Origin of the sequence: Vibrio sp. VP6 (genome assembly GCF_028823755.1) — a bacterium.
GTDB lineage: Bacteria > Pseudomonadota > Gammaproteobacteria > Enterobacterales > Vibrionaceae > Vibrio > Vibrio parahaemolyticus.
On the sequence record NZ_JAPEID010000016.1, the window covers coordinates 57,672 to 105,574 of the forward strand.

General features: G+C 46.2%; 48 protein-coding genes and 1 riboswitch (1 of these 49 only partly in view). Of the genes, 23 read left to right on the top strand and 25 right to left on the bottom strand.

From position 1 onward, the window contains the following. The 4 genes from pdxA to apaH form a co-directional block, all read left to right on the top strand. On the top strand, positions 1–264 hold the end of the coding sequence (gene pdxA / locus OU793_RS12210) for a 4-hydroxythreonine-4-phosphate dehydrogenase PdxA (protein WP_042771691.1). 735 nt of this gene lie to the left of the window's left edge; 264 of the gene's 999 nt are visible here — the last part of the coding sequence; its start codon lies off the left edge, out of view; it ends in the stop codon at positions 262–264. Beyond that, positions 261–1,070 (top strand): 16S rRNA (adenine(1518)-N(6)/adenine(1519)-N(6))-dimethyltransferase RsmA, encoded by an 810-nt coding sequence (gene rsmA, locus OU793_RS12215; RefSeq protein WP_005459622.1) that lies wholly within the window; start codon positions 261–263, stop codon positions 1,068–1,070. Before pdxA ends, rsmA begins: the two co-directional genes overlap by 4 nt. A 65-nt stretch (positions 1,071–1,135) precedes the next feature. Beyond that, positions 1,136–1,516 (top strand): Co2+/Mg2+ efflux protein ApaG, encoded by a 381-nt coding sequence (apaG, locus tag OU793_RS12220; RefSeq protein WP_005459620.1) that lies wholly within the window; start codon positions 1,136–1,138, stop codon positions 1,514–1,516. Between the two features lie 16 nt (positions 1,517–1,532). Further along, positions 1,533–2,339 carry a bis(5'-nucleosyl)-tetraphosphatase (symmetrical) ApaH gene (gene apaH / locus OU793_RS12225; RefSeq protein WP_025545711.1) on the top strand — a complete coding sequence of 269 codons (807 nt, stop codon included), beginning with the start codon at positions 1,533–1,535 and terminating at the stop codon, positions 2,337–2,339. Between the two features lie 80 nt (positions 2,340–2,419). On the opposite strand, the gene folA is transcribed toward apaH, so the two are convergent. The 6 genes from folA to rplU form a co-directional block, all read right to left on the bottom strand. Further along, positions 2,420–2,923 (bottom strand): type 3 dihydrofolate reductase, encoded by a 504-nt coding sequence (gene folA, locus OU793_RS12230; RefSeq protein ID WP_025545709.1) that lies wholly within the window; start codon positions 2,921–2,923, stop codon positions 2,420–2,422. 69 nt (positions 2,924–2,992) lie between these two features. Further along, complete coding sequence (locus OU793_RS12235; protein ID WP_005459611.1) at positions 2,993–3,466, bottom strand: threonine/serine exporter family protein; 474 nt, start codon at positions 3,464–3,466, stop codon at positions 2,993–2,995. Further along, entirely contained in the window at positions 3,466–4,266 is an 801-nt protein-coding gene (locus OU793_RS12240; protein ID WP_005459610.1) for a threonine/serine exporter family protein, read from the bottom strand. The genes OU793_RS12235 and OU793_RS12240 overlap by 1 nt, the downstream gene beginning before the upstream one ends. Before the next feature lie 192 nt (positions 4,267–4,458). After that, positions 4,459–5,631 (bottom strand): Obg family GTPase CgtA, encoded by a 1,173-nt coding sequence (cgtA, locus tag OU793_RS12245; protein WP_005489537.1) that lies wholly within the window; start codon positions 5,629–5,631, stop codon positions 4,459–4,461. 210 nt (positions 5,632–5,841) lie between these two features. Beyond that, positions 5,842–6,099, bottom strand: coding sequence for a 50S ribosomal protein L27 (gene rpmA / locus OU793_RS12250; protein ID WP_005383095.1), 258 nt, complete (start codon positions 6,097–6,099; stop codon positions 5,842–5,844). A 20-nt stretch (positions 6,100–6,119) separates the two neighbouring features. Next, positions 6,120–6,431: a 50S ribosomal protein L21 gene (rplU, locus tag OU793_RS12255; RefSeq protein ID WP_005383096.1), complete on the bottom strand. Its 312-nt coding sequence runs from the start codon at positions 6,429–6,431 to the stop codon at positions 6,120–6,122. Positions 6,432–6,688: 257 nt separating this feature from the next. On the opposite strand from rplU, the gene ispB reads away from it, so the two are divergent. Further along, positions 6,689–7,660, top strand: a complete 972-nt coding sequence (gene ispB / locus OU793_RS12260) for an octaprenyl diphosphate synthase (RefSeq protein ID WP_005479642.1) — start codon at positions 6,689–6,691, stop codon at positions 7,658–7,660. A 91-nt stretch (positions 7,661–7,751) separates the two neighbouring features. On the opposite strand, the gene OU793_RS12265 is transcribed toward ispB, so the two are convergent. Then, a complete protein-coding gene (locus OU793_RS12265; RefSeq protein ID WP_005479653.1) occupies positions 7,752–7,943 on the bottom strand; it encodes a hypothetical protein in 192 nt (63 codons plus the stop codon). Between the two features lie 113 nt (positions 7,944–8,056). Continuing rightward, positions 8,057–8,992, bottom strand: a complete 936-nt coding sequence (gene mdh / locus OU793_RS12270) for a malate dehydrogenase (protein WP_005454639.1) — start codon at positions 8,990–8,992, stop codon at positions 8,057–8,059. A gap of 358 nt (positions 8,993–9,350) precedes the next feature. Here mdh and argR point away from each other — a divergent pair, with 358 nt between their 5' ends. From argR to OU793_RS12290, 4 genes are all read left to right on the top strand, one after another. Beyond that, entirely contained in the window at positions 9,351–9,821 is a 471-nt protein-coding gene (gene argR, locus OU793_RS12275; RefSeq protein WP_005430583.1) for a transcriptional regulator ArgR, read from the top strand. Between the two features lie 405 nt (positions 9,822–10,226). Beyond that, on the top strand, positions 10,227–11,195 hold the full coding sequence (locus OU793_RS12280) for a TAXI family TRAP transporter solute-binding subunit (RefSeq protein ID WP_021454067.1): 969 nt from the start codon (positions 10,227–10,229) through the stop codon (positions 11,193–11,195). A 297-nt stretch (positions 11,196–11,492) separates the two neighbouring features. Beyond that, positions 11,493–14,072 (top strand): TRAP transporter permease, encoded by a 2,580-nt coding sequence (locus OU793_RS12285; RefSeq protein ID WP_029854277.1) that lies wholly within the window; start codon positions 11,493–11,495, stop codon positions 14,070–14,072. A 44-nt stretch (positions 14,073–14,116) separates the two neighbouring features. Then, positions 14,117–14,554 (top strand): universal stress protein, encoded by a 438-nt coding sequence (locus OU793_RS12290; protein WP_005454686.1) that lies wholly within the window; start codon positions 14,117–14,119, stop codon positions 14,552–14,554. A 63-nt stretch (positions 14,555–14,617) separates the two neighbouring features. On the opposite strand, the gene thiQ is transcribed toward OU793_RS12290, so the two are convergent. The 5 genes from thiQ to mpl form a co-directional block, all read right to left on the bottom strand. Beyond that, a complete protein-coding gene (gene thiQ, locus OU793_RS12295) occupies positions 14,618–15,322 on the bottom strand; it encodes a thiamine ABC transporter ATP-binding protein (protein ID WP_023584999.1) in 705 nt (234 codons plus the stop codon). Beyond that, a complete protein-coding gene (gene thiP / locus OU793_RS12300; RefSeq protein ID WP_140201831.1) occupies positions 15,322–16,908 on the bottom strand; it encodes a thiamine/thiamine pyrophosphate ABC transporter permease ThiP in 1,587 nt (528 codons plus the stop codon). The genes thiQ and thiP overlap by 1 nt, the downstream gene beginning before the upstream one ends. A 41-nt stretch (positions 16,909–16,949) precedes the next feature. Then, complete coding sequence (gene thiB / locus OU793_RS12305) at positions 16,950–17,942, bottom strand: thiamine ABC transporter substrate binding subunit (RefSeq protein WP_140201830.1); 993 nt, start codon at positions 17,940–17,942, stop codon at positions 16,950–16,952. A 72-nt stretch (positions 17,943–18,014) separates the two neighbouring features. Beyond that, positions 18,015–18,151: riboswitch (TPP riboswitch) on the bottom strand. Between the two features lie 37 nt (positions 18,152–18,188). Further along, positions 18,189–18,827 carry a flavin prenyltransferase UbiX gene (locus OU793_RS12310; RefSeq protein WP_005489583.1) on the bottom strand — a complete coding sequence of 213 codons (639 nt, stop codon included), beginning with the start codon at positions 18,825–18,827 and terminating at the stop codon, positions 18,189–18,191. A 5-nt stretch (positions 18,828–18,832) separates the two neighbouring features. Continuing rightward, the gene (gene mpl, locus OU793_RS12315) at positions 18,833–20,191 is read right to left on the bottom strand and encodes a UDP-N-acetylmuramate:L-alanyl-gamma-D-glutamyl-meso-diaminopimelate ligase (protein ID WP_020904286.1); all 1,359 of its coding nucleotides are present in this window, start codon (positions 20,189–20,191) and stop codon (positions 18,833–18,835) included. A gap of 312 nt (positions 20,192–20,503) precedes the next feature. On the opposite strand from mpl, the gene fbp reads away from it, so the two are divergent. Beyond that, the gene (gene fbp / locus OU793_RS12320) at positions 20,504–21,520 is read left to right on the top strand and encodes a class 1 fructose-bisphosphatase (protein ID WP_005454699.1); all 1,017 of its coding nucleotides are present in this window, start codon (positions 20,504–20,506) and stop codon (positions 21,518–21,520) included. Between the two features lie 127 nt (positions 21,521–21,647). Then, positions 21,648–22,178 carry an inorganic diphosphatase gene (gene ppa, locus OU793_RS12325; protein WP_005454643.1) on the top strand — a complete coding sequence of 177 codons (531 nt, stop codon included), beginning with the start codon at positions 21,648–21,650 and terminating at the stop codon, positions 22,176–22,178. A gap of 74 nt (positions 22,179–22,252) precedes the next feature. Here ppa and OU793_RS12330 read toward each other — a convergent pair whose 3' ends face one another. The 4 genes from OU793_RS12330 to OU793_RS12345 form a co-directional block, all read right to left on the bottom strand. Then, a complete protein-coding gene (locus OU793_RS12330) occupies positions 22,253–22,615 on the bottom strand; it encodes a DUF2799 domain-containing protein (protein WP_005479645.1) in 363 nt (120 codons plus the stop codon). Between the two features lie 96 nt (positions 22,616–22,711). Next, positions 22,712–23,059, bottom strand: a complete 348-nt coding sequence (locus tag OU793_RS12335; protein ID WP_140201829.1) for a gamma-glutamylcyclotransferase — start codon at positions 23,057–23,059, stop codon at positions 22,712–22,714. Positions 23,060–23,103: 44 nt separating this feature from the next. Continuing rightward, positions 23,104–26,871, bottom strand: a complete 3,768-nt coding sequence (locus OU793_RS12340; protein ID WP_140201828.1) for a translocation/assembly module TamB domain-containing protein — start codon at positions 26,869–26,871, stop codon at positions 23,104–23,106. Next, positions 26,868–28,580: an autotransporter assembly complex family protein gene (locus OU793_RS12345; RefSeq protein WP_005489530.1), complete on the bottom strand. Its 1,713-nt coding sequence runs from the start codon at positions 28,578–28,580 to the stop codon at positions 26,868–26,870. The genes OU793_RS12340 and OU793_RS12345 overlap by 4 nt, the downstream gene beginning before the upstream one ends. Positions 28,581–28,747: 167 nt before the next feature. Between OU793_RS12345 and msrA the strand changes: the two genes are divergently transcribed. Further along, positions 28,748–29,386, top strand: coding sequence for a peptide-methionine (S)-S-oxide reductase MsrA (gene msrA, locus OU793_RS12350; RefSeq protein ID WP_062888241.1), 639 nt, complete (start codon positions 28,748–28,750; stop codon positions 29,384–29,386). A gap of 83 nt (positions 29,387–29,469) precedes the next feature. Here msrA and OU793_RS12355 read toward each other — a convergent pair whose 3' ends face one another. Next, positions 29,470–29,670, bottom strand: a complete 201-nt coding sequence (locus tag OU793_RS12355) for a DUF1107 domain-containing protein (protein WP_005454667.1) — start codon at positions 29,668–29,670, stop codon at positions 29,470–29,472. 212 nt (positions 29,671–29,882) lie between these two features. On the opposite strand from OU793_RS12355, the gene OU793_RS12360 reads away from it, so the two are divergent. From OU793_RS12360 to OU793_RS12390, 7 genes are all read left to right on the top strand, one after another. Beyond that, positions 29,883–30,434, top strand: a complete 552-nt coding sequence (locus OU793_RS12360) for a YtfJ family protein (protein ID WP_020840016.1) — start codon at positions 29,883–29,885, stop codon at positions 30,432–30,434. 159 nt (positions 30,435–30,593) lie between these two features. Continuing rightward, complete coding sequence (locus OU793_RS12365) at positions 30,594–30,893, top strand: DUF2607 domain-containing protein (RefSeq protein WP_140201827.1); 300 nt, start codon at positions 30,594–30,596, stop codon at positions 30,891–30,893. 128 nt (positions 30,894–31,021) lie between these two features. Then, positions 31,022–31,651, top strand: coding sequence for a DUF2796 domain-containing protein (locus OU793_RS12370; RefSeq protein WP_140201826.1), 630 nt, complete (start codon positions 31,022–31,024; stop codon positions 31,649–31,651). 64 nt (positions 31,652–31,715) lie between these two features. Then, positions 31,716–32,444, top strand: a complete 729-nt coding sequence (locus tag OU793_RS12375) for an ABC transporter ATP-binding protein (RefSeq protein WP_140201825.1) — start codon at positions 31,716–31,718, stop codon at positions 32,442–32,444. Then, positions 32,441–33,700 carry an ABC transporter permease gene (locus OU793_RS12380; RefSeq protein ID WP_140201824.1) on the top strand — a complete coding sequence of 420 codons (1,260 nt, stop codon included), beginning with the start codon at positions 32,441–32,443 and terminating at the stop codon, positions 33,698–33,700. The genes OU793_RS12375 and OU793_RS12380 overlap by 4 nt, the downstream gene beginning before the upstream one ends. Positions 33,701–33,702: 2 nt before the next feature. Further along, positions 33,703–34,197 (top strand): DUF3299 domain-containing protein, encoded by a 495-nt coding sequence (locus OU793_RS12385; RefSeq protein WP_005479671.1) that lies wholly within the window; start codon positions 33,703–33,705, stop codon positions 34,195–34,197. Positions 34,198–34,514: 317 nt separating this feature from the next. Further along, positions 34,515–35,420 carry a TIGR03899 family protein gene (locus OU793_RS12390; protein ID WP_005454670.1) on the top strand — a complete coding sequence of 302 codons (906 nt, stop codon included), beginning with the start codon at positions 34,515–34,517 and terminating at the stop codon, positions 35,418–35,420. 90 nt (positions 35,421–35,510) lie between these two features. Here the strand turns inward: OU793_RS12390 and cysC are convergent, their stop codons facing one another. From cysC to cobA, 5 genes are all read right to left on the bottom strand, one after another. Next, entirely contained in the window at positions 35,511–36,128 is a 618-nt protein-coding gene (gene cysC, locus OU793_RS12395; RefSeq protein WP_005454655.1) for an adenylyl-sulfate kinase, read from the bottom strand. A gap of 24 nt (positions 36,129–36,152) precedes the next feature. Further along, positions 36,153–37,877: an SLC13 family permease gene (locus tag OU793_RS12400; protein WP_005454668.1), complete on the bottom strand. Its 1,725-nt coding sequence runs from the start codon at positions 37,875–37,877 to the stop codon at positions 36,153–36,155. Positions 37,878–38,108: 231 nt separating this feature from the next. Continuing rightward, positions 38,109–39,539 (bottom strand): sulfate adenylyltransferase subunit CysN, encoded by a 1,431-nt coding sequence (gene cysN, locus OU793_RS12405; RefSeq protein WP_005454657.1) that lies wholly within the window; start codon positions 39,537–39,539, stop codon positions 38,109–38,111. A gap of 18 nt (positions 39,540–39,557) precedes the next feature. Then, positions 39,558–40,466 carry a sulfate adenylyltransferase subunit CysD gene (cysD, locus tag OU793_RS12410; protein WP_005454659.1) on the bottom strand — a complete coding sequence of 303 codons (909 nt, stop codon included), beginning with the start codon at positions 40,464–40,466 and terminating at the stop codon, positions 39,558–39,560. A gap of 59 nt (positions 40,467–40,525) precedes the next feature. Next, positions 40,526–41,401: a uroporphyrinogen-III C-methyltransferase gene (gene cobA / locus OU793_RS12415; RefSeq protein ID WP_017449009.1), complete on the bottom strand. Its 876-nt coding sequence runs from the start codon at positions 41,399–41,401 to the stop codon at positions 40,526–40,528. Positions 41,402–41,667: 266 nt separating this feature from the next. Between cobA and cpdB the strand changes: the two genes are divergently transcribed. After that, positions 41,668–43,629 carry a 2',3'-cyclic-nucleotide 2'-phosphodiesterase gene (gene cpdB, locus OU793_RS12420; RefSeq protein WP_180789733.1) on the top strand — a complete coding sequence of 654 codons (1,962 nt, stop codon included), beginning with the start codon at positions 41,668–41,670 and terminating at the stop codon, positions 43,627–43,629. A 108-nt stretch (positions 43,630–43,737) separates the two neighbouring features. Beyond that, on the top strand, positions 43,738–44,310 hold the full coding sequence (locus tag OU793_RS12425) for a Crp/Fnr family transcriptional regulator (RefSeq protein WP_064484456.1): 573 nt from the start codon (positions 43,738–43,740) through the stop codon (positions 44,308–44,310). 58 nt (positions 44,311–44,368) lie between these two features. Here OU793_RS12425 and dbpA read toward each other — a convergent pair whose 3' ends face one another. Next, positions 44,369–45,748 carry an ATP-dependent RNA helicase DbpA gene (gene dbpA, locus OU793_RS12430; protein WP_140201823.1) on the bottom strand — a complete coding sequence of 460 codons (1,380 nt, stop codon included), beginning with the start codon at positions 45,746–45,748 and terminating at the stop codon, positions 44,369–44,371. A 146-nt stretch (positions 45,749–45,894) separates the two neighbouring features. Here dbpA and OU793_RS12435 point away from each other — a divergent pair, with 146 nt between their 5' ends. Further along, a complete protein-coding gene (locus OU793_RS12435; RefSeq protein ID WP_025534124.1) occupies positions 45,895–46,356 on the top strand; it encodes a GNAT family N-acetyltransferase in 462 nt (153 codons plus the stop codon). A gap of 66 nt (positions 46,357–46,422) precedes the next feature. On the opposite strand, the gene OU793_RS12440 is transcribed toward OU793_RS12435, so the two are convergent. Further along, positions 46,423–47,022, bottom strand: coding sequence for a LysM-like peptidoglycan-binding domain-containing protein (locus OU793_RS12440; protein ID WP_005489567.1), 600 nt, complete (start codon positions 47,020–47,022; stop codon positions 46,423–46,425). Between the two features lie 232 nt (positions 47,023–47,254). Here OU793_RS12440 and OU793_RS12445 point away from each other — a divergent pair, with 232 nt between their 5' ends. Further along, a complete protein-coding gene (locus tag OU793_RS12445) occupies positions 47,255–47,875 on the top strand; it encodes an FKBP-type peptidyl-prolyl cis-trans isomerase (protein ID WP_005489645.1) in 621 nt (206 codons plus the stop codon). Positions 47,876–47,903: the final 28 nt, after the last annotated feature.

The window sequence follows — 47,903 nt, forward strand, 5'->3', positions numbered from 1 at the left end:
CCACTGCCGGCAGATACCATTTTCAATGAAAAATATTTAAACGATGCAGATGCTGTTTTAGGCATGTACCACGACCAAGTATTGCCAGTATTAAAATACAAAGGCTTTGGACGTTCAGTAAACATTACTCTTGGTCTACCTTTTATTAGAACCTCGGTAGATCACGGTACTGCATTAGAACTGGCAGGGACAGGTCAAGCGGATACAGGGAGCTTCCGAACAGCGCTCACGCATGCGATAGAATTGGTAGAGAAGAAACAATGAGAAATGATGTCCATTTAGGACACAAAGCGCGTAAACGTTTTGGTCAAAACTTCCTGAACGATCCATACATTATTGATGGCATCGTATCAGCAATTAACCCAAAGCCAGGTCAGAATCTGGTTGAGATCGGCCCGGGTCTTGGTGCAATCACAGAACCCGTTGGCCGTGAAGTAGATAAGTTCACCGTCATCGAACTGGACCGTGACTTAGCCGAGCGTTTACGTAACCACCCTGATTTGGCAGACAAACTAACGATTCATGAAGGCGACGCAATGCGCTTTGACTTCACTCAGTTAGTGAAGCCAAACAACAAGCTGCGTATCTTCGGTAACTTGCCGTACAACATCTCTACACCTTTGATGTTCCACCTATTTGAATTCCATAAAGACATTCAAGACATGCACTTTATGCTTCAAAAAGAAGTGGTGAATCGCTTGGCAGCAGGCCCGGGCAGTAAAGCTTACGGTCGTCTAACGGTAATGGCGCAGTACTACTGTAAAGTTGTACCTGTACTAGAAGTGCCACCAACCGCATTTGTTCCGCCTCCGAAAGTAGACTCCGCTGTTGTTCGCCTAGTACCTTATGAAGAGCTACCATGCCCAGCGAAAGATCTACGTTTACTCGATCGAGTTTGTCGTGAAGGCTTTAACCAACGCCGTAAAACCGTGCGTAACTGCTACAAATCTCTGTTGAGCGCAGAAGTTCTGGAAGAGCTAGGTGTAAACCCAAGCATGCGTCCAGAAAACCTAACGCTACAACAATTCGTCGCGATGGCGAACTGGCTAGCGGACAACCCGCAGCACTAATAACTCAAACAATAAGCCAAACCCTTGCCGGTTTGGCTTATTATTAAGTTTATCAAGGAGTGCACATGGACGTCATTCAACCCTGCATCAAGATTCAAGTTCACACCAAATACATCGAAGAGCAATCCAATCCAGAGCTACAACGCTTTGTTTTCGCCTACGTCATTACCATTAAAAACCTCAGCCAACAGACAGTACAGCTCATAAGTCGCCGATGGTTGATTACCGATTCCAACGGTAAACAAATGACGGTAGAGGGAGAAGGTGTTGTTGGGCAGCAGCCGTTTATTCCAAGCAACGATGAATACACTTACAGCAGTGGTACCGCGTTAGAAACGCCTGTTGGTGTCATGCAAGGACACTACAAAATGCTGGATGAAAAAGGCCAGGAATTCATCACTGAAATTGAGCCATTTCGTTTAGCGATTCCGAACGTTTTAAATTAATAAGATTGGAGATTCAGTGGCTACCTATATCGTTGGTGACATCCAAGGCTGTTTTGACGAACTACAGCAGCTACTCAAGCGCGTCAACTTTTCCACTCAACATGACCAACTTTGGCTCGCAGGAGATTTGGTGGCTCGCGGCCCGAAATCACTCGAAACACTGCGCTTCGTAAAGTCACTCGGTGACAGCGCAAAAGTCGTACTCGGCAATCATGACTTACATTTACTGGCTGTATCTTACGGCCTGAAAAAGCGAAAAGACAAAGATAAAACGACCCCTATTTTCCTCGCTAAAGACCGCGAAGAACTGCTCTCTTGGCTAGCTAAACGACCTCTTCTGGCAGAGCACGACGAGTTTGTGATGTGTCATGCGGGTATCTCACCGCAATGGGATTTAGAAACAGCCAGACAATGCGCTCGCGAAGTAGAACATATTATCCAAGGCGAAGAGTTGCCGTGGTTGCTAAAAAACATGTACAGCAACTTACCAGATCTTTGGGATGACTCTCTGGAAGGTCTGGATCGCTATCGTTATATCATCAATGCCTTTACAAGAATGCGTTTCTGCTTTTCTGATGGTCGTTTAGATATGGACTGCAAACTGCCTCCGCAAGAAGTCACAGGTGACCAATTGGTACCTTGGTTTGAACTGCCACACCGCATACCGTTAGAAAAAACAGTGTTATTCGGTCACTGGGCAGCATTGCAGGGCTATATCGATGAAAAAGTCATTGGACTCGATACTGGCTGTGTCTGGGGTGGTTCGCTGACGATGATCCGTTGGGAAGACAAACAACTCTTTATCCAAGACGCTCTCGATTAATCACTAGATCCTTACTCCAAAAACAAAAAGCACCGTGTTTACGGTGCTTTTTTCTATTCTGCTTCGAGAGACTTTTCTAACTATTGCTTTTCTAAAATCGTAAAACGCATGTTGTAAGCGTTTTTCTCATCCGCTTGGTAGGTTTCAGAATACGTTTCTTTGAAGTCACTACTCCATTGTGGGAACTGAGTATCACCCTCAACATCAGCGTCAATGAAAGTTAAATACAACTTATCAGCTTTATCAAGAAATGCTTCGTATATGCTCCCACCACCAATCACCATTATTTCATCATGTCCTTTTGCCGCATCTAACGCTAAAGACGGGGAAGATACAACAGTAACACCATCAGCTCTAAATGAAGCATCACGGGTGATTACAATATTAAGTCTATCAGGCAAGGCCTTCCCTATAGACTCAAACGTTTTACGTCCCATAATGACTGGTTTACCCAAAGTGTGCTGTTTAAACCAAGCAAAATCTGCAGGTAAATGCCAAGGCATAGCGTTATTGTTTCCGATGATCATCGGCTTTTCTTTATCAATAGCACTGTTGTGTGCCATTGCCGCAATCATACTAATCATAAACTTACTGTACCTTGATAAAAATGGAGCGCAAATTATACATAAATAACGACGCAGGACAAATGACAACTATACAATAGGTCTGCGGCGGTAGAATAACAGCCCAGGAACTGCGAGGCCAACTGCTAGACCAGCAATAATAAACATGGCTTTAAGAAAGTTCTCCATGCAGGTCGCAATTAACTCTGGCGAGTAACCCAAATGGTTAATCTCCACCATCGCAATCATCGCTTTGTAAGCAAAAACTCCCGGCACCATAGGTATCAATGCAGCGACAGTAAACACTTTTGGATGAGCCAAAAAGCGGTGAGACCAATGAACCCCTATCATGCCAACCAAGGTGGCAGCGAAGAAGGTCGCCCACTCAATCGGTACTCCAAACTGCATCATCAAGTAACGACTTCCGTGACCAATCGCACCACCTACCGCGCAATAGATCAAAGCTCGCTGTGGCACATTAAACACCAACGCAAAGCCGACTGCAGGGATGGCTGCAAAAAACATGTCATTGAGCAAACCGAGCGTTAAATCAAAAATATTCATTAAATTGCCCACCCCCAAATACCAGTTACACTCATTGCCGCCACAATGCCCAAACACGTTGCTAACGTCAGCAAACTGGCCATTACAAACCGAGCAATACCCATATTAATGTGACCTTTTAGCATGTCTGCTACCGAATTAATCAGTGGAAAACCAGGCACCAACATTAATACCGACGATGCCATCGCTACGGTTGGTAAATTACCAATTTGATAAATTTCAGCTTGAGCAGAAATCAACGTGGTTACAAATGCGGTAGCAGCAAAGTTAAGTAATGGATTGAAGTGACGATGGCCAATCTCTTGGCGCACGATCATGCCACCAGCCGAGGCCAAGAAGGTCATAATAAATACGCCCCAATCGCCACCCGCTAAATGGCTGAATGCCGCGCATGATAAGCCAATCATAAGCACCACTAGCCAGCGGTTGTACCGTTCTGGGCTGATGGTATTCAGTTTTTTCTGCGCCATGGCAGCATCGAGTAACCCGCGCTCCATCATGATACAGATGCGTTGAATTTGCGTAATAACGCGCATGTTGATGCCACGATCGGCACAGCTTCGAGTAGTGGTGATGCAGTGTCCATCCATTACGGTCGTGACAACCAAGGCATTGGCTGAGAGGGCTACAGCCACTTCATGCACGCCACAAGCTAAGCCAATACGACGCATGATATCGCACACAAGCGTACTTTCTGCGCCATGGGCCAACAGCATTTGTCCGGCTTGAGCGACAAGTCGAGAAATGGAGCGTTGGTTAGATACCGTCAACTCTCCAGACGGTATGGTTTCTAGATTCATAGATAGGTCTAAGTCCTTTTAGGGTGTTGCTTACTCTCACGTGAAGGAGGTCAAACAGTCCCGAATTATCACGCGAAGCCACTATTGTGCCGCAAATCACATCATCTAAATATGATTTAGATACAAAAAAAGCCGCAATAGATTTTGCGGCTTTATTAAATTTTCTAGCAAGACATCGCTTGGAGAGAACAATTAGTCACGAACGTAGACAACGTGACCGTCATCTTCTTCGTCATCCCAATCATCCCAGTCATCGTCATCTTCAGTAACAACGTCTTTTCCTGCCATTGCATCTTTATGGTAATCATCCCACATGAAGTTAACTTTATCTTCTTCAGCCACTTCTTCCTCTTCGCGAGGTAGGTTTTCCATAAAGTCAGCAAGTTTGTAGCAAAGCTCTTTTGTGCCAGAACGGTTGATCGCAGAGATCTTGAAGTACTCGTCTTCCCAACCTAGCGCATCCAAGATCTCTTGGATCTTTTCATTCGCTTCTTCTTCAGGCATCAGATCAACTTTGTTGAACACCAACCAGCGAGGTTTGCTTGCCAGTTTTTCACTGTATTGCTCTAGCTCATCAATGATGGTTAGTGCATTTTGTACAGGATCAGACTGATCAATCGGCATGATATCAATCATGTGCAGCAACACTCGGCAACGTTCTAGGTGTTTCAAGAAACGAATACCTAAACCCGCACCATCAGCAGCCCCTTCGATAAGCCCCGGGATGTCAGCAACCACAAAGCTCTTTTCAGGAACAACACTCACCACACCCAAGCTTGGGATTAACGTGGTAAACGGGTAGTCTGCTACTTTTGGTTTTGCCGCTGATACCGCGCGAATAAACGTCGATTTACCTGCGTTTGGCAAGCCAAGCATACCAACGTCCGCCAACAGCAGTAGCTCAAGACGGATTTCACGAATTTCACCTTTTGTACCTAGCGTTCTTTGACGAGGCGCTCGGTTTACTGAAGATTTGAAACGCGTGTTACCAAGACCGTGCCAGCCGCCTTTCGCTACCATCACTTTCTTACCGTGTTCAGCAACTTCTGCCACAATTTCGTTAGTGTGGATATCTACTGCGCGAGTACCCACTGGTACGCGAAGAACGATGTCTTTACCACGTTTACCAGTACAGTTACCACCGCGACCGTTTTCACCACGCTCCGCTTCGTAGAAGCGTTGGAAACGGTAATCAATTAGGGTATTTAGGTTTTCATCAGCTTGGATGTAAACATCACCGCCGTCACCACCATCACCGCCGTCAGGGCCACCTTTAGTGATGAATTTTTCACGCCAGAAACTGACAACGCCGCTACCGCCATCACCAGCCTGAACTTTTACTACCGCTTCATCTACGAACTTCATCTTTTACTCCGACTACTTCGTGCGTGGATTAAATCTACTGTGTCATCCGACAATTTTAGCAGATGACAGATCTAAGCTCCCAGATTCAAATCGCCTCGGATTCTAACGAGAAACTTCGATATATCGACTGCCATAAATAAAAAACCCCGCCGATTCGGCAGGGCTTTTGAATTCAGCTTAAAGCTATTAAGTAACTTGGTAAAAACCTAATTACTCAGCTTCGATGCTTACAAACTTACGGTTCTTAGGACCTTTCACTTCGAACTTCACTTTACCTTCAGTAAGAGCGAATAGAGTGTGGTCTTTACCGATACCTACGTTGTTACCAGCGTGGAACTTAGTACCACGTTGACGAACGATGATGTTACCTGCAAGTACAGATTCACCACCGAAACGCTTAACACCTAGACGTTTGCTTTCTGAATCGCGGCCGTTACGAGTAGAACCACCAGCTTTTTTGTGTGCCATTGTTAAACTCTCCTAATAGATTAAGCGTTGATACCAGTGATCTTCACTTCAGTGAACCACTGACGGTGACCCTGTTGCTTACGAGAGTGCTTACGACGACGGAACTTAACGATTTTAACTTTATCGCCACGACCGTGTTGTACAACTTCAGCAACAATTTTGCCGCCCTCTACAAGAGGAGCACCAACTTTGATGTCTTCGCCGTTAGCAACAAGAAGAACTTTATCAAATTCTACAGTTGCACCAGTTTCAACGTCTAATTTCTCTAAACGAAGAGTTTGACCTTCGCTTACACGGTGTTGTTTACCACCAGATTGGAAAACAGCGTACATATTTTACTCCGCTTTTTCCGCACAGCCTTTTCATGAGGGTGTGCGCTAAACTAATCATCAATAGGGCGCAGATTCTACAGAAGAGATGCCCCTATGACAAGCCATATTTTGAAAAAATTGGCGAAAAGCTAATCGCCAAAGAAAAGTGCGGCAATCATGCCCTTTAGTAATGTATTAATCAACGTTTTTTAGTGTATTATTCGACAATTATATAAATCGAATAAGCCTTGCAGGGTCTAACTTCAGCCGGATATACGATGGATTTTAAAACTATCCAAGCGCTTACTGCCGATGACATGGCAAAAGTGAATGAAACAATTCAAGCCCAACTAAATTCTGATGTCTCTTTAATCAACCAGCTCGGTTTCTATATCGTGAGTGGTGGAGGCAAACGTCTACGACCGTTACTGGCAATATTGTCAGCACGTGCATTGGGGTACCAAGGCACTGGCCATACGATGGCAGCGGCGTTTATCGAGTTCATCCATACAGCGACTTTGCTGCACGATGATGTCGTGGACGAATCAGACATGCGCCGTGGAAAAGCGACAGCGAATGCTGCGTTTGGTAATGCCGCGAGCGTACTTGTTGGGGACTTTATTTACACTCGCTCATTTCAGATGATGACTGAGCTAGGATCCATGAAGATCCTTCAACTAATGAGTAATGCAGTAAATGTGATCGCCGAAGGTGAAGTTCAACAGTTGATGAACTGTAACGATCCTGACACTACCGAAGAAAGCTACATGCAAGTCATCTACTCAAAGACTGCACGCTTGTTCGAGTCTGCAACGCAAATTGGCGCGATCTTAAATGATGCTCCAGAACACGTTGAATTGGCTCTGCAGAATTATGGTAAATACCTAGGCACTGCATTCCAGCTTATTGATGATGTAATGGACTACACATCCGATGGCGAAGACATGGGCAAAAACGTTGGTGATGATTTGGCTGAAGGAAAACCGACTCTGCCTCTGTTGCATGCAATGCGTAATACGACGCCAGAAAATGCGCTAATGATTCGCGAAGCGATTGAAAAAGCCAATGGCATGGAACGCTTAGATGAAATCCTAGCCGTTATGAAAGAGGCCGGTTCGTTAGAATACACCACACAGAAAGCGTTAGAAGAAGCAGATAAGGCGATCGCTGAACTGGAAGTACTACCAGAATCAGAATACAAAGAAGCGCTTATCACGCTGGCTCATGTTGCGGTAAAACGCACCCGCTAGCACCACCAGACCCTTTAGCAAGAAACACAAAAGGAAGAGCATTTCGCTCTTCCTTTTTCGTCTCAGCTCTAGACAATTTCAACGGCTCTGACTAATAGTATCGTTCGCTTCCACCATGCAGCTGTGGATCGTCTTCTATCTCATCAAAGCTCACTGCTATCTGTTGATCTGAGCCTTGCTTGGATAACAAAACGGTCTCTGCTTCACGGTCGACAACCAAAATCGTCCCGACGCCTTCTTGGCACTCAACAACCATGCCTTTACGGATTCGACTTGCTTCCATCATCTTCTCCTTAACAATGTTGTTTTGGTTCGCTTGTGATACGTAATTCAGAGCAAAAAGATCAAAAAAGCCGATCCTAAGATCGGCTTTCTTCTTAATTCGCGTTATAGAGATTATTTAGCGAATTCAACACCAATGTTGATGTCGCCATTTAACGTTTCTAGCATTCCATCTAGTGCCGCTTTTTCGAAGTCGCTCAATTCGCCGTAGCTTAGTACTTCTTCTACGCCTTCTTTGCCCAGCTTCACAGGTTGTGCAAAGTAAGGTGCGTGCTCGCTGTCACCTTCAACGTAAGCACACTCAACAACGCCTTCTTCACCTTGAAGAGCTCGTACAAGTGCTAGACCGAAACGACAAGCCGCTTGGCCCATAGAAAGTGTCGCACTACCGCCACCCGCTTTTGCTTCAACAACTTCTGTGCCCGCGTTTTGAATACGCTTAGTCAGAGCTTCTACTTCTTCAGCTGTAAACTCCACACCTTCTACTTGAGAAAGAAGAGGAAGAATTGTCACGCCAGAGTGACCACCGATAACTGGTACACGGATATCGCTAGGATCTTTGCCTTTTAGCTCAGCAACAAACGTTTCTGAACGGATCACGTCTAGTGTGGTAATACCGAATAGGCGACGCTTGTCGTAAACGCCCGCTTTCTTCAGAACTTCAGCAGCGATTGGCACTGTTGTGTTCACTGGGTTAGTGATGATACCTACACATGCTTTAGGACAAACAACCGCAATCTTTTCAGCTAGTGATTTCACAATACCAGCGTTTACATTGAACAGATCCGCACGATCCATGCCCGGCTTACGAGCAACACCCGCAGAGATAAGAACTACATCTGCACCTTCTAGCGCAGGAGTTGGATCTTCACCAGCGTAACCTTTGATCGATACTGGTGTTGGGATGTGGCTAAGATCTGCTGCTACGCCAGGCGTAACTGGAGCAATATCGTATAGGGCTAAATCAGAACCAGCAGGAAGACGGTTCTTAAGCAGAAGGGCAAGGGCTTGACCGATGCCACCAGCGGCACCAATAACGGCTACTTTCATGTAGTTCTCCTTGAGAGTATTTCTCTTATAAACGTATTCGTAGGGTAGTTTGTAACCAACTGAAATAAGCTATCGGAATCACAACTTGATTACAATCAATTAACGCCAGCTTTGCGACCTCGCGCAACTCGCTGTTGTCGTGCTACAAATGAAGGTTGGATTATTCTTTTATTCTGTTGAAATGACAAGAAATTCAACAGGACAAAACGAGACTGGTTGAATAACCTTAAAGAATCCTGTTCTGTTTATGGTTTACAGTGATGCAACTAACAGAATGCCGGGACTTTTTGGCACTGCATGAATATATATGCGAGAATATGCAAAATTGCTGACACGTACTAAGAGAATCATAATGACTATGCGCAATTCAGAGAAACAAGATAACCTAGTCCGCGCCTTTAAAGCCCTGCTAAAAGAAGAGAGCTTTGGCTCACAGGGTGAAATTGTTGACGCACTCAAGCAGCAAGGCTTTGAAAGCATTAACCAATCTAAAGTTTCACGTATGCTGACCAAGTTTGGTGCTGTTCGTACTCGTAACGCAAAAATGGAAATGGTGTACTGCCTACCGGCCGAGTTGGGCGTACCAACAGTAAGCAGCTCTCTACGTGAACTGGTTTTAGACATCGATCACAATGCGGCATTGGTTGTCATTCACACAGGTCCTGGCGCAGCACAGCTTATTGCTCGCCTACTCGACTCGTTAGGTAAATCCGAGGGTATTCTTGGCGTAGTAGCGGGTGACGATACCATTTTTATTACCCCTACAATGCCAGTATCAACTGAACAATTGTTCAAGTCTGTATGTGAGCTATTCGAGTACACAGGCTGAGACCGACGAGCATTGGTTTAAGTAACTCTTTGTGGGCTATGAAAGAAATACTATTTTGTAGCCCATTATTTATGTAAACAAATTGCTTCATGCGACTACTTTTCACTCACCACTTTTGTGATTAATATCACGCAATTGATCTTTTTCACCATCTTGCCTTATTCACACCTAACTAACTGTTATAAAAAGAATTAAATCAAAGATCAATCACCATACCCTGTCGCAAGCTTTAGACTTATTCGCTATAACATTTAACATTCGGATAATTTTCTGCCAATTTTTTGTTATGATTTGCTCGCTTTTTCAAACAATTGGATTGGAAAAGATGCCGTTTCCAAATAGGAAACTCCAGAAGTGATTTATGGTTATTTCCGGGTAAATAATGAATATAAGGAAGGGAAATTCATGGCATTTAACAAACTTCTCAAAGTAGGCGCTATCGCTGCAGCTGTAATGGGCGCAGGCGCAGTTAACGCTCAAGAGTTTATTACTATCGGTACTGGCTCTGTAACTGGTGTTTACTACCCTACTGGTGGTGCTATCTGTAAGTTGGTAAATAAAGGTCGTAAAGACCACAACATCCGTTGTTCAGTAGAATCAACTGGTGGCTCAATTTACAACGTTAACACTATCCGTGCAGGCGAATTAGATTTTGGTATCGTGCAATCGGATTGGCAGTACCACGGCTACAACGGTACGAGCAAGTTTGCGGAACAAGGCCCGTACAAAAAACTGCGTGCAATGTTCTCTCTTCATACTGAACCTTTCAACATCATCGCACGTGCTGACTCTGGCATCGAAAACGTTCAAGACCTAGCTGGTAAGCGTGTCAACATCGGTAACCCAGGTTCTGGTGACCGCGCGACAATGGGTGTAGTAATGGATGCAATGGGCTGGACAAATGACAGCTTCAAACTTGCTTCAGAGCTAAAAGGCTCAGAGCGTTCTCAAGCCCTTTGTGACAACAAAATTGATGCGTTCATCTACATGGTTGGCCATCCAAACGGTTCAATCAAAGAAGCAACAACATCATGTGATGCGAAGCTAGTGCCTGCAACTGGTCCTAAGATCGACAAGATCGTCGCAGATAACCCGTACTACGCATTCAGCACAGTGCCGGCTGGTATGTACCGTGGTACAGATAAAGACGTGAAGAGCTTTGGTGTTGCGGCAACAATGGTAACAACATCTGATGTTTCTGATGAAGTTGCATACAACGTTGCTAAAGCCGTGTTCGAGAACTTCGACACCTTCAAACGTCTGCATCCAGCTTTTGCTAACCTGAAAAAAGAAGACATGGTGAAAGCAGGTATTTCTATCCCTCTTCACCCTGGTGCAGAAAAATACTACAAAGAAGTGGGTCTAATTAAGTAAGCACTCACTTATTTCAATCTCAGGCAGAAAAAGATGGTTTTCTGCCTGATTGAGTATGCTGGTTGTAGCACGTTGAACTAGCATGCTTTGTTCATTTGCCAGTTTTTCTTAGAACTGCGCACTCAATACCCAAGAAAACACTTTAACGCCGCCAACAAAGCACTCGGTACTCTTGCTTTGTGATTCGGCAGCGGAATACTCGAAAGCAAACTTCGCTCCATTCACTACACTGATAAAGGCGAAGTGTGGTTCTCGATAGAAGAACGGACAGGACCATCAATAATAAGGAAAAAGTACATGGCGACGAATAAGACTCCGTCTCAAGATGTGCAAGAAATGGTGGCTCAAGCAGACACGGGCGCACGTAACCCTTCGGGAGTGCAAGGACGAATCCTTTGGTTAGTCCCGCTGTGTTGGTCACTATTTCAATTATGGTACGCCTCCCCGCTACCATTTATTTTCAATTTTGGCGTACTGAATGACACTGAAGCGCGAGCGATTCACCTCACTTTCGCGATATTTTTGGCCTTCACTGCTTATCCAGCAATGAAGAACTCTCCGCGTGATCACATTCCTCTTGTGGATTGGATTCTCGCGTTAGCGGGTAGCTTTTCGGCTGCCTATATCTACCTTTTCTACACCGAACTCGCAGGACGTTCCGGCGCGCCCACCACTGCCGATATTGTGGTTGCGGTCGTTGGCATGATATTGCTACTTGAAGCGACTCGTCGTGCATTAGGGCCTCCGCTAATGGTTGTGGCCGCCGTGTTCCTGACTTACACGTTTGCTGGCCCATACATGCCAGATGTCATAGCCCACAAAGGCGCAAGCTTAGGTAAAGCGATGTCGCATCTGTGGCTAACCACCGAAGGGGTATTTGGTGTTGCGTTAGGTGTATCCACTTCTTTCGTATTCTTGTTTGTACTGTTTGGCGCGATGCTAGAGCGTGCGGGTGCGGGTGCTTACTTCATTAAAGTCGCATTTTCTCTACTTGGTCATATGAAAGGCGGCCCAGCTAAAGCCGCCGTTGTCGCATCTGGTCTATCGGGTCTGGTTTCAGGCTCATCGATCGCAAACGTCGTAACCACGGGTACTTTTACCATTCCATTGATGAAACGAGTCGGCTTCCCGGGCACAAAAGCGGGTGCCGTTGAAGTAGCAGCGTCAACCAATGGTCAGCTCACCCCGCCAATCATGGGCGCGGCAGCATTTTTGATGGTGGAATACGTCGGAATTTCTTACGTAGAGGTTATCAAAGCGGCATTACTTCCAGCGCTGATTTCCTACATCGCGTTGATTTACATCGTTCACCTTGAAGCATGTAAAGCGGGCATGACTGGCTTACCTCGTCGTCATAATCCAACGTTACTGCAAAGCCTACTTTCATTCACGGCTACCATTTTAGGTCTGTGTGTAATCAGCGCTGTGGTGTACTACGGTGTAGGTTGGACGAAAGATGTCTTTGGCGACGCAGCGACTACGATAGTAACGGTCGCTCTACTCATCGCCTACGTCGGCCTCGTAAAAATTTCTGCGAACCACATGAAAGATGGCGCAATTGAGATTGATGCGGAGCTGACTGAAGTGCCAGATCCGGGTCCTACAGTGAAGTCTGGCTTACACTACCTGCTACCTATCGTGGTACTGGTTTGGTGTTTAACAGTAGAGCGCTTCTCACCTGGCTTATCAGCATTTTGGGCGACCGTCTTTATGGTCTTCATTTTGCTAACACAACGCCCTCTGATGGCGTTACTTGCGAAAGAAGGCGACCTAGTACAGCAAACCAAAGAGGGTTTTGTTGATCTTGCTGAAAGCTTGGTGGCTGGTGCTCGCAACATGATCGGTATCGGTGTCGCAACTGCGGCGGCAGGTACGGTTGTTGGCGTTGTGACGCTAACTGGTATCGGCTTGGTGATGACGGACTTTGTTGAGTTTATCTCTGGCGGTAGTGTCATCCTAATGCTGCTGTTTACTGCGGTTATCAGTCTGATTCTCGGTATGGGCCTGCCTACCACAGCAAACTACATTGTAGTATCAACGCTAATGGCGCCAGTCATCGTAACGCTCGGCGCAGCGCACGGTCTTATCATTCCACTGATTGCGGTGCACTTGTTCGTGTTCTATTTCGGTATTCTCGCCGATGATACACCACCGGTCGGTCTGGCTGCCTTTGCCGCTGCAGCAATCGCGAAGTCCGATCCAATTCGCACCGGTATCCAAGGCTTTACCTACGATATTAGAACCGCCATTCTGCCATTCATGTTTGTTTTCAATACCCAATTATTGTTGATGGGTATCGATTCTTGGTGGCATTTAGCACTCACGGTAATCTCTTCCATCATTGCGATGCTGATCTTCTCTGCCGCTACGCAGGGATGGTGGCTGACTCGTAACAAGTGGTGGGAAACCGTCCTATTATTAGTATTAACTTTCTCATTCTTCCGACCTGGTTTTTGGTGGGACATGTTATACCCAGCGAAAGTTCTTTCTCCTGGGGTTGAGATAGCTCAAATCACGGAAAACCTAAATGTAGGAGAATCCATTGAGTTACGTGTTGCCGGACAAAACCTCGAAGGCGAATACGTCGAGAAAACGGTACGTCTGCCATTCGAAGACAGAGCAACGACGGCTGAAGAGCGTATCTCTTCAATGGGTCTGATGCTGACTGAGAACGACGGCAAAATGGTCGTCGACATGGTTGAATTTGGTAGCCCTGCGGAGTCATCTGGTATCGACTTTGATTGGGAAATCAAATGGGTCGTTCAAGACGCGGATCGTCCAATGAAAGAATGGGTATTTGTACCTTGCTTGATTCTTCTGCTGGTACTTGCCATGAACCAAAAACGTCGTGCTCGCAAGGAACAACTGAGCGCATAACCGATTTGGCCCCGCGGATCTGGGGCCTTAGTGAGAGACATTGAATGTATAAACAAATTCTTGTTCCGGTTGATCTAAATGACCAAGGCTTCTCAGACCGGGCGGTTGAACTGGCGGTGTGGCAAGCAAAACAAGCAAACGCAGAAATCCACCTGCTCACTGTTTTGCCAGGTATTCACATGTCGATGGTCGCAACTTACTTCCCAAAAGACGCAGCGGCGAAAATGAAGCAAGATGTGAAGCAGCAGCTAAAAGCATTTGCCAGCGAGCACATTGATGATGAAGTGATTTACAAAGTGCACGTTGCCGAAGGCAAAGCTTACGCAACAATTCTTGATTACGCCGAACGTTTGGGCGCAGACCTTATTATCATGCCAAGTCACAAGCGTTCGAAAATTAACAAAGTGATGCTTGGTTCTGTTGCAAGTAAAGTTGTGGAATATTCTCCAATCAACGTGATGGTAGTGAAGCCGCAAGGTTAAGCTTACGGCCACGCAAGAAAAAAAGGTTGATGCTCGCATCAACCTTTTTTGTATCTCTCATCATTATCCAGCAGCACGAACGAAGGCCTGTAGGGTCTTGCTGGGATGCTCGGCAGTCAGGGCATCAATCTCACCCACCGCTTCTACTTTTCCGTTAGCAACAAAGGCAAAGTGACTCGCAATCGCTTTGGCATCACTAAGATGATGCGTAACCATCAACACGGTAATTCCGCGCTCCGCAGCCAGTTTTTTTACCAAGCTCAGCATCTCTTCACGCAACACTGGATCAAGTGCCGAGAAAGGCTCATCCAACAGCCACATGGAATGAGGCTGAACAAAACAACGCGCTAAGGCAACACGTTGACGCTGCCCTCCAGAAAGGTGCTCAGGCAAACGGTCGAGGTACTCTGCAACGCCAACTTGCTGCGCAGCTTGTTCAACCTGACGCTTTTGGTCTACCGTGAGCTTTAGTCCCGGGTGTAAACCTAAGCCAATGTTGTCACGCACCGACAAGTGAGAAAACAAGTTATGCTCTTGGAACAGCATGGAGAAAGGACGCTGATAAGGCTCTTTGCGCACAATCGACTCACCATCAACCCGAATGTCACCTTGGTCAGGATGGATAAATCCTGCAACCAGAGCCAGCAAGGTTGATTTCCCTGCCCCACTCGGCCCCATCAACGATACAATCTGACCACGTTCAATGCTCAACTCAAAACGAAACAGTTCACGTTGGTAGGTGTACTGCACATCATCCAACACTAGCATTATGCTTTCTCCTTCGCTTTCAATACTTTCTCTATCAAGGCAAAACAGCCCACACTCAACAACAATAACGTCACGGACACCACTGCAGCGGCGTCCATCTGATAACTGCCAAGCAACTGGAACAAATACAGAGGTAAGGTACGAAATTCTTGTCCACCAAACAGCGCTATCGCGCTTAAATCCCCTATTGCAAACATAAAGCTGATCGCAAACGCATGTGCAAACGGCTTGCGCAGCGCCTGCCACTCCACCACTTTAAATCGTTGCCAGCCACGCATGCCTAAGCTGGCACATACATATTGATACTGTTGCTCAATGTGCAGCATCGGTTGCGCTAGCGTTTTGATCACGTAAGGCAAAGCCATCAAACTATTCACCAAAATCACGACAAAAAACGCCAAGCTAAAAACATCGGTAAATGATCGCAGTAGTAAGAATAGGCCAGTGCTAATCACCAGCCCCGGCGTCACTAGAATAATGGTACCGATTAACTCTATTTGATCAGCTCGCGTGTTTTTATACTGCAAACGCCAACGGCGACTGGTCAACAATATAGACACTCCCGCAGCGACCGCAAGTGCACTGGCTAACCCTGCAACTTTGAGCGAGTTAGATAACGCAGACCAAAAACGTTCATCGGTTAACACCGTCCAAACTTGTTGGTTGATACCACTCAGTAACACCATCAGTAACGGCGGTATCACCAGTAAAAAGGAACCTATGATCCAAAAGCTATCCCAAGCTTTTGACCACCTATGATCCTTCGTTAAAAATTGCTGTACCGATGTGCTGCCAGCACTGATAGCAACAGGCTTTGTTAACTTCTGTACTCCAATCGCAAGTAGTCCACACAACAGCATCTGCCACAGCGCCAATAACGCACCAGCTTGCAAATCAAAATCAAACTTAATCGCTTGATAGATGGCCAGTTCAATAGTGGTGGATTTTGGCCCGCCACCCAGCGCCATCACAGTTGCAAAACTGGTGAAGCACAACATAAATACCAAGCCACAAACGTGAGGAAGTTGCTGCCTTAAACGCGGCCATTCCACCCAGCGAAACTTATCCCAATGGCTCATACCAAGATGCGCACACAGCTTGTGTTGCTCAGCAGGAATAGACTCCAAGGCTTGCAGCAGCAAGCGTGCCGCGTAAGGTAAATTAAAGAACACATGGGCAAGTAAGATGCCATTCAAACCATAAATAGAAAATGGGATTTTGGTGTCGAAACCTTGCAGCCACTGCGCTAACAAACCGCTGTTGCCATAAATCGCTAATAGCCCAAAAACACCAACCAAAACCGGCAAAACCAGTGTCGATGCAAATAGCTTAAGCAGTAATGATTTACCCAAAAATTGGCGACGCGAAAGCGCGTGCGCAACTGGAATGGCAAAACCAACACTGAGCAATGTGGAAAGAAAAGCTTGGTAAAAGCTGAACTTGGTGACATGTTGATAATACGGGTCGTCCCATGCCACAGACACATCAAGTGAAGGGGCTTGAACAATCAAAGCACCTAGGGCAGAAATAACAAAGGTCGCGATGATCATCGCGACCCCTAAACCTATTTTTGGAACAGAATTCAAAGGTAAAACCTATCTCATTCAGATGAGGGTGGAAACGTCAGCTAAAACGTCAGTGCGCTTTGCCATTCGCGAATCCAAGACTTACGCATATTTGCCACTTCATCAGCACTAAAACTCAACGACTTGCTTGGAACGCTCAAGGTTTCAAAACCTTTAGGTAACTCAACGTCAGTAACTGGGTACATCCAGTTGCCCGTTGGCATCGCTGACTGGAACTCATCACTTAAAATGAAATCCATAAACTTATCAGCAAGTTCTGAATTTTTTGACCCTTTCACTTTGGCGGCTACTTCAACTTGCATGTAGTGGCCTTCAGAAAAATTCGCCGTCGCAAACTTCGAATCGTTTTCCGCAATTAAGTGGTACGCAGGTGAGGTGGTGTAAGAAAGCACTAAATCGGACTCACCATTGAGGAACATAGAATACGCTTCTGACCAACCTTTCGTGACCGTTACGGTTTTGCTTGCTAGCTTCTGCCACGCTTGCGTCACATCGTCGCCATAAATGGATTTCATCCACAGCATCAAGCCTTGGCCCGGCGTTGACGTACGCGGATCTTGATAAATCACTTTCAAATCGTCGCGCGTTTCCACCAGCTCTTTCATGCTTTTCGGTGGATTAGCCAGTTTCTCTTTGTTGTACACAAACGCGAAGTAGCCGTAATCGTACGGTACAAACGTCGTATCGCTCCAACCGTTTGGTAACACTGTGTTGGCCGTATCCACATTGTGCTCGGTAAGCAGACCGGTTTTCTTCGCTTCTGCCATCAGGTTGTTATCCAAACCTAACACGATGTCGGCTTTGCTATTACCGCCTTCAAGACGAAGACGATTCAGGATCGACACACCATCGTCCAACACTACGAAGTTAACGTCACAGCCACATTTTGCTTCAAAAGCTTGCTCGATTTTAGGACCCGGCCCCCAATCTGCGGCAAAAGAGTCGTAGGTATAGATGGTTAATGTGTTTTCAGCGGCAAACGCTGAAGTAGAGGTGATTGCAGCTAAGGCAATCAGATTTAGAGTGGTTTTCACTGCTCGCTCTCCATGAGTATTTCAGAGAAATAAGTTGAGCGGCACAGGGTTTGAGGCGGCTATTAAGGATTTCCAATATCCAGACTCAATTCCTACGCCAGCATTATCTGGTTCAGGTAATACGGGTCCCTAGTAAAGCACTTAGGTCTCAGCGCCCAAATGCATTGATTGACTCAATGCAAAATGGGTTTGCTCCCCGATGAGTTGGATGGATTGTAAAGGTATTTGAGTGGTTACACAATCAGCTCACGAGCGCTGGTCATAGCCCCAACGAGGCACTAAACCTTGCTCAATACCTAAGTGGTCGAGAATTCTCGCCACCATAAAATCCACTAAGTCTTCAATGCTCTTTGGCTGATGGTAGAAGCCCGGAGCCGCTGGCATGATGGTGACGCCCATTTGCGATAGCTTGTGCATGTTCTCCAGATGTAGCGTTGAAAATGGCGTTTCACGAACCACGAGCAACAGTTGCCCGCGTTCTTTCATTACCACATCAGCCGCCCGTTCGATCAAGTTGTCCGACATACCATGCGCGATCGCCGCAACACTTCCTGCTGAACATGGGCAAACCACCATTTGCTTTGGTGCCGCTGAGCCAGACGCTACCGGTGAGAACCAGTCATCTTTACCACAAACAGTGATGTTATTTGGATCACAGTTGAGATGTTCCACCAGCGCTTGCTTTGCGGCGTCTGGCCCACTTGGCAGCTTAAGGTTGTGTTCGGTTGCCATCACAACGCGAGCCGCCGAAGAAATCAGAACGTAGACATGATAATCCGCCGCGACCAAACATTCTAAAAGACGAAGGCCATAAGGAGCACCAGAGGCACCCGTTAATGCCAACGTGATGGCTTTTTTCTGAGAGGGTTGTATTTTGTTGTGCATATCAATCAGGCTTTTAGTTTTAACTGCTCAAGAAGTTTTCCGTGAATACCACCAAAGCCACCGTTACTCATTACCAGAATTTGGTCTCCAGGCTGAGCACGTTCGACGATTTTAGCTACAAAATTATCTATATCGGCATCGACAAACGCTGGCTGCTTGCATTGCTCAGCAATGTCTTGCACCGACCATTCGATATTGTCTGGCTGGAATAAGAACACTTCATCTGCGCTGTGTAGCGAATCCGCGAGTGTATTCTTATGAACACCACGCTTCATGGTGGCAGAGCGAGGTTCCAATACAGCAAGGATACGTTTTTCACCCACTTTGTTACGCAAACCGCCCAGTGTCAGTTCAATTGCCGTAGGGTGATGCGCGAAATCATCGTAAACCGTGATGCCTTGTTCTTCACCTTTGAGCTCTAAACGACGCTTAGTGTTGATAAAACGACCCAACGCCTGACAAGCAAGTTCCGGCGTTACACCAACGTGTCGTGCGGCAGCGATCGCCATCAGTGCATTATCCACATTGTGGTCACCCACCAAATCCCATTCGACGGTACCGACCTTCTCGCCTTGCAAAGCAACTTCAAATTTTGAGCCATCAAGCACTAATTTGTGCGCTTGCCAGTCACCATCCTCACCAGAGAACTGTTTTTCCGTCCAGCAGCCACGCTCTAATACATCCGCCAAAGCTTGATCCTGCTTCGGCGCTAAGATCAAACCATTGCCCGGTACCGTTCGTACTAAATGATGGAATTGGCGCTTGATCGCTTCTAGATCATCGAAGATGTCAGCATGATCGAACTCAAGGTTGTTCATGATTAAAGTGCGAGGATGGTAATGCACAAACTTAGAACGCTTATCGAAAAAAGCACTGTCATATTCGTCCGCTTCAACGACAAAAAACATGCTTTCGCCCAAACGAGCCGACACACCGAAGTTACCCAACACGCCACCAACGAGGAAACCAGGTTGGTAACCACAGTCTTCGAGTATCCACGCCAGCATGCTCGAAGTGGTCGTTTTGCCGTGTGTACCGGAAACAGCCAACACCCAACGGTCATGCAGTAAAAATTCGTTCAGCCATTGTGGTCCTGAGGTGTAACGCATGTTGCTATTAAGTACATGCTCAACACACGGATTGCCACGGCTCATCGCGTTACCAATCACCACAAGGTCAGGTTGAGGATCGAGTTGAGACGGGTCGAAGCCTTCAATAATTTCAATACCTTGAGACTCTAGCAATGTGCTCATCGGTGGGTAAACATTGGCATCAGAACCCGTCACTTTATGCCCTAATTGACGCGCTAAAATTGCTGCGCCGCCCATAAACGTGCCACAGATACCCAAGATATGAATGTGCATAAACTAAACCTTGTAATGCGTTCTTTGATGCCTTCATTATCGCGATAACGACCAGAAAAGCGAGTGACTTTAGCCTTCTTCTTGCAGTCCCTTTCACAAATATGACAAGGTTGAACAGAGACTGTACAGCGCTCTGACCTGCGAATGAATCCCTAATTTGAGCAGACAAATAAATTGAGATCTCAGACAGTTACTTCATTACCATTAAAAAGATCCACGACTTAAAATTACATCTAGCGCAAACGTTTAACATCCATAAAGAGATGCCCGTTGCGCAACACCCCCAATGAAATGTAAATGTAAGGATTAACCATGTCAGGAATGCGCACCCTAGGCGAATTCATTGTTGAAAAACAAGCGGATTTCCCCCACGCTAGCGGTGATCTCTCATCTCTTTTAGCATCCATTCGTTTAGCTGCAAAAATCGTTAACCGTGAAATCAACGCAGCAGGTCTTGGTGATATCACTGGCGCTGTCGGCACGGAAAATGTCCAAGGCGAAGCGCAGCAAAAGCTAGACGTGTACGCGAACGACAAATTTAAAGCGGCGCTTGAAGCTCGTGACCAAGTTTGTGGCGTTGCCAGTGAAGAAGAAGATGAAGCGGTTGCGTTCAACAAAGAACTCAACCAAAACGCAAAGTATGTTGTATTGATGGACCCACTTGATGGTTCTTCAAATATCGACGTAAACGTGTCTGTCGGTACCATCTTCTCTATTTATCGCCGTGTTTCGCCTATTGGCACACCCGCGACAGAAGAAGATTTCCTTCAGCCAGGTCATAAGCAAGTTGCAGCAGGTTACGTAATTTACGGTTCATCAACTATGTTGGTGTACACCACAGGTAACGGCGTAAACGGCTTTACTTACGACCCATCCATCGGCAGCTTCTGCCTATCTCATGAAAACATGATGATTCCTGAAGATGGTAAGATCTACTCCATCAACGAAGGTAACTACATTCGTTTCCCACAAGGTGTGAAAAAGTACATCAAATACTGCCAAGAGAATGTGCCTGAAGACGGTCGTCCATACACCTCTCGCTACATTGGTTCTTTGGTGGCGGATTTCCATCGCAACCTGCTTAAAGGTGGCATCTACCTTTACCCAAGTACGCAAAGTCACCCACAAGGCAAACTTCGCCTGCTTTACGAATGCAACCCAATGGCATTTCTCATCGAACAAGCGGGCGGCATTGCATCAGATGGCGTGAATCGCATAATGGACATCAAACCGACTGAGCTACACCAGCGTGTTCCTTTCTTTGTGGGTTCGAAGAACATGGTTCGCAAAGTTGAAGAGTTCCTTGAACTGCACCGCGACGAAGAATAATCTCAGACCTTTGTCCAACGCGGCAGGTGTTTACCTGCCGCGTTTTTGTCGCTAAAGTGAAATGCGAATTAATCATAGATGAGGGCGATCTTCTGGCTACTCATCCTCAATGAAAAGGAATATTCAAATGAGCCTAAACCATGTACCAGCAGGTAAATCGCTACCTGAAGATATTTACGTCGTTATCGAAATCCCTGCCAATGCAGACCCTATCAAATACGAAGTAGATAAAGACTCTGGTGCTGTATTTGTCGACCGTTTCATGTCTGCGCCAATGTTTTACCCATGTAACTACGGTTACGTGAACAACACACTTTCGCTTGATGGTGACCCAGTAGATGTCCTTGTTCCAACGCCATACCCACTCATGCCAGGTTCTGTTATTCGCTGCCGACCTGTTGGCGTTTTGAAGATGACGGATGAATCGGGCGAAGATGCCAAAGTCGTTGCCGTACCGCACTCTAAAATCTCTAAAGAGTATGAACACATTCAAGATGTGGGCGACATTCCTGAGTTGCTAAAAGCGCAGATCACACATTTCTTTGAACGCTACAAAGAGTTGGAATCAGGAAAGTGGGTGAAAGTTGATGGCTGGGCAGATGTAGAAGCGGCCAAAGCAGAGATTCTACAATCTTACGAGCGTGCGCAAAACAAATAAGCGTAAACGCCAACCCCGAATACAAAAAGATCTGCAAAGTGCAGCTCTTTTGCTTTCTAACCTAAACGCTTGCCTTAGATAGGAGCTCCTGCGGAGGACATACGACCAGCGTCATAATCGTGTTGGAAGAACGGGTCAACGTCATCGCATATTCCGAAATACGGTCGTCCAACCACACCCAGCATATAGGCACTTTGCTCACAATACTCTTGCTTACCTTCTTGATAACCGTTTTGGTAGGCCATGATCAGTTCTGGCGTTGCGTGGTTAGTACCATCCAACTTAGCTATCCGCTCTTGTGACAACTCTCGTAATCCATCTAAGGCAGACTGTTTCCCGAACGCTTGCCAATCAGTCACACTGGTTGAAGCTGGTAAGGTGGTTTGCGCACAAGCAGACAGAAGCATCATCATCGCGCCAATTATTAACACTCTCATCATCACTCCTTACTTTTCTGACTTGTCGTTTTCTAACGTGTTTAGAAACGTTTTTAAATCTCGACAACGTTCTTACGATGGTTACTTAAGTATAGTTCACACCCTTTGACACCAATCGCCAGACGCTATCTCTTCCGTAAGCTGCTCCGTGTCTTGATACAAGTAAATCCACGCTTGGCCAAATGGCGTTGCAATACTCTCTCTACGATATTCGACCGGTACGTCTTCAAGCTTATCGAGCGCCACCAAAGTATCATCATCAATCAGATAAACTTCGCCTTGGATTGAGCGCTGCCCTTCTGACAGCGCTGGGTACGAGCCTACATCGTAGAGCGAAAATTGGGTGTCCGTTTCATGTAAACCAAGAAATTGAGCCGAGCTCAAATAATGATGGTTGTACTCTCCCTTACGTAACGTCCCGTAGACAAAAATCAAATGCTGCATAACCACTCCTTAGCTATGAGTTCTGTGTGGTTAGGACGTGCGCCCTAATCAAATTCAAATTGATAGAGTAGGTCAACTGCGCTATCTACACCAGATACCGCCTCTAAATACAGGTCTTGCATCAATCGGTAACGCACCGTGAACTCACCCAGCGAGTTGAAGATACCGACACCATACTTAACCTGTAGACCTGGCAAAATGTAACCACTCACCGTCACTTGAGAGTCATCACCCGAGCCTGCCGTATCAAGCTGTAAATCTTGTACGCCAAAGGCTTCACCGATTTCTCCAACAACACGACCGCTTTTCGCCAAACTCAGACCAATTAATGTGGTCGTCATCGCGTTACCACCCGACTCACCATCAATATCTTGACCACGAAGCAGGTAAGACAACGCGTTGGCTTGTGGCATCGCTGGCTCCGAGAAAATTTCCACACTCGGATCGGAAGCTGGGCCAGTCACACGCACACCCGCGATCACATCGTCTTGAGTATTATCAGGGTTACGAATCGCTTTGATCGATACATACGGTTGATCCGCTGGACCGTTCATTAAGATCTTACCTTCTTCGATCACCAAATCTTGACCAAATGAACGGTAAGAACCGTCAACGATGTTTACCTCACCAACGATGAATGGTCCTTTGTCTTTTTGTGTCACGTTAAGGCTACCTTTCAAGCCGCCCTTCAAGCCAAACGCCGCAAGTTGGAAGTCGTCACCAATCTTGATGTTGATGTCCGTTTCGACGTTGAATGGCATAGCCGTCACTTCATCAACTGGCTGTAAATCCTTGTTTAAAATCACGGTATCACTCGACACCCCAACCGCACTTGGTGGCAGTTCCTCAATGACGATACGCCCCCATGGCAGATTGATGTTACCTTCCACCTTCGCCAACTGCGGTGTGACATCAATGGTCATGTCAGGCTCAACTTTGATTTTGACCATCGGCGGCATATCAACTTTCAGCTCTTTTGCAAACACGCGGGCGCGAGTGCGCCAGTCTTGCAAGTCACGCCAGTCAGCATCACCGGTGATTTCTAGCTTACCGTCAGGCGTAATGATCCCAGCATCCAAATCCGCTTGGTGACCTTTAAAGTTGATCACGACTTGTCCGGAGTTGATGTCGATTGGCGTCACTTCGCCTTGTAGTTTCATTTGATCGATAAGGAACTGACCATTCACTTTTGGATGCATTACATCACCAGACAAGGCCAAATCAGTATTCATATTCGCCTTGAACAAGCTGTATTCCCCGATCAACGGAGCCAAGAAGTCCAAGTGGAACGTAGAAAGCGCAACATTACCGTCAATAGTTGGCTTCTCAGATGAGACATTCAGTAAAGAAACCTTACCAGACAAGTCACCGTTATCTTTCACATCAAATAACCACTCAGCATCAAGCTTGTCTTTCGCTAATGCCGCTTTAAAGCTGAAGCTGTCCCAGCCCACTTTAATTGGCTGCTCTAGTGCTTGTTCAACTTGGCCTTTTGGCATGTTGACACTCAAGGTAACTTCAGGCTTTTTCTCTGGAGCCCATTTAGCAAAAGCCTGTGCATTAACTGAACCTTGCAGCTTGGTTTCTGGCGGCAGGAATTGTTTAATTTGGTCGAAATTAAAATCATTGATCGCTAACTTCGCTTGGCCACTCTTACCGACACTAATATCTTCGGTTAGACACACACTCGACTTCGCTTGCAACCAACAATGGGCTTGAACATTCGCGATCTGTTTGTCGATATTGACCTTCACCGCAGTCGATTTTTGCAGTGACCAAGGACCTTGTTGCGAGCTCAGCGTCAAGCGGCGCAGCGCCCCATCCCAAATCATTTCTGGCTTCTGCTTAAACGTCCCTTCGATTTCCAAACTGGTCGAAACCAGATCAGACACCACATCAAGCGTCAGTTGATGCAGTTTTTCATCTCCAGAGACTTCAAGATCCGCGCTATCAACTTTAATGTCGTCGTAGGTAATGTTATTCGCAATAAGGCTTAAGTTCGCTTTTGGTGCTGGCAGAGGCGTCACATCGCCCTTTAAGGTGATCGTTTCTACATTCGCCTGTTGCTGCCAGTTGATCTGATTTAAAGCGAGATCAAGATTGATATCAGGCTCTTTCAAACTACCGCGTAGCGCTACTTTACCTTGCATCTTACCCGCAAGATCCGGAACACTTTTCGCAAAGTCAGGGAAGTTAACCTCAACATCCATCAAGATTTGTTTGTCGATCTTGCCCTTCGCACTCAGTTGGTTCGGGCCATGAGAAAGCGCTAAACCTTGAGTGGTTAGTTGGATGTCTTCACCTTTGCCATTCTTATCAGACGCTTCAAGTTGCCCTTCGACATTCAATGGATAACCTCGCAAAATGCCGTCGATGTCTAACTTAGGCAAACTGACTTGCCAACCACCTTGTTCCGTTAACGATCCCGAAGTCGAGAGACTACCACTGATATCCCCTTCTGCTTCTTTCCACTGCAATCCTGGTTGAATGTTCTTCAGGTTCAGGTCGGCTTGCCAGTTGATTGGCGCCGCCCAATTCGCCATAACTTTCCCGGAAAGTTCGCCCCCCAAAGTTTTCACTACAAGGCTTTCGAGATCGATTTGCTCCAGCGTACCTTTGCCGTTCAGCGCAACATCAACGGCAGGAATGTCTTTGCCTGACGCTTTGGTTTCTAATGCGACTTCGTAACCATCAAGTGAACCTTTTGCCGCCAAACTTGGTACAGAAACCTGATAATCACTTTGCCCAAATAGCGGCCATTGCGCTTGAACATTTTTGATCGATACATCAAACGGCAACTGCGTTTTAAGCGGTTGGATGTCACCTTTGATCTCCGCTTGTACAAGCTCGGAAAGCGTAGCATTTAACGATAAATCCCCAACCGAACCAGAGGCCGAAAGCGACAGTTTTTGTCCCTTCGCATCCGCTTGCTTCACTAACGCGTCCAATTGCGCTTTGATTGGGTAATCAGCAGAAAGGGTCACTTGTGTGCTTAACTTGCCTTCCACTTCTGGCATGTCGAGCTCTAACGTTTTGACATCAACACGCTCACCACCCGCTCTTGCAACCAAACCAAGATGATTGACGATCACTGGCGTTTCACCCGCCAGTTTAAAATTATGAATATCCAGACGACGCGCTTCCACCGTCAGTGGAATCCATACTTCTGGTAATACAATATCTTGCGGCGTAGCGTCAGTTTCTTTCGGCTCCTCGGCAGCCGCTTCAGGTTCAGCTTCACTTGGTGCGAGTGCAACATTGATGTCTTTCAACGCGGTTGGTGCGATCACCAAACGATCGCCCTGCATCGACAAAGCGGTCGAGAACGTTTGCCAATCAATCTGATTGCCTAACACATTGACGTTGATGTCATTAAAGCTGACTTTATTGACAAAAATTGGCACTGGCGTGCTGATAGAGCGCAGCGGTGGTGCTTCTTCTTCAGGCTCTTCACTGGCAGGTGGCAATTCTGGCATTTGGAAGTTAACACCTTGCAGCGCCAGTTCATCAACACACACTTTTGGGTCAAAGAAACAGCGGAAGTTAATCGCCAACGCAAGGCGCTCGACTTTCGCATCAATATGTAAAGACTCATCAACAAAGCTGACATTTTGCAGTGCAAAACGAGGGAATAGCGAACCTTGAATGTTCTCGACTTTGAGCTGAGGTAAGGCTTTCTCTGCGCCCCAAATCGCCAACTTCAACCCTGGATGGGTAAACAGTACCGTTGCGACAAAAATAGTGATTAACAACAGCAGACCAATCAAACTTAGTGATAACCACTTGGTCCACTTAAACATCTTTTTGATCATAACTCAGGCCCCAAAGAGAAGTGGATGCGGAATTCGTTGTTTGGCTTTTCATCCAGCCCCCACGCAAAGTCGAAGCTTACCGGTCCCACAGGTGAAGCCCATCGAATACCAACCCCGGCACCAGATTTCCATTCAGGTGTGTCATTAAACGCATCACCAATATCGTAGAACGTTGCGGCCCACCAGTTGCCGTAAACACGATATTGATACTCTAAGGTGCTGCTTAAGATGTATTTCGCACCCGTTAATGCGCCACTTTCATCGACAGGTGAGATGGATTCATAGCCATAACCACGGATGTTGTTGTCACCACCAGCAAAGAAACGCAACGATGGCGAAAGCTTTTCAAATTCCTCCGTGATGTTAGCCCCCCCTTCGAGACGGAACAAACCACGATGGTTTTCGCCGATGCCACGAATCCACGAAGATCGCCCAAGCAGACGCAATACGCGCGTTTCAGACAGTAGCGCCGGATCGCCGTATTCAACCGTTACGCTTTGCTTATCGCCCCACATTGGCATACTGCCACCACGGACACGAGTACGCGAAAAGGTTGCGCCAGGAAGCACAAACTGCACGCCATCATCTTGCAAACCTTGCGAGAAGTTTTCGTACAAGTGACGAACGTACACGGTTTTGTGCCAACCACCGTCGGTTAACCAGTGTCTTTCTACCGCAAGGTTTGATTCCAAACTCTCAGTATCACGGTTGTCCAAATGCTTCAGACCAAATTGCAATTGATAGTATTCACGTAAGACGTCGTCTAATGGAATTTTGTAGCCGGCGGTGATGGTTTGTTCTGGTTTGGAGAGAGAAAGCGCCGTATTAAAGCTATGACCGCGTGCACTTACCCATGGTTTTTTCCATTTTAAAGTACCGCGCACACCCGTATCGGTGGAGTAACCAATACCAGTTTCAATTTGGTTTTTCGCAGCAGGCGCTAACGAGACTTTAATCGGCAACTCGCGCCCATCTTCAAGCTTGCTTAAGTCAGGCTCAACAAACACGGAGGAAAACCAATCGGTGTTAGACAGGTTTTGGTTGTATTCACCCACATCAGAGACAAGATAAGGTTCGCCAATTTCAAAAGGTCGCATCGACTCAACACGGTTTTCCCAGATCTGGCTTCCCGTAATTTCTACCGGACCAAAGTGATAGCGAATACCGCTGTCGTAGTGCAAACGCACATTGGCTTCATTCAATTCGGGGATCACTTCCAGCTTGTTGAGTTTAAAGTCACCATTGAAGTAACCACGTTGCAAAGCCAGGTTACGGATCCCTGATTTAAGGCTGTCATACTCACCCTGATTTAAAATCCGCCCAACTTTTAAAGGCGATTTGGCGATGAGATTCGCGAATTCTTCATCCTCTTTCGCTTCACCGCTGATCACGACATCCATTACTTTGATCTTAACTGGTAAACCTTTGTGGATGTTAACGATCAGCTCGTCATTCCCTTCGGAAATAGAGTATGAAATTTTTGCATGATAATAGCCAAGCGCATTCAGCGCTTCAGTGATACTTTGATCCAATCGCGCCTGAAAGCGCAGCGAAGTGGAGTAATCCTTCTCTGGAATCGAAGACAGGTACGCTTTCACGTTATCTTCCAGTGCGCCATCGATGCCTTTAAGCTTTAAAGAAACATCGGCATACGCGCTCTGAGAAACAACCAACAAGCCAACAATGATGGGGAGAGCTTTTTTTATCATGCTTTTTTAGCTGAATGAGGTTAAATAAACGTAAATAATGATAACGCCAATTAAAGGCTAAGTCTGTAATATTAATAGGTTTACCGCGGTCTATGTCATAACAACATCAGATACAGACGAAATGAAAAAGTTCGCAAATTTAAGACACGTATTAAAGGACAAATACCATGCTCAACAAACAGACATTAATCAGTATAGAAGATGCCCTGCCTGGTAGAGAACAACCAATGCAGATTGAAGATTGTCATTTTGTAAATCAATCGAGTCTAACGGCACCACTAGCCCATCATCAGCAACAGATTTTGTTAGGCATGGGGTGCTTTTGGGGCGCCGAACGTCTTTTTTGGCAATTGGATGGCGTGGTTTCGACATCTGTGGGTTATGCGGGTGGGTTTACACCAAATCCAACCTACGAAGAAGTGTGTACGGGTAAAACCGGTCATACTGAGGTTGTGAGAGTCGTGTTTGATGAGCGTGTTATCTCACTAGCACAACTCCTTGCGGTATTTTGGGAAAAACACGACCCAACTCAAGGCATGCGCCAAGGCAACGATCTCGGCACACAATATCGATCTGCGATTTACACGTACTCTCAAGAGCAGCAAGAACTTGCTGAAAAATCAAAGCTTCAGTATCAACAAGCATTAGAAGCTGAGCTTCGCTCAACGATTACTACTGAGATCGTCCTAGCAGGGACTTACTATTTTGCAGAAACCTACCATCAACAGTATCTTGCAAAGAATCCGGATGGCTACTGTGGCATAGGCGGCACAGGTGTTTGCTTCCCACCAAGCTTGCAAGGCTAATCAAACTGCACTGAAACGAGAAAGAGCGACCAAGGTCGCTCTTTTTAATCTTTCGTTTTTTGGGTTAACACGCCATGAATGGTTTAGGCGGATAATGATGAAATTGCTTGGTTTACTTCTTTAAAGACAGCCAGTCGCTTTTGATCTTTCACATCAGGAAGCAGCACTTTGCCATTATCAAAGCAGAAACTTCCCACCCCAACAATGAAGAATTGCCCTTTAAACAACGTCTTTACAAAACGGGCCACTTGTAGTGGTCGATATACAGCAAACTCACGTAGCATAATTCACCTCAATTCCTTTGAGAAAACCCCGATTGCTTATTCTCTGCAACCTTAATGCGCATTTTGCGACGGAGTTCAGTGTAGCAAATTCTAACTACAACGCAACATTACACCACTGCATACGTTAAATAAATGTTATCAACAATTCTACAAATTTGCCGGGACTGGATATATACTGGCTTAACTCCCAAACCCAAACGGAATATAACAATATGAAAACTAAGACTCTCCTACCTATACTGCTTGCTCTTTCTCCAAGTTTGGCTTTCGCACATAACTTGTCGGTTGGTGAAATCGTTCCACCTGCACAAGTCGGCGCATACGGTGAAATTGTTTTACAAGGTGAAGGTGTGGCTTACCAGCCTTGGGCAACACAGCATATGTTAGGTAAAGTCCGCGTAATTCAAGCGATTGCTGGTCGCAGCAGTTCAAAAGAGATGAACGCACCGCTGATGACTGCAATTACCGCCGCTAAATTCCCAGAAGATAGCTACCAGACCACCACCATCATCAACCAAGATGATGCGATTTGGGGCACTGGCTCATTTGTGAAATCTTCTGCACAAGACAGTAAAAAAGAGTTTCCTTGGTCATCAATGGTATTGGATGAAAATGGCTTGGTGGCGAACACTTGGGGGCTAAAAGAAGAAAGCTCTGCGATCATCGTACAAGACAAACAAGGCAAAGTTCTGTTTGTGAAAGAAGGCGCATTGACGCAAGACGAAATTACACAAGTGATTGGCCTTATCAAGCAAAGTATTTAGTTCGAGATGACGGCTCCTGACTCGGCACCAATCAGGAGCCTCAATCACACCATGTCCCACTAATATGCTGTGTTAAATTTTCCTCACCAGACAAAAGAGTGAACTTTTGCCAATAATGAGTGTTATATTATAACACCCGTTAGGATTTCAGGCGTTCAGATGTACTTTTCTTGGCAAACCATTTTCAGATCTTGGCATCGCACTGTTGTACTTTTCAGTGTTGCTTTGCTGATCATCTGGAATTTTGCTTCGATCTTTCATCAAGTCGACCTCACACCAGAGCATCATACTCATCATCACTGCCAACTCTTCGCTGGCGCGCAACATGGTCTCGCTAAAGCACAACCGGCAATCCCTGTACCGTCATACTCTCGGGCCCATTATGATGATGTCTCAGAGCGCTCGCATCATGTAGAAGAAGTATTCAGCGCTGCGCGTGCACCGCCTTATTTTGCGTAAACACTCAAACACAACCCAATTACGTTATTTCCAACGTGTATAGACGCGTTTCAATAACAGAACGTCAAATGAGTACTAATCTGAAATCAATCAGATCTCGGATTTATCAGCAAAATTAGGAAAGTAAAATGCCATCTAAACAGGTTTTAGCGATCGTTATCGGTTTGTCTCTATCGACAGTCGCAACAGCAGAAGAATACCGCCAACACAGTGCACACGTTCATGGTCATGTTGAATTTAATATTGCCCAAGACGGCAGTGACTTGCTGCTCGAAATCACAGCTCCTGGGGCTGATGTGGTCGGCTTTGAACGCGCACCAGAAAATGCAGAGCAAGAGAAAACACTGCAACATGCAATCGCAACGCTAGAAGATAGCAACGCACTGTTTGCGATTAACCCACAAGCACAATGCGAAATTGAAGAAGTTCATGTTGAACACTCGCTTGGGGGGCAACATGAAGAACATGAGCACCATGATCATGAAGGCCATGACCATGATGAACACGCCCATCACGATCACGACAAACATGAGCACGACGGTCATGAAGGTCACGACCATTCAGAGCACAGCGACCACGGTGAATTTACCGTGCAATATCGCTTTCATTGTGCCCAAGTCGGCGAACTTAGCCGTATTCAAACTGATTGGTTTAACCAATTCCCAAGTACTGAATCGGTAAATGTAAACCTATTCACAGATACGACTCAATCAGCCACTAGCTTAACCAAAAGCAACACTCAAATCGCAATCAAATAACCCAAATAGCGTGTAAGTACCCACTTACACGCTGTGTTTTTTTAATTCGCTTTGGTGATTTACTATGACTGATTCAGCATCAAACGTGGTTGAGCTCAAACAAGCTCAGTTTGTCTGGCCCGGTTCAGAGACCGCGGTGATCAATATTCCTGACTTGCAGATAGCAACAGGTGAGCATGTCTTTATCAAAGGGCCAAGTGGCTGTGGAAAATCCACACTTTTAGCTTTGCTCACCGGAATCAATACGTTAAATGCGGGCTCGTTATCAGTACTCAATACGAACTTAGCGACGCTGAGTTCAAGCCGCAGAGATAGATTCCGCGCAGACCACATTGGTTATATCTTCCAGCAATTCAACTTGCTGCCGTATTTGAATGTCATCGACAACGTATTACTTCCTTGCCAGTTCAGTAAAATGAGACGAGATCGCGTGACACCAAACGCCTCCAAAGCCGAGCTTTTATCACAAGCGACAACCTTGTTGGAGCGGCTTCATTTACCGACAAATTTACACTCTCGCCCAGTGTCGGAGCTGAGTATTGGACAACAACAGCGAGTGGCTGCAGCTCGTGCGCTGATAGGGCATCCTGCGTTAGTCATTGCTGACGAGCCGACATCCGCACTCGACCATGATAATCGCATGGCGTTCATCGAACTGCTGATGGAACAGGCTAATCAAGCCAACGCGACATTAATCTTTGTCAGCCATGATCCAACTCTGGAAAGCTTGTTCGATCGCACCATTAATCTGCCAGAAATAAACCAAAGCCGTAACATGGAGGTGCTATCGTGAGTGCTGTAATCAAACTCGCTTGGAAAAGCTTGATGAACCGCAAAGCGACAGTGGTGTTGACGATCATGACGGTAGCAATATCGGTAATCTTGCTGCTTGGCGTAGAACGTATCCGCACTCAAGCAAAAGACAGCTTTGCGAACACCATTTCAGGAACGGACCTAATTGTCGGCGGACGCTCAGGCCAAGTGAACTTACTGTTGTATTCCGTCTTTCGTATCGGTAATGCCACCAATAATATCGATTGGAAAAGCTATCAAGAATTCAGCCAGCATCGCGCGGTTGATTGGGCAATTCCCATTTCGCTCGGAGACTCTCACAAAGGCTTTCGAGTGATGGGAACCAATCATAGTTACTTTGAGCATTATAAGTACGGAAGTAAGCAACCACTTACTTTCTCGAAAGGGAAAGAGTTCAATGGATTATTTGAAACCGTACTCGGATCGGACGTCGCCAAACAATTGGGTTACCAGATAGGCAGTGAAATCATCATTGCACATGGTATCAGCGATGTTGGCTTCAGCCGTCACGATAAACTGCCATTCAAAGTTGTTGGTATTTTAGCTCCAACTGGCACACCAGTAGATAAGACTGTTCACGTCTCGTTAGAGGCGATCGAAGCCATTCATGTCGGTTGGGAAAGTGGTGCACGCTTGGGCCCAACACCGGATGCCAAGGTATTACAAGAAAGGGACTTTCAACCAAAACAGATCACTGCCATGCTTGTGGGCTTGAAATCGCGCATTCAAACTTTTGCGTTGCAAAGGCAGATCAACAACTACCCGAAAGAACCTCTCAGTGCCATTATGCCCGGTGTCGCGCTACACGAATTGTGGGGCATGATGTCTGTCGCAGAACAGGCCTTGATGGCGGTTTCTGGTTTTGTGGTTATCGCGGGTTTACTCGGCATGTTAAGCAGCCTACTGACCAGCTTACAAGAACGACGTCGAGAAATGGCCATTTTACGCGCTATGGGAGCACGCCCGCGCCACGTTTTTTCTCTGCTCATTAGTGAAGCGAGTTTACTCACAGCAACAGGTATCGTCACCGGCGTTTTGGGGCTGTATGCGATACTCGCCCTACTTCAGCCCCTAATTCAACAACACTACGGTATAAATCTCACGTTAAGCACGCTTTCTGCGTACGAATGGATGCTGCTTAGCTTTGTACAATGCGCCGGTATTGTGATTGGTTTTATTCCAGCATTCCGCGCCTACAGACAGTCACTCAGTGACGGAATGACCATAAGGATCTAACGATGTGGAAAAAAGTTTTAGCCAGTTGCTTACTCGCGATTGCATTTACGACGCCGGTCATGGCGAGTGATGAGCCATTAACGCTCGACTGGATCGATCTGGTTCCTGAAGCGGAACGTAAGCTGTTCGACAGCGTGGGGATGCCCGCGTCTGATCACAGTGGTGGCGCGGCGCAGCAATCAAAAATCGGTAACGTCAGACCAGAGCTCAATGGCAGTCAGGTCAAAATCCCTGGCTTCGTGATTCCTCTTGAGGGAGATGCCAACACGGTGACGGAATTTTTGTTGGTGCCATATTTTGGGGCCTGTATCCACGTGCCACCACCACCACCAAACCAGATCATTTACGTGAAATTTCCGAAAGGCGCACCAGTACAGGAACTTTGGGATGTCATTTACGTGGTGGGAACGTTAAAAACCGAAACCATTAACCATGAACTGGCAGAAACGGCGTATGTGATTGAAGGTTCAAAAATCGAAGCCTACGACGATATGTAGCCGTCGATTTCGAGGTACACCAAAGGCGTCGTATCGGCGCCTTTGTCATCTTTAAATGTTAAACAATGTAGCGCGATAAGTACGCTAATACGCCCACATAAAGAATCAAAAGAAACGCTATCGACAGGTGCTTTTTCAGTTTACTTGCTTCCGAGAACTTCATCGCCCCTCCAAAATAACGATAACAATTTTAACAACTCATTATCATTTTGGATAGCCCTATTCCTTCAAAATCTGAGACGCTCTCTCTGGTCGCCTCGCGGATTAAGGTGTAAATTGAGGCAAGCGTCAAACGCAAGCTCTTGGTAGGAAAATACATGGCAGAACCAACAAAACAACCTGTAGTGATTGAACACCAGCCTAATACGCAGAAAAACGGTCACCACGACAAGAAAACGGGTTACATCAAAGACAGTGCGAGCCGAATAAAAAACATCGCTCAATCTCATGGCCTTGACGCTCTATTGCAAACTGACCCTCCTGCCAAATCCGCATTAGAAAGAGCACAACTGCGAGACCAACGACGCCAAGAGCAAAGACAAAAAAACCTTGAGCAAATCCTAAAACTCGCGCACAGCGCTTGCCGCGATGAAACCGCAGGCGAACCCGATCAAGATTGGTTGTATCGATTTTTTGATATGGCCCAAGACATCCACAACAGTTCAATGCAGAAGTTGTGGGCGCAAGTAATGAAGCGTGAAGTGACCAACCCAGGTTCCACGTCGATGAAAGCGCTGAAAGTCCTTAAGGATATGTCCCCAAAAGAAGCGCAAACACTACAAAGAGCAGCCTCTTTAGCGTGCAGTTTTGGCGGCGATAACAGTAAAAAGTTATTGATAGGCTATAAGGCACATGGCGGAATATTCAACTTTGGTAAACGAGATACCACCAGCAATCTGAATATGGGCAGCTTTCAATTGCCGTACTCAAGTCTATTAGTATTGATTGAATTGGGGTTACTGCATAGCACAGAACTGGAATCAGGAGAGATCGGCATTGAAACGCCATTGATACTGGCATATCAAGGCAAGAATTTGTCTCTGCAAGTGAATACGAAGGGCATCCGTCTGCTGTACTACCGTTTCACGCCGACGGGTAACGAACTGTGCAAACTGCTTGGCAACAAGCCAAATTCCCAGTACTACGATCAAATGCTCGCCTTGTTAAATCAAAAATTTAGCGTAAGCACCGAAGCAAGCAGCAGCGTGAACTATACCGTTTAGTTTCGCTCTAGGAGCTTTAGGTCACCTATGATCTAAAAGCTCCTCAAGCAGTACACTAGGCTTTTGGCTACCTATGATCCAAAAGCTGAGTTAGCTGATCACTCGACGTTGTTTAAGCTCGTTCAAACACAATTCAACCAACTCTTCGACGCTCTTCTCGCCTGCTGGCAAATCAATTTCTGGATTGATTGGCGCTTGATATTCTGAATCAATACCCGTGAAATTTGGGATCTCACCTGCTCGCGCTTTTTTGTATAAACCTTTTGGATCTCGGCCTTCACACACTTCGAGAGATGCATTCACAAACACTTCAATGAACTCACCTTCGGGCAGTAAATCGCGAACGAGTTGACGCTCAGCACGGTGAGGAGAAATGAACGCGGACAACACAATCAAACCCGCATCTGCCATCAGTTTCGCCAACTCGCCAATACGACGAATATTTTCACGGCGATCTTGTTCAGAAAAACCTAGATCACTACACAGGCCATGACGAACATTGTCACCGTCCAACAAATAAGTGTGGTAACCCAACTCAGCTAAACGATTCTCCAGCGCGCCCGCGACGGTTGACTTACCTGCACCAGATAAACCAGTAAACCAAAGCACTGCTGGTTTCTGTTTTTTCAACTCAGCACGAAACTGTTTATCAACCGTGTGCTGATGCCAGACAATGTTTTCATCTTTTACCGGTGTTTCAGCGGTCATAACGAATCCTTGTATTTATCGGAATTAAAACGGAAAGAAGACCGGAATCAATGTCAGTACCAATACGGAATACACAATCGAAATCGGCACACCAATTCGCACATAGTCGGTCAATTTGTAATTACCTACACTGTAAACCAACAAGTTGGTTTGATACCCGTAGGGAGAAATAAAGCTCGCGCTTGCGCCAAACAATACCGCCATAATAAATGGCATCGGATCCACTCCGTACCCGACAGCCATACTATAGCCAATCGGAAATGCTAACGCGGCAGCGGCATTGTTGGTCACCAATTCAGTCAGCACCAAGGTCATGATGTATGTGGCCACCAGCGCACCAAATACGCCCCAGCCATTAAACGCTTCGATAAACATTTCGCCCATCCTGACGGACAAGCCCGATGAAATCATCAGCTGCGCAATAGAGAGCGCAGAGCCCACAATCACCACAATATCAATGGGAAAACGGCGGCGAAGCTCAGAGATTTGCACTATGCCAAACGCAATGAGTGCAATGATGTATACCGCGAGCCCTTTAATGATCGGCACAAGTTCTAGTAGTGCACAGGCGATAACCGCAGCAAAACCAATCAACACAATCGTCGATTTATTGGAGTCTAAACGTGCGCTGGAATCTAAGTCGTGCACTAACACAAATTCTTTACGGTGCGCTCGACGCTCAGATTCGAAACGCTTGCCCGGCACCAACACTAAAGTATCGCCCGGAGCTAAGGTAATACTGCCCAATCCACCTTCTAAACGCTCATGCCCACGACGAATGGCGACAACAACCGCATCAAAACGATCGCGGAAGCGGCTTTCTTTCAAGGTCTTATGGCAGAAGGTTGCAGAGGAGCTGACCACCACTTCAATAAAGTTTTGACCATTCAAATGCTGTTGCCCAAACAGCGTCAGCCCCGGAATTTCTTGCAAGGTCGCCACACTTTCGACATCACCACAAAACAGCAGGCGATCTTTCGCTTTCAGCACGAAGTCGGGGCCTACTGACGATACCGTCACGCCATCACGAACCACCTCTGCAAGAAACAACTTACGCAGCGCACGCAGATTGTTTTCACTGATGGTACGGCCAACCAAAGGTGAACCTGGTTCAACACGAGATTCAAGGAAATACGGTAAGTCTTCTTGGTTTTGGTCATCGTAACTTGGCAGCAAATAGCTCAGCGGAATAAGAATTAAAAGACCACCCGCTAAGACAGCCAAGCCAATCATCGTCGGAGTAAAAAAGCTCAGACTCGGTAGCCCTGCATCTTCCACAAAGCTATTAATAATAAGGTTGGTCGAAGTACCGATAAGCGTTAATGTGCCGCCAAATATCGCCGCGTAAGAAAGTGGAATCAGTAGCTTAGAAGGCGCGTGCTGTTGATTGCGTTTAATCGCACCAATCAAAGACACAACAACGGCCGTATTGTTGGTAAAGGAAGACAGTAAGGCGGTCGATAACCCAAGCTTGGCGATCACACTGCCTAAATGACCTTCTGAAATACTACGGCTCACCCAGCTGATCAGTAACGTTTTTTCTAATGCACAAGAAGCGAGAATCAACAGGACCAAAGTTAACAATGATGAGTTGGTAAAGTTCGCAGCAATGGTCGTGGAATCCATCATTCCCGCCATGAAAGCAATAAAGGCTGCACCAGCAAAAACGTAGCTCGGCTTAATCTTAGTCACAAGCAAACAAGTGATAATGCCAAGCAAAATCGCTAATACAAATCCTTGTTCCCACATAGCCTTTCCTTACCAAAAAGCTCGAAACGAGCGAAACAAACCGCAACACAACGACAGTGTGTAGAGCGATAAAACAAGTAACCAGAGCAAAGCAAAGCGAAAAAGAGTGCCAGAATGCTCAGTTTTCTTGTGCTTCACTGAACATTCCGGTGTTAGAGGCAGCCTAACCGCATTTCGCACTCGGTTAGGCTGTGAACCTAGACACTAATAACGTCCCTAGGTTTACTGCCATTACTTCTTGAGTAACTGGCTTAGGTCTTTAGCTTCCCAATGCGGGAAGTGTTTGCGAACAAGGGCGTTCAACTCAAGTTCAAAGGCAGATACATCAGCTAAACCGCGTTCAAGCTCTGTTAAGCTTTCTTTCACCATACCAGCACCAACGGTCACATTAGTTAGGCGATCGATGATGATGAAACCACCGGTATCTGCGCAGTCTTGGTAATTGTCCAAAGCTACTGATTCATTGAGCGACCACTCACACAAACCAATGCCATTTAGAGGCAGTTCCGCAGCACCATGTGTCGACAAGTTATTGATGTCGTACTGGTGACGAATCGACTCTACGTGACCAACGGTCTTCTTACCTGCAATCTTGATGTCGTAATCACGACCAGGTTGCAACGGCTGCTCAGTCATCCACACCACATCGGCAAGCAAATGGTTGGTGGTTTGCACTTGCGCGTTCTCAAGCACGATCAAATCACCACGGCTGATGTCAATTTCATCATTCAGAGTCAGCGTAACGGCTAGACCAGCTTGCGCTTCTTCAATGTCGCCATCGAAGGTCACAATGCGAGCGACAGTCGACGTTTTACCGGACGGCAATGCTTTGATGGCATCACCGACTTTCACAGAGCCAGACGACACCGTGCCCGCAAAGCCACGGAAATCAAGGTTAGGACGATTCACGTACTGAACAGGGAAACGGAATTCACCCGCACCTTTTTCGTAGTCCACATCCACCGTTTCTAGCAACTCAAGCAATGATGGACCTTCAAACCAGTTCAGGTTCTGTCCTTTATCCACTACGTTGTCGCCTTCCAGCGCTGAAATCGGGATAATTTGAATATCAATATCGCCAGTTAGATTTTCAGAAAACTTCAGGTATTCATCACGAATTTCTTCGAAGCGCGCTTGCGAGTAATCCACCAAATCCATCTTGTTGATTGCGACAACAAAATGTTTCAAGCCTAAGAGGTTTGAAATGAAAGAGTGACGACGCGTCTGATCCAAAATGCCTTTACGGGCATCCACTAAGATCACCGCTAAATCACACGTCGATGCGCCTGTCGCCATGTTGCGCGTGTACTGCTCATGTCCTGGGGTATCAGCAATGATGAACTTACGCTTTTGCGTCGAGAAGTAACGGTAAGCAACATCGATTGTGATGCCTTGTTCACGCTCAGCCTGCAGACCATCGACAAGCAACGCCAAATCGGGCTTCTCACCCGTCGTACCAACGCGTTGGCTATCTGAGTGAACCGCTGCTAGTTGGTCTTCATAAATTTGTTTTGAATCATGGAGTAAGCGACCAATCAGGGTGCTTTTCCCATCATCCACAGAACCACAAGTCAGAAATCTAAGCAGAGACTTGTACTGATGTTGTTTTAAATAGCCTTCGATACCAAGCTCGGCTAATTGAGCTTCAACTGCACTGTTCATTCTCTTTCCTTAGATCTTTTAGAAGTAACCTTGACGTTTCTTGAGTTCCATCGATCCTGACTGATCGTGGTCGATCGCGCGGCCTTGACGCTCACTTGAGGTCGCCACCAACATCTCTTCAATGATGCCCGTCAGCGTATTCGCTTCAGATTCAATCGCACCTGTCAGTGGATAACAGCCCAACGTACGGAAACGCACGCTTTTCTCTTCAATTACTTCACCCGGTTGAAGCTCCATACGGTCATCATCCACCATGATCAGCATGCCATCGCGTTCGACAACCGGACGTTTATCAGCTAGATAAAGCGGGACAATTTCGATGTTCTCTAGGTAGATGTATTGCCAGATATCAAGCTCGGTCCAGTTAGAAAGTGGGAACACTCGAATGCTCTCGCCTTTATTCACTTGACCGTTGTAGGTTTTCCAAAGCTCTGGACGCTGGTTTTTCGGATCCCAGGTATGGTTCTTGTCACGGAACGAATACACTCGCTCTTTTGCGCGTGATTTTTCTTCATCACGACGAGCGCCACCAAAAGCAGCATCGAAGCCATATTTGTTTAGCGCCTGCTTAAGACCTTGCGTTTTCATGATGTCCGTATGCTTTGACGAGCCATGAACAAACGGGCTACATCCCATTGCGATGCCTTCTGGGTTCTTATGAACCAAAAGCTCAAAACCGTATTTTTCCGCAGTACGATCGCGGAATTCGATCATTTCGCGAAATTTCCAATCGGTATCCACATGCAGCAGCGGAAACGGGATCTTTCCTGGGTAAAACGCCTTACGCGCCAAATGCAGCATCACTGATGAATCTTTACCAATCGAATACATCATGACTGGGTTATCAAACTCAGCAGCAACTTCGCGGATGATATGAATACTCTCCGCTTCGAGTTGTTTAAGGTGAGTTAAACGTTGTTGGTCCATGTTTTGTATTTCCTTTTTAAGCTTGAAGGCGCGTTACGTCTCTAATCTTTGGACTGAAATTATATGGAGTTGGCAATAGCACTTTTGTTGAAATCAGTACTAGACAAAAACCAATCTAACTTTTGAGACAATCGCACTACCTCTCCTACGACAATCAAAGATGGCGCCTGAGCTTCCTTCGATAAATCAGATAGTTGGGAAAGTTCTCCCGTAAAAACTTTTTGCTGAATTTGCGTACCGCGCTCGATAATAGCAATCGGAGTTGAAGCCGCTCTTCCGTGCTGAATGAGCTGATTCTGAATATAGTGTGATTTCATGAGTCCCATGTAGATCACTAAAGTCTGATTACCACGAGCCAGTGTTGACCAATCCATCTCATCACTTTCTTCTTTCAAGTGACCAGTAACAAAAATGGCCGATTGAGCATAATCACGGTGCGTCAACGGAATGCCAGCATATGCTGTCGCTCCTGCTGCGGCAGTAATACCAGGCACCACTTGAAAACGAATGCCAGCATCAGCCAACACTTCTAGCTCTTCTCCACCACGACCAAATACGAAAGGATCACCGCCTTTTACTCGTACTACTCGGTAGCCTTGCTTAGCAAAATCAACCAAAAGTTGATTTGTCTTTTCTTGCGGTACACTGTGGTGCCCTGCACGCTTGCCAACACAAACTAAAATCGTATCGCTTGGGATCAGCGCCATGATCTCTTCAGACACCAAATAGTCGTACAAGACCACATCCGCCTGTTGTAAACAGTTCAGTGCTTTAATGGTGAGAAGTTCAGGGTCGCCAGGGCCAGCACCAACCAATGCCACTTCGCCTGGTTTGAGTGACTGCTTTGCAAAACGAGTGACGCCAGACACTTGGTTGTCAGAAACCAACCTCGGCTTTTGTACAGGTAAAGTAGTGACTGAATCGTTCGTTGCCATGTGCTTGCTCATCGTCCATTGATATTGTGATGCAAGCATTATGGCGGGGTGTTTTTATTACCTGAAATTCTAAAATTTCATTTTTTATTCAAAAATCTGCTAAGAAGTTTTTGTTTGGTCTCATTCAAAATCGTGAAAAAGTCGGCGTTTAATATGAAAAGGGTTCAGTAAAATGTCGTTGATTCACAGTTTTCTGCACCTTAATCATTAAGTTGCATTAAAATTCGTTACACTCGACTTCCTATCCCATTAAATTGGAGCACCTCATGAAAATGGCAGTTAATCCTATTTCCGTCGCAGTTTTGAGTGGTATGTTGACGCTTGCAGGGCCAGCAATGGCAGACACGATCAAGCTTCGTATTATTGAAACCACTGACATCCACACCAACGTGATGGATTACGATTACTACAAAGACCAACCATCACAACAAATTGGTTTGAGCCGCGCAGCCACATTAGTTAAGCAGGCAAAATCCGAAGTGGAAAACAGCGTGTTGGTCGACAACGGCGACTTAATTCAAGGTAGCCCGATGGGTGACTACATGGCAGCAAAAGGCATACAGACTGGGGAAGTTCATCCTGTGTACAAAGCCATGAACCAATTGCACTATGATGTGGGGAACATTGGTAACCATGAATTCAACTATGGTTTGGACTTCTTACAAAATACGCTGGCCGGCGCGAACTTCCCCTACATCAACGCCAATGTGTTTGATAAGAAAACTGGCGAGCATTACTTCCAACCTTACCTGATCAAAACACACAGTTTTAAAGATACCGATGGCGAAGTTCATCAAGTAAAAGTGGGTTACATCGGGTTTGTTCCACCGCAAATCATGGTTTGGGATAAGAAAAATCTTGAAGGTAACGTGGTTGCCAAAGACATCAAAGAAACTGCAGAGAAGCTGATTCCGCAGATGAAGAAGGAAGGTGCGGACATTATTGTCGCGATTCCGCATTCAGGGGTTTCAACCGATCCATATAAACTAGGTGCGGAGAACTCGGTGTACTATTTAACGCAAGTAAAAGGCATTGATGCCATTGCGTTTGGTCACTCTCACGCGGTCTTCCCAGGCAAAGGATTTGAGAATTTACAAGGCGTAGACAACAACAAAGGCACTATCAACGGTATCACTGCCGTCATGCCTGGCCGTTGGGGTAGCCACGTGGGAGTCATGGATCTGGTCATCGAGCAAAAAGACGGCCAATGGAAAGTGGTGGAAGGACAATCTGAAGCTCGACCAATTTTCGACAAAGCGGCCAAGAAATCGCTTGCAGAAGCAGACCAAGGCATCATTAAAGCACTCGAAGACGATCACAAAGGCACTCGCGAATTCGTTAACCAACCAATTGGTAAAGCGAATGACGTGATGTACAGCTTCTTGGCTTTGGTGCAAGACGACCCTACAATCCAAATCGTTAACCTTGCACAAAAAGACTACGTGGAACGTTTCATTCAAGGCGATCCAGACCTTGCTGACATTCCAGTTTTGAGCGCGGCAGCGCCGTTTAAGGTGGGCGGACGTAAAGATGATCCGAACGGCTTCACTGAGGTAGAATCTGGCCAACTGACTTTCCGCAACGCCGCCGACTTGTACCTATACCCAAATACGCTCGTCGCAATGAAGGTGAAAGGCAAAGAAGTACATGAATGGCTAGAGTGCAGCGCGGGCCAATTCAAGCATATTGATGTCAATACGACTCAGCCACAATCGTTAATTGATTGGGATAACTTTCGTACGTACAACTTTGACGTGATTGATGGTGTGGAATACCAAATCGACATCACTCAACCACCGAAGTACGACGCGAGTTGTAAAGTCATTAATCCGGACTCCCAGCGTATCGTGAATCTAACTTTCAATGGCAAACCAGTTGATCCGAAACAAGATTTCATCATTGCGACTAACAATTACCGCGCGTACAGCAATACCTTCCCTGGCACGGGTCCGGACTTCATTGCATTTGACTCTCCAGACGAAAACCGTTCTGTGGTTGCTGCGTACATTTCTCGCGTCAGTGAGGAAAAAGGCGAAGTCACGCCAAGCGCTGACAATAACTGGTCGTTCGCACCAATTAAGTCAGACAAAAAACTGGATATTCGCTTTGAAACCTCACCGAGCGAAAAAGCTTCGAAGTTTATCCAAGACAAAGGCCAATACCCGATGAAACGCGTCACAACTGACGAAGTGGGCTTTGCCATTTATCAGATCGAGTTAAACAAATAAGCGACTCGATGTTCAAACTAGCGGCTCCTCAGTGAGCCGCTTTTTGTTGCTGCACAAAGCAGTTAAGATAGTTCAAATGCGCTAACCCTTTCACTGCAGATAACCTTCATGCAAAACGACGTATTTTTCGATCTCACTCAACATGGCTTTTCAGAAGACGAAGCCTCACAACTCATGGTCTATGGACAAGCGTTAGAATTACCTACTAGACACATTCTTAGCCATCAAGGTGAATTTAGTTCACACATCTACTTCATTCTGGAAGGGTTATGCCACGCAAGCTATCTCACAGAGAAAGGCAAAGAATTCAGCAAAGAGTTTTATTGGGAAAAGGACTGGGTGATCGGCTTTGAAAGCGTGATAAAGGATCAACCTTCACCGTACTTATTGGAAACGCTGACCGCATGTCATTTATTCTGTTTGCCTATCGAGGCATTGCATCAATGGCGCGCCGAAAAGCACTCAATTTACCTAAAATTGCTCGAAACGCAGTTGATGAACAAAGAGAATAAAGAACGTTTCATGCTGTTGTATTCGCCTGAGGAACGTTATCAGTTATTTTGCCACCACTACCCAGATTTAGAACAACGTATTACCGATAGCCAAATTGCGGCTTACCTCGGCATTACAGCTATCAGCTTGAGCCGTATTAAAGCGCGTTTAGCAAAAGACAGCGAATAAGAGACGCACCAAACAAAAAAGGCTCTTCCAACGAAGAGCCTTTGTTCAATCTAATGACTTATTTAAGAAGACGCGCTCGAAACTGACGCCCTTTCATCTTACCCGTACTGATAATTTGCAGTGCTTTCTTCGCGGCAGGCTTTTCCACAGCAACGTAAGAACGCACAGGGAACAAATGAATCTTGCCCACTTGCGCACCTGGGATGCCATTTTTGCCAGTCAAACAACCAAGAATATCGCCAGGGCGAACTTTTTGCTTCTTGCCGCCATCAATGTTGATGGTCACCATCTTCGCTTGGTATGGCTGCTGATTTGATTTCGCTGGCAAGGTCGCGGGTACCACATCCATCTCTAAGTACTCTTCGATACGAGCAACACGTAGACCGTCTTTTTCACCAAAGAAGCTGAACGCCAAACCTTTACTGCCTGCTCGGCCAGTACGGCCAATACGGTGCACGTGCACTTCTGGGTCACGAGACAGCTCAAAGTTGAACACAGCATCAAGATTGTCCACATCCAAACCTCGTGCCGCCACGTCCGTTGCCACAAGAATAGAAACGCTCTTGTTCGCAAATTGCACCAGTGCTTGATCACGTTCACGCTGTTCAAGATCACCGTGAATATCGATCACGCTAAAGCCGCGATGGTGTAATTCATCCGCGACATTTTGCACTTCTTTCTTCGTATTACAGAACACCACCGCCGACTCTGGTTGGTAAGTCAAAAGAAGATTGGCTAGCGCCTCATCACGCGCTTCAGTTCCTTCTACTTTGTAGAAGTATTGAGCAATGCTGGAAGTATCGTGAGTCGATTCAACCTTGATCATCTCTGGCGATTTCATAATACGCTGAGCGATTTTCTCGATCTTCTCTGGGAATGTGGCGCTAAAAAGCAATGTCTGACGCTGTTTAGGCGCCGCATTAATAATCGCATCCAAAGCGTCTTGGAAGCCCATTTCTAGCATACGATCGGCTTCATCCAGCACCAATGTATTCAACTCTTCCAAGTTAATACGGCCTTTCTCAAGGTGATCCAGAATACGCCCCGGAGTACCAACAAGGATATGTGCACCATGCTCTAACGAACCAATTTGCGGTCCCATCGGCATACCGCCGCACAACGTAAGTACTTTAATGTTATGAATACCACGCCCTAGCGTTCGAATTTCTTTAGCAACTTGATCCGCCAGTTCGCGAGTCGGACACAGCACCAAAGCCTGCACGCGAAATCGTTTTACGTTTAGATTTGATAGCACGCCAAGACCAAACGCAGCTGTTTTACCCGAGCCCGTTTTACCCTGACCAATTACGTCACGCTGATTCAAAATCGCCGGTAAGCTTAACGCTTGAATTGGCGTCATATGGGTGTAGTTCAATGAATCCAGCGTTTCTAGTAGCGCTGGGTTCAGGCCTACTTGGTCAAAAGTTTGTTTGCTCACAGGGAAATATCCTCAGGTGGGATGAAAAAGAGGGCACATTATCGCCAGATTTTCTGGGAAGACCAGTGAAAATTAACCATTGTTAATGAGTATTGAAACAAAAGCGAGTACATTCAGGCACTCTACTATCATTATGGACGACGGACATGACCACTTGGATCACTTTGCCTTTTGCTCAACTAACTACTTTACAACTGTATGAGATGCTGCGCTTACGCGTCGATGTGTTCGTCGTCGAGCAAACTTGCCCGTACCCAGAGCTAGATGGTAGGGATGTTATTGACGGCGTTCATCACCTACTCGGCTACCACAATGATGAATTAGTTGCCTGCGCTCGGCTTCTGCCAGCTGGAACCACTTATGATAACGTCAGTATTGGCCGAGTCGTGACCAAACAAACAGCCCGAGGTGGTGGCTTAGGCCATCAGCTAATCACACGAGCCATCCAAGCATGCTCTACGTTATGGCCCGAAAAAACCATAGACATTGGTGCACAAGAACATCTTATCGATTTTTATGCTCACCATGGATTTGAGGTTATTTCTGACAGTTACTTAGAAGATGGAATTCCACACGTAGACATGCGCAGGAAGCAATCGACTCAATAAACCTCTACAAAACTGCAATAAAAAAGACGCGAGATGATTGCGTCTTTTTTAAATCTACAACGGAAACTATTTGTTTCTGCCGAAGCTGCCATCCGATAGACGGAAGAACATAACCGAATGATCACTCTTTTCCAGTTGCAACATATCTAACTGGCCGTTTTCTGAGAGTTTAAAACGGATGAGTTGCCCCTGCTTGATATGGCTCAGTGGCTTGTCGCTTCCTTCTATTTTTACTAAGGCGCTAAGGTCAGCCATAGAAAGCTGATTGTTGCGAAAAACTTGAGCTAACGTATCACCATTCTTCACATGGTACTCTTTCCAGTCTTCTGACTTAGGCCCCGAGTTTTGCGACGTACGTTGCTGACTCAGGCTTTGCGCATTTAACTGGATCGCAACACGCTGGCTATCCACTTCACCCTGCGGTTCGACTAACGTTTCCGTTTTTTTCGGTAACGGTACAATCAGAAGTAGAAGTAATAATGGCATTAACACCATCAAAGCTCGTTGATGGAATTTAGGTAAGCGCTGCCAAAATGCCCTGATTGGTTCTACACGTTCCAACCACTTACTTTTGTTGAACGGCTGCTTCCAGTTGATAGCAGCGAACTTTTGTTTGACCAACTCGACGTAGTCGACTTGCTGCTTTTTCTTTCTGCGACGATTCATGTTGATGTGTCCCTTAATACTTCTACTACCAGTATAAAAATACCAGCGCGGAGAGTATATGGTTTTGACTAAAGTAAAATGGAATTTGGTTTAAATTAGCAGAAATTTCACTTGGAGTAAGAGATAAGTCACACGCTGACTGGTCAGATAACGCAATCGCCAGCAATTATTTAAACCTAAGCTCGAAACTGATATCCTGTTACCTTTATCACTCCTAATAAGAGCGACATTCATGTCTGAAATTAAATTTGAAACTGCAGAACAAAAAGCAAGCTACGGCATTGGTCTGCAAATGGGTCAGCAACTAGCTGGCTCTGGTCTTGAAGGCCTTAGCGTTGACGCTATCGCTGCGGGTATCGCAACAGCATTGACTGGCGAAATGCCATCAATTGAAATTGACGAAATCAACAATGCACTGCAAGAGCTACACACTCGCGCAGAAGCAGCTCGTCAAGAAGCAGCTAAAGCAGCAGCAGCTGATGGTGAAGCGTTCCTAAAAGACAACGCTCTACGTCCAGAAGTTAATGTTCTTGAATCTGGCCTACAGTACGAAATCATCACTGAAGGTACTGGCGAAATCCCAACAGCTGATAAATCTGTACGTGTTCACTACCACGGTGAACTAACAGACGGCACAGTATTCGACAGCTCTGTATCTCGCGGCCAACCAGCTGAATTCCCAGTAACTGGCGTAATTAAAGGTTGGGTTGAAGCTCTACAACTAATGCCAGTAGGTTCTAAGTGGAAACTATACATCCCACAAGACCTTGCGTACGGTGAACGTGGCGCAGGCGCTGCAATCCCTCCATTCGCAGCACTAGTATTCGAAGTTGAGCTATTAGACATTCTATAATTGAGACTTTTCTCAATGACCTACATAA

Bases quoted from the DNA above. Each gene is read 5' to 3' on its own strand.
- mdh (WP_005454639.1), bottom strand. From the start codon at position 8,992: ATGAAAGTAGCCGTTATTGGTGCCGCTGGTGGCATCGGTCAAGCCCTT.
- OU793_RS12385 (WP_005479671.1), top strand. From the start codon at position 33,703: ATGTGGAAAAAAGTTTTAGCCAGTTGCTTACTCGCGATTGCATTTACG.
- OU793_RS12280 (WP_021454067.1), top strand. From the start codon at position 10,227: ATGGCATTTAACAAACTTCTCAAAGTAGGCGCTATCGCTGCAGCTGTA.
- OU793_RS12440 (WP_005489567.1), bottom strand. From the start codon at position 47,022: ATGAATCGTCGCAGAAAGAAAAAGCAGCAAGTCGACTACGTCGAGTTG.
- apaG (WP_005459620.1), top strand. From the start codon at position 1,136: ATGGACGTCATTCAACCCTGCATCAAGATTCAAGTTCACACCAAATAC.
- OU793_RS12285 (WP_029854277.1), top strand. From the start codon at position 11,493: ATGGCGACGAATAAGACTCCGTCTCAAGATGTGCAAGAAATGGTGGCT.
- msrA (WP_062888241.1), top strand. From the start codon at position 28,748: ATGCTCAACAAACAGACATTAATCAGTATAGAAGATGCCCTGCCTGGT.
- ppa (WP_005454643.1), top strand. From the start codon at position 21,648: ATGAGCCTAAACCATGTACCAGCAGGTAAATCGCTACCTGAAGATATT.
- OU793_RS12355 (WP_005454667.1), bottom strand. From the start codon at position 29,670: ATGCTACGTGAGTTTGCTGTATATCGACCACTACAAGTGGCCCGTTTT.
- rplU (WP_005383096.1), bottom strand. From the start codon at position 6,431: ATGTACGCTGTTTTCCAATCTGGTGGTAAACAACACCGTGTAAGCGAA.
- OU793_RS12445 (WP_005489645.1), top strand. From the start codon at position 47,255: ATGTCTGAAATTAAATTTGAAACTGCAGAACAAAAAGCAAGCTACGGC.
- rpmA (WP_005383095.1), bottom strand. From the start codon at position 6,099: ATGGCACACAAAAAAGCTGGTGGTTCTACTCGTAACGGCCGCGATTCA.
- OU793_RS12330 (WP_005479645.1), bottom strand. From the start codon at position 22,615: ATGAGAGTGTTAATAATTGGCGCGATGATGATGCTTCTGTCTGCTTGT.
- OU793_RS12265 (WP_005479653.1), bottom strand. From the start codon at position 7,943: ATGGAAGCAAGTCGAATCCGTAAAGGCATGGTTGTTGAGTGCCAAGAA.
- OU793_RS12370 (WP_140201826.1), top strand. From the start codon at position 31,022: ATGCCATCTAAACAGGTTTTAGCGATCGTTATCGGTTTGTCTCTATCG.
- rsmA (WP_005459622.1), top strand. From the start codon at position 261: ATGAGAAATGATGTCCATTTAGGACACAAAGCGCGTAAACGTTTTGGT.
- cysN (WP_005454657.1), bottom strand. From the start codon at position 39,539: ATGAACAGTGCAGTTGAAGCTCAATTAGCCGAGCTTGGTATCGAAGGC.
- OU793_RS12400 (WP_005454668.1), bottom strand. From the start codon at position 37,877: ATGTGGGAACAAGGATTTGTATTAGCGATTTTGCTTGGCATTATCACT.
- OU793_RS12390 (WP_005454670.1), top strand. From the start codon at position 34,515: ATGGCAGAACCAACAAAACAACCTGTAGTGATTGAACACCAGCCTAAT.
- folA (WP_025545709.1), bottom strand. From the start codon at position 2,923: ATGATTAGTATGATTGCGGCAATGGCACACAACAGTGCTATTGATAAA.
- OU793_RS12290 (WP_005454686.1), top strand. From the start codon at position 14,117: ATGTATAAACAAATTCTTGTTCCGGTTGATCTAAATGACCAAGGCTTC.
- argR (WP_005430583.1), top strand. From the start codon at position 9,351: ATGCGCAATTCAGAGAAACAAGATAACCTAGTCCGCGCCTTTAAAGCC.
- OU793_RS12435 (WP_025534124.1), top strand. From the start codon at position 45,895: ATGACCACTTGGATCACTTTGCCTTTTGCTCAACTAACTACTTTACAA.
- OU793_RS12345 (WP_005489530.1), bottom strand. From the start codon at position 28,580: ATGATAAAAAAAGCTCTCCCCATCATTGTTGGCTTGTTGGTTGTTTCT.
- mpl (WP_020904286.1), bottom strand. From the start codon at position 20,191: ATGCACATTCATATCTTGGGTATCTGTGGCACGTTTATGGGCGGCGCA.
- cgtA (WP_005489537.1), bottom strand. From the start codon at position 5,631: ATGAAGTTCGTAGATGAAGCGGTAGTAAAAGTTCAGGCTGGTGATGGC.
- OU793_RS12365 (WP_140201827.1), top strand. From the start codon at position 30,594: ATGTACTTTTCTTGGCAAACCATTTTCAGATCTTGGCATCGCACTGTT.
- OU793_RS12340 (WP_140201828.1), bottom strand. From the start codon at position 26,871: ATGATCAAAAAGATGTTTAAGTGGACCAAGTGGTTATCACTAAGTTTG.
- OU793_RS12235 (WP_005459611.1), bottom strand. From the start codon at position 3,466: ATGAATATTTTTGATTTAACGCTCGGTTTGCTCAATGACATGTTTTTT.
- thiQ (WP_023584999.1), bottom strand. From the start codon at position 15,322: ATGCTAGTGTTGGATGATGTGCAGTACACCTACCAACGTGAACTGTTT.
- OU793_RS12425 (WP_064484456.1), top strand. From the start codon at position 43,738: ATGCAAAACGACGTATTTTTCGATCTCACTCAACATGGCTTTTCAGAA.
- OU793_RS12310 (WP_005489583.1), bottom strand. From the start codon at position 18,827: ATGCACAACAAAATACAACCCTCTCAGAAAAAAGCCATCACGTTGGCA.
- OU793_RS12360 (WP_020840016.1), top strand. From the start codon at position 29,883: ATGAAAACTAAGACTCTCCTACCTATACTGCTTGCTCTTTCTCCAAGT.
- OU793_RS12375 (WP_140201825.1), top strand. From the start codon at position 31,716: ATGACTGATTCAGCATCAAACGTGGTTGAGCTCAAACAAGCTCAGTTT.
- ispB (WP_005479642.1), top strand. From the start codon at position 6,689: ATGGATTTTAAAACTATCCAAGCGCTTACTGCCGATGACATGGCAAAA.
- cysD (WP_005454659.1), bottom strand. From the start codon at position 40,466: ATGGACCAACAACGTTTAACTCACCTTAAACAACTCGAAGCGGAGAGT.
- cpdB (WP_180789733.1), top strand. From the start codon at position 41,668: ATGAAAATGGCAGTTAATCCTATTTCCGTCGCAGTTTTGAGTGGTATG.
- OU793_RS12335 (WP_140201829.1), bottom strand. From the start codon at position 23,059: ATGCAGCATTTGATTTTTGTCTACGGGACGTTACGTAAGGGAGAGTAC.
- cobA (WP_017449009.1), bottom strand. From the start codon at position 41,401: ATGGCAACGAACGATTCAGTCACTACTTTACCTGTACAAAAGCCGAGG.
- cysC (WP_005454655.1), bottom strand. From the start codon at position 36,128: ATGACCGCTGAAACACCGGTAAAAGATGAAAACATTGTCTGGCATCAG.
- OU793_RS12240 (WP_005459610.1), bottom strand. From the start codon at position 4,266: ATGAATCTAGAAACCATACCGTCTGGAGAGTTGACGGTATCTAACCAA.
- fbp (WP_005454699.1), top strand. From the start codon at position 20,504: ATGTCAGGAATGCGCACCCTAGGCGAATTCATTGTTGAAAAACAAGCG.